The sequence below is a fragment of the Nitrobacter winogradskyi genome (genome assembly GCF_006539545.1).
Lineage (GTDB): Bacteria > Pseudomonadota > Alphaproteobacteria > Rhizobiales > Xanthobacteraceae > Nitrobacter > Nitrobacter winogradskyi_A.
Map to the genome: position 1 here is coordinate 1 of NZ_BJNF01000046.1, position 57671 is coordinate 57671.

The window sequence follows — 57671 nt, forward strand, 5'->3', positions numbered from 1 at the left end:
GTAGCGGTTTTCCGCCCGCATCCCGCTCTAAAATAATGGAATCGATCACGTTTATGGTTTTGGATCGATTCGATCCAAAACCATCGTGATCTAGGATGTTCCAACGGGGGCGATATGTTCGACTTGACCGATAGGACCGCGCTTGTGACAGGCGCGACCGGCGGCATCGGCGGCGCCATTGCGAAGGCGCTACACGCGCAGGGAGCGACGGTCGCGATTTCCGGTACGCGCCGGGAAGTGCTGGAGACACTGGCGGGTACACTTGGCGAGCGCGTTCATGTGCTGCCCTGTAACCTGTCGGATACGGCGCAGGTCGAGGCATTGGTGCCGGATGCCGAGAAGGCGATGGGGAAGGTCGATATTCTTGTCGCCAATGCCGGCGTCACGCGGGACAACCTGTTTGTGCAACTGCGTGACGAGGATTGGGACGACGTGATCAGGATCAATCTGACCGCGACATTCCGCCTTGCGCGCGCGGCGACAAAGCTGATGATGCGCAAACGCTTCGGCCGCATCATCGCGATCACCTCGGTGGTCGGCGTTACCGGAAATCCGGGGCAGGGAAACTACACCGCATCAAAAGCCGGACTGATCGGCATGATCAAAACGCTGGGTGCGGAATACGCGAAGCGCGGGGTGACGGCTAACTGCATTGCACCCGGTTTCATCGCAACGGCGATGACCGACGCGCTGAATGAAAAGCAGCGAGAGACGATTCTGACGAAGGTCCCCGCGGCCCGCCTCGGAACTCCGGAAGATATCGCGGCGGCGGCGGTCTATCTGAGTTCGAACGAAGCCGCCTACGTGACCGGACAGACGATCCATGTCAACGGCGGAATGGCAATGATTTGAGATGCTTTTGGCTTGTCTGCCGGGGCTAGTGGTCAAGGCTTTCGATGTGTGATAACCGGACCACGAACGGGTGGGCAAAGAACGCCATTGCAGGAAATTGAAACCCTGTATATTGGCGGTGCGGCGGCTGCGTCGTTTGCGGTCCGCACCTGCACAAGGCGGAAAAGACCGAGATCCTACACGACTGCAAATAGCAACAGGAATTAGCCGGTTTAATGATCCATGATGGCTCGTTTTGCGGTCGGGTCCAATTGAACAAGCGCGAGGTTTGATAATGAGCGAGATTGGCGAGCGGGTTAAGAAGATCGTGGTCGAACACCTTGGCGTGGAGCCGGAGAAGGTCGTCGACAGTGCCAGCTTCATTGACGATCTTGGCGCAGACAGCCTCGACACGGTCGAGCTCGTGATGGCTTTCGAGGAAGAGTTCGGCTGCGAGATTCCCGACGACGCGGCGGAGACGATCCTGACCGTCGGCGATGCGACCAAGTTTCTCGAGAAGAACGCGAAAAGCTGACACCCTCTCGCGGTCATGATGAAGCCGGACGGGTCGTTTTCGAACGGCCCACCGGCTTTTCCTTATGACCCGTAAGGAAGCTGGAGTTCTCCAGATGAGGCGCGTTGTCGTCACCGGACTTGGCATGGTGTCGCCGCTTGGCTGCGGGGTCGAGACCACCTGGAAACGCGTTCTCGATGGCAAGAGCGGCGCGAAGCAGATCGAGACGTTCGACATAACCGACCTGCCGTGCCGAATCGCCTGCATCGTCCCCCGCGGCGACGGTGCTGACGGAACCTTCAATCCCGATCAGTGGATGGAGCCGAAGGACCAGCGAAGGGTCGACGACTTCATCATCTTCGCGATGAGCGCCGCCAGGCAGGCGCTCGATGACGCGGACTGGCATCCTTCAACCGAGGAGGATCGTTGCGCGACCGGCACCCTGATCGGATCCGGTATCGGCGGCCTGTCGGGCATCGCCGATACCGCGGTCCTCATGAAGGAGAGGGGTGCCCGCAAGGTGTCGCCATTCTTCATTCCGGGACGCCTGATCAATCTCGCTTCGGGATATGTGTCGATCGAACACGGACTGAAGGGACCGAACCATGCTGTGGTGACAGCCTGTTCGACAGGCGCGCATGCGATCGGCGATGCAAGCCGCCTCATCGCGCTCGGCGACGCCGACGTCATGGTGGCCGGCGGCGCGGAATCGCCGATCTGCCGCATCGGCATGGCGGGCTTCTGCGCCGCGCGGACGCTCTCCACCAGCTTCAACGACACGCCGCACAAGGCATCGCGCCCTTACGACAGCAATCGCGACGGCTTCGTCATGGGAGAAGGCGCGGGCATCGTCGTGCTGGAGGAGTACGAACATGCGCGTCGGCGTGGTGCGAGAATCTATGCCGAGATCACCGGATACGGCCTGTCGGGAGACGGCTATCACATCACGTCGCCGTCCCCTGATGGCGACGGTGCTTTCCGAAGCATGACCGCGGCCATGAAGCGCGCCGGCGTATCGCCATCGGATATCGACTATATCAACGCCCACGGGACATCGACTCCGGTCGGCGATGAAATCGAATTGAAGGCCGTAGAGCGTTTGCTGGGCAATGCCGCATCAAGGACAGCGATGTCCTCGACGAAATCTTCCATCGGCCATCTGCTGGGTGCGGCGGGCGCGGTGGAGGCGATTTTCAGCATCCTTGCGATTCGCGACAACATCGCGCCGCCAACGATCAATCTCGATAATCCTTCGGTGGAAACCGCGATCGATCTTATCCCGCACAAGGCGCGTCAACGGGAAATCAATGTCGCGTTGTCGAATTCGTTCGGGTTCGGCGGCACCAACGCATCGATTATCATGCGGCGCCTCGCTAATTGACGTGCGATGGAAGCAAATCCACCGTTTCGCCGCATTCGATGATAAATCCTAAAGAAGGGCGCATGCTGTTGGCCGGGACAGGAAATTCGCCGGCCGATTGAACCGACAGGATTCAGGTTGCATCGATGACTGAAAGGCCGCCCATTTCTCCACGCAGCCCCCGCGCCGCGCTTGAACCTGAACAGGTACCGCCGCCACCGAAGCGTTCCGCGCGCGCGCGAAGCCCGTTGGTGGTCGCAGGCAACGCGATCATTACCGTTCTGTTGATCGGGATGCTTGGCATTGGCGGCGTTCTTGTCTACGGCAAGCAGAAGATCGAAGCGCCGGGACCGCTGCAGGAAGAAAAGATCGTCAACATTCCAGCCCGCGCCGGAATGAACGACATCGCCGACATTCTCCAGCGCGAAGGTGTGATCGACGACAGTCGTTGGGCGTTCATCGGAAGCGTATTCGCACTGAAGGCGCGCGCTGATCTGAAGCCCGGAGAATATGCGTTCCAGAAGCACGCCAGTCTGCGTGAAGTCATCGGCACCATTGTCGATGGCAAGGTGGTGCAGCATCCCGTGACAATTCCCGAGGGACTGACCTCCGAACAGATCGCGGCAAGGATTTCCGAGAACGAGATTTTCTCAGGCACCCTTCGGGAGATCCCACGCGAGGGTACGTTGCTGCCCGAGACGTACAAGTTCCCGCGCGGCACCAGCCGGGACCAGGTGATTCAGCGCATGCAGCAGACGCAGAAGCGCGTGCTTGCGGAAATCTGGGAGCGCCGTGCCTCGGATGTGCCCGCCAAAACACCTGAGCAGCTCGTTACACTGGCGTCTATCATTGAAAAGGAAACGGGCAAGGCCGACGAACGCAGCCGCGTCGCGGCCGTGTTCGCCAATCGCCTGAAACAGAAGATGAAGCTGCAGTCCGATCCGACGATCATCTATGGCCTGGTCGGAGGCAAGGGAACGTTGGGTCGGCCGATCAAGCGCAGCGAAATCATGCACGCGTCTCCCTACAACACCTACGTGATCGACGGATTGCCGCCTGGACCGATCGCGAATCCCGGCCGGGCTTCGCTTGAAGCAGCGGCAAATCCGGCGCGAACGCGCGACCTGTTCTTCGTCGCCGATGGAAGCGGAGGGCACAGCTTCACCGAGACCTACGAACAGCATCAGAAGAACGTTGCCCGGTTGCGGGCCATGGAGAAGCAGATTCAGAACGATGCGGTTGAGCCGATAGACGATCCACCGCCGGCTGCCGCGCCCGCCGCAACGGAGGCCGGCGCGACACGGGACGAACCTTCCTCGAAGCCTTCTCCGAAACCCGCCCCGCGGACGCGAACCCGGCCGGACCGATAGGACGCCGTAAAGCCTGCGTCACATTACTCAGCGGCCAAAACCGAATCAGGTCGCGGGAAGTTTCCGCCTGGAGTTCTGAGTCACCCTCTGATCGAACGCGGTCCCCTCCGTTTTCTTCACGCGAACCGGTATGCACTTCGCGTGAAACCGCTATAACTGAATCAGAAGCGGGAACGCTCTATCAATAGATTTCACAACCACACACGTTCTTCACCGTCGAAACGATCTGTTTGGACGAATCCCGCATTTGGAGAAAAGCTGCGCGATGGCGTTGTCGAGCATGACCGGCTTTGCAAGAAGCCACGGCGCAAGCGGGCCGTATGCGTTCGAATGGGAATTGAAGTCAGTAAACGCCAAAGGGTTCGACCTTCGGACGCGGTTACCTTCCGGCTGGGATGATATAGACGTAACGATACGAAAGCGCGCAACGCAGGTGCTGTCACGCGGTACAGTCTATGCCAATCTGACGGTGAAGCGCAGCAACGCCGCTCCCGCCGTTCGCATCAATGAGCATGTTCTGGCGTCTCTCCTGAAGACCGCGCAGGAGCTGCGCGGCAAGATCGACGCGCTCGCGCCGAGTATCGACGGTCTGTTATCGATAAAGGGCGTTCTGGAGGTCGTTGAGCCGGAACCCGACGAATCCGAGGAGCAGGCGGTAAAGATCGCCGTCGCTGAATCTTTCGAGCAGGCGCTGCGCAGCCTGGCGGATATGCGCGAGCGTGAAGGCGCTGCGCTAGGCCGCATATTGATGCAGCGGATAGATGAGATCGAACGTCTCGCGAGCAGGGCGGATGCGGCCCCTGGCCGCCAGCCCGGCGCGGTGATGGCGCGGCTGTCCGAGCAGATCGCCGCGCTGCTCGACACATCGGACCGCTTCGATCAGGATCGACTCCATCAGGAAGCGCTCCTGATCGCCGCGAAGGCCGACATCCGCGAGGAGTTGGATCGCATTGCCTCGCATGTCTCGCAGACGCGCGAGTTGATCGGTAAGGGCGGGCCGATCGGACGGAAGCTTGATTTCCTTGCGCAGGAATTCAACAGGGAAGTGAACACTTGCTGCTCGAAGTCGAACGATCTCGAACTGACCAATGTCGGACTCGAACTAAAAAACGTCGTCGAACAGTTTCGCGAACAGGTCCAGAATCTGGAGTGATCGATGACTGCTCACGGTCAAGGTTTCGATGGAGTCGAGCGGCGCGGCCTGATGTTCGTGCTATCGTCGCCTTCCGGCGCCGGCAAGACCACGCTGTCGCGGCTGCTGATCGATCACGTCGAAGGCTTGAGCCTGTCGGTCTCCGCGACCACCCGACCGATGAGGCCCGGCGAGGTCGATGGTCGTGACTACGCGTTCGTCGACGAGGCGACCTTTGCGGCCATGGTCCAGCGCGACGATCTGCTGGAATGGGCTTTCGTGTTCGACAATCGCTATGGCACGCCGCGCGCGCCGGTGGATGCGGCGCTGTCATCCGGACGCGACGTCCTGTTCGATATCGACTGGCAAGGCACGCAGCAACTGCGGGAGAAGGCGCGGGATGATGTGGTCAGCGTCTTTATTCTGCCGCCGTCCGCCGCCGATCTGGAGCGGCGTCTGCATACCCGCGCCCAGGATTCGGATGATATCATCCGCGAACGAATGGCTCGCGCCGCCCATGAAGTGAGCCACTGGGCCGAGTACGATTACATCGTCATCAACCGGAATATCGATGAGGCGTTTGCCGAGGTGCAGTCTATCCTGAAGGCTGAGCGGCTCAAGCGCGAACGCCGAACCGGATTGACCGATTTCGTACGAGAACTACAGCGGCAACTCGAAACTTAGAGTCTTTTGCCGCTTCCAACGATGCTCGCCAACTCACGCGCCATCGCAACAAAACCGGATATCGAAACCGTCTCCGCGCGCCGCGTGGGGTCGATGCCTGCCGCGGCCGCGAGCGACGCCGGATCGGCGGGCAACGATTTGAGACTCTGCCGCAGCATTTTCCGGCGATGTCCAAACGCGGCGGCAGCAACTTGCTCCAGGCTGCGGCGGTCGCAGGGCTCGGGGTTGTCGCGAGGTATCAGCCGCACCACGGAAGACGTGACCTGGGGTTGCGGAACGAAGGCGGCGGGCGAGATGTCGAAGAGGATCTTGGTCTCGGCCCGCCAGTTCGACAGCACGCCGAGACGGCCATAGGCGTCCTCGTTTTCACGGGCAACGATCCGCTCGGCCACCTCGCGCTGAAACATCAGCACCATGATGTCGTACCAGGGCGGCCAGGGCTCGATGCTGAGCCATCGGATCAAAAGCGCGGTGGCGATGTTGTAAGGCAGGTTGGCGACGATCTTTGCGCGCGTCGTGCCGAGTAGGGGCCGCGGATTGAAGTCCGTCGCATCTGCGTTGATGATCGTGAGACGGCCGGGATAGCGATCCGAGATTTCTTCCAGCGCGCCGAGCGCGCGTTCATCACGTTCAATAGCGATGACATGCTTCGCGCCGACCGCAAGCAGCGCCCGTGTCAATCCGCCGGGGCCGGGACCGATCTCGATGACGGTCGCATCCTGGAGCGAACCTGCGGCGCGCGCGATCCTGGCTGTGAGATTCAGATCGAGTAGAAAGTTCTGTCCCAACGATTTTCGCGCCGACAAAGCGTGACGTTTGATGACGTCGCGCAGCGGCGGCAGATCATCGATTACGCTCATGCCGAAGGCGTCGAACCCGCCATCCGCGCGGCGAGGCGCAGCGCGGCGATCAGGCTCGATGGACTGGCGTGTCCCGTGCCGACAATGTCGAACGCGGTGCCATGATCAGGCGATGTGCGGATGAACGGCAGTCCCAGCGTGACGTTGACCGCCCGATCGAACGCCAGCGTCTTGACCGGAATCAGAGCCTGATCGTGATACATGCAAATCGCGCAGTCGTAGGTCCGGCGCGCGGCCTCATGGAACATGGTGTCGGCCGGAAGCGGACCTTTGACGTCGATTGCCTCAGCGCGCAGGGTTGCGATGGCGGGGGCCACGATTGTCTGATCCTCGGTTCCAAGCGAGCCGTCTTCCCCCGCATGGGGGTTCAATCCGGATACCGCTATGCGGGGATTGGGGATCCCGAACCGCGCGCGCAAGTCGGCCACGACAATGCGGACGGTGTCCACGATCATGCGGCTCGACAGCATTTCGATCGCATCGCGCAAGGGCAGGTGGATGGTGACGGGCACCACCGCAAGGTCGGGCGACCACAGCAGCATCACCGGTTGAGGAGGATTAGCGTTCGCAGTCGCCAGTTCTGCGAGAAACTCGGTATGGCCGGGATGAGCGAATCCCGCCCGGTAGAGCACGCTCTTGGCAATCGGATTGGTGACCACCGCTCCCGCATGGCCTGCCATAACGTCGCTCACCGCCTGACGGATCGATCCGATCACCGCGGGGGCGCTGTTGCCGTCGGGATCGCCGGGCTGCGCGGTTGCCGGATGGCCTGTGGCGGCGATCGGAAGAGCTTCAGAAAATATCCTGGCGACGTCTCCCGGGCCGGCGTCCACCAAAGGAAGTTCATGTCCGAGCAGCTTTGCCCGAGCCGCGATGAAGGCGCGATCGCCGAGAAGATAGAAAGGAGGGACGGCATCACTTTTGCGACGCAGCCAGGCCGCGATCGCGATATCGGGTCCGATGCCGGCCGGCTCACCCAGTGTCAGTGCGATTGGCTTCACCACGCGGTGGCTCCGGCGCGGCTTTTGATCAGACAGTGCCGCCGTTCAAGATATCCGCCGCCTTAAACTTCTGCGGGACGCGCGAACGTCATTTATCTGTCATCCTCAGGGGCGGCTCTCACGATACTCGATCATCGCGGATTTTCGAATACTTTCCAGATAAGATTTGGATCGCTTCTCATATTTGTCGGCAAACATTTTTTCGCGGATTTCCTTTTTCTTCGGGGTGTCCACGCTTGTCACCTTCTTTCCGCACACCGCCACCATTTCGACGCCCTGCCGCGTCATTTCAGGCGGTGTCAGATGTCCCACCGCCGTCTTGTCCAAGAGATCACGAAGCGGAGGCGGCAGGTCGGTGGACGTTTTGGTGACCGTCTCACGGATGGTGGCATTTCGCATCACCTTGACCGTGCGAATGATCTCCGCGCAGGATTGTACGCGCTCGCGCAAGGCATTGGCCTCGTTGCGCCGCGCTTCCACCATGGAAGCCGTCGCACCGCGCGGAACGATCAGGACAACGGGGCGCATCTGGTACTCGAAACCCTCCATTTTCGATTGATCATCGCCGCTGTTCTTCAGCGCTTCATTGACGTCCCGATCGCTCACAAGAAGACTTTCCTTGAAGCGGCCGCGCACGAGGCTTCCCCAGACAAGATCGGCTTTCAGGCGCGACTTGATCGTGTCCGGTCGAATCCCCTGAGAGCCGAGCGATTTCGTCAACTGTTCGGACGACATCCCCATCCGCGCGCCCATGTTGGCGTAGGCGCGATCAATGTCCGTCGAGGTCGGATTCACACCGTACTTCTTGGCCTCCCTGACCTTCACTTTTTCATCGATCAGTTCGTCGATCACCTCCTGCCGGCCCGGAGATTTGTGGGTGGATATCTTGATCAGACGGCTGCGCTGTTCGATATCCAAAGTAGTAATCGGCTCCCCGCTGACCATGACCGCGATCGCCTGAGCACGCAGCGGCGAACTCATGCTGACGAACGAAAGAAACGCGAATACGGCAAGACAGTTGGATGGCCGGGGATGCAGGATCATTTTCATATCAGTCGCGCTAGATCACGATGGTTTTGGATCGAATCGATTCAAAACCATGAACGTGATCGATTCCAGTATTTTGAGACGCGGGATACGGGCGTAAAACCGCGCCACACTTTTCCTCATCCCGCTCTAGAGCGTTTTCGAGCGAAGCATGTCCTCGGGCTTGACCCGAGGATGGACACCGGTTCGCGTGAAGAAAACGCGTCAAACCACAATCTGAGAGCCTCGCTTCTGATCCTATCAGAAGCGGAAAGGCTCTGGCAGTTCTTCTGTCGACGGGGAGCTGAATCAAATCAGGCAGCCCGGTCTTTGCTGCAAAAAACACCTCCACTTGAAACCTAGCGGACGCCGGTTGACCCCTGGCGGGTCTGCCCCAGGGTTCTCAGCCCAAGCTGAAGCATGAAAGCGTGGTTAAGCTGGGGCGGCGCGGCTCCCGCAGCGTAAATGTATGATGTCACGTAGTTGACGCCGAGAACAAAACAATCGTCCACGTATCCCGCGCCGACTGCATACTGGTTGATCTGATTGGCTTCCAGATCCCAGCGCGCGGCACCCTGCACGACCCAGTTGGATGCGACCTTAAAGGAGCCGGAGCCGAGGATACCCCGGCGCCTTGTCAGAAACCCGAGGTCGGGCTGCTCCGCGTAATCGCCGTACAGAATGCTCCCGGACCACCGGTTGAAACTGGCGCGGCCTTCGGCTTCGAAACGCTGCACATTCAGCGTCGTCTCATCCACACGCGCGCGTGCGCTGAACGTGAAGGCGCTGTTCGGCGAATAATTGACGCTCGTCACGTAGTCGGATTGCGCGCGCTGCAAGCCGGAATTGACCCCGGTGTTGGTGATGTCCGCGACGGCGAACGAGTTGAGGCCGAACAGGTGATAGGACTGTCCGAACAGAAAATTGATCGCGCCGCCGCGATCGAACTGGGTCGTCGCCTGCACGCCAACATTGGCGCGGCCGCCGCCTTCGACACGATCATAACCGGAGAACTTGTCCACCCTGAAGAGGTTCGTGGCGTCGAAGACCAGGCTCTGCGCATCCTCGTTCGGCAGCCGGCCGGCATAGCTCTCGTTCGGTCGGATGATGACCTGCGCGATCGGTTCGAGCGTCGTGGTGCCCCAGGGCTGAACGTTGATGAAGGGATAGCGATATTCGAGGCCCACCGCCGGCATGAGGCGGACTGTCTGCGTGGCGCCGGGCTGGATGAAATTGTCGACACCCGGCTGGTTCGAAATGTCGGCATTGATGGCGTCGGCGCGAAGCGAAGCGAACGGCGTCCAGATCTGACCGAAGGAATCGGTGAACGACCTCCGCCACTGAGCTTGCGCCGTCAGGCGCGTATAGGTTCCCGGAATGCCTCGAAGCAGACAATGGTCCCGCGTTCTCGCCGCCGGGTCAGCCGATGTCGGCGTGCACAAGAAGGAGGTATTCGCCAGCGTCGAGATCGGATCGAACTGCGGCTGATCGCGCATGAGATTGACGAAATTGAACTTGTAGCTGAACTCGCCGCCGATCACCGAATGGTTGATGACGTTCGAGTAATCGACGACAGGCGCGATCACCGGAACCAGGCTCTGATTGCCGGAGAAGCTCAGGTAGTGGATGGCGCGAGCGTCGAAGTAGCTGCGGTTACCGACGCCGGTCAGATAGAGCTGCGAGAGCGCTTCGGTCGGCAAGGTCAGGAACGATTGCATCGGGTCCCTGTACTGCCTCAACCGATAGTCGGAGAAGAAGAAGTAGTCGCTCAGCAGGACTCCGTCCCAACCCCAGATCCATTTGTCGTTCAAGGCGAACTGGCCCTTGGTATCGACACCGCCGCGCAAGTCCCGGTTGCCTGGACCCGCGCCGAAGGCGTCCGGATCAAGCTGATTGATGCCATACGCACGGATCTGATAGGCGCCGTCCTCGAAACGCTGCCGGAATTCACCCTGCATCAATACGCCTTGCCGCGTGGTGAACCTGGGAGAAAGGGTCAGGTCGTAGTTCGGCGCCAGCGCGAAATAGTAGGGGGTCTCGACCCCGACCCCGAAACCGGTAAAGGCGGTCACGGCCGGCATCAGGAAGCCGCTCTTGCGCTTCACCGTCGGATCGGGTGTCGAGAAGAAGGGCATATAGGCCATCGGCACGCCATAGAATTCCAAACGGGCGTCCTCGAAGTACAGCATCTTCTCGGTCTGGTTGTGAATGATCCGGGCGCCCTTGACCTGCCATAGCGGGGGCTTCTTGGGATTCTCCTTGCATGGCGCGCAGGCCGTATAGACGCCGTTCTCAAACACCGTGTAGTTGCCTTCGGTCCGATCGGCGCGTGTGGCGGCCATGCGCGTCGCGTCGGCGGTGTCGACTCTCAGCGAATCGACGAATCCGTCCCGGTAGTCGTCGCTCAGATCGAGAATGTTGGCATAGGTGACCTTGCCGTCCGCATCGGTCATGCGGATGTTGCCCTCGGCATGGAGCCGCTTGGTTTTCTGATCGTAGATGACCCGATCCGCCTCGACGCTCGTGCCATTGTAGAACATCTGCACATTGCCCACGGCCGACACGCGGGAACTATTGTAGTCGTAGTCAAGCTCGGTGGCTTGAACGAGCATCTGCCCATCGTTCTGCCTTGGCGGCGGCGCGGGCTTGGGTGGGCGAGGGTTGTAAGTGAAGCTTTGCGCGGCAGCCGGAGTGGTCGCGACGACATCCATCACGGCGGCGGCGATCAGACCGATAACAGCCGCCGTCAGCGAGGCCGGAATCACGGACGCACCAGACCGATAGCGGCGCAGTGGGCTGCGCTGCTCGCGAATAGCCGATCGTTTACGGAGGGTGGCGATGGGGGCCACTATCCGTCCTCCTGGTGCAGCAAGACCAAAAAACCGGTGAGACCGCCGACGCAAACGGGCAGCCACGCCGCGGCGATTGGATTCATCAATTCGGCCTTGCTCAGATCCTCAGTTACCTTGGATAGGACATAGAGCAGAAAGCCGGAACCCACGCCACTTAAAACCATCTTTTGCACCCCGCCGAAGCGGAAGAACCGGAGGCTTACCGAGGCCGCCAGCATCACCATTGCAGCCAGCAAAAACGGCTGTGCGATGAGTTTGTGGTACTGCAGCCGGTATCCCGCGGTGGCAAACCCCGAACTTTCAGAGGATCGGATATAGTCCGGCAGTTGCCAAAATGACACAGTTTCGGGCGTGGAGAAACTGTTCTGAACCTGCGCCGGCGTCAGGCTGGTCGGGAGCACAAAAGTTTCCTGCTCGACCGGAGGGTTATCGAGCGTGAATCGGCGGACGCCTTTGAACAGCCAGCGGCCGTTCTCCAGGGCGGCTTCCCGCGCCTCGATACGTTCCCTGAACCTGGAATCGGGATCGAACCGGAATACCGTGAGTCCCGTCAAGCGCACGCCCTGCTGCTCACTGAGCGCGGCGTTGATGATCGCCTGGCCTTCGTCGGTCACCTGGTTGATCCAGAAGCCCGATGCGTCATGAAGACCTCCGCCCGAGACGCCGCCGAACAGTTCGGCCTCCATCCGCTTCGACAATTCCCGCAGGTTGGAAGACAAGGGATTGTAAACCGTGGTCGCGAAGACGCCGAGCGCGATCGCGCAAGCCAGCGTCGGCGAGATGAACTGCCAGGCCGAAACGCCGGCGGCGCGGGCCACCACCAGTTCAAGCTTCCGCGACAATGCGAGATAGCAGGTCATGGCGCCGATCAGAACGCAGAACGGGGTCAGTTTCTCAAGGAGTTGAGGCACCCTGAACAGCGACGTTTCCGCCACCATGAGCGCCGATGCCGACGCAAGTCCTGATGTTCTCCGGACCATTTCAATGTAATCGACGAGAACGAGCAGCAGGAAGATGCTGGCGAACACGCCGAGCGCCGCCACCATGAAACGGCCGGCAAAATAACGCCCCAACGTGTTCGTCAGCATGCTCATCCGAAAGCCGGCCTTTTCCCGAGCAGGCGAAGGATCCGCGCGTTCGATCTGTTGATCGCTTCCATCAACGCGGCTGGTGGTTCAAGCACGATTCCCGCCGTGATCACCCATAGGCTGATACCGATCGCGCCGAAAAGAAGCAGATACTGCAGGAGCGCCGCCATCGGCGATTTCACAGTCATCACCGAAAGCGCGAAGCCTGCCATACGAAGGCTGAACACAGCCGCGATTGCCGCTCCCATGGAGAAATTACGACTCTGCCGCGTGGTGCGCGGTGATCCGAGGAACGCGAAGGTCAGCGCGGCAAAGGCAAACGGATAGATCGGCGCGGTGAATCGATCGTGAAGCTCGGCGCGGAACTGGCCGCGCAGTTGCTGAACCAGCGGGTCTTTCTCATCGGGAGCAATCAGCTCCCAGAGGTAGCGTTCGCGAATGCCATAAACGACATCATGCCCCCGATTGGAAAACTTCGACATGTCGAAAGCATAGCGGTCGAACGCGACCATGGCCGGCTCGCGCTTGCCGGTTTCGAATCGCTCCAGGTGTCCGTCTTCCAGGATGAGGAACGATCCCTGGTCGTTCTTCATCACCGTCCCGTGGTCGGCGATGATACTGAGGCGTTCTTTTGAATTACGGCGGTCATCGATGAAGATTCCGGCGAGCTGACCACCCGGCTGTCGTTCCCGAATGCGGATTGTCAGATTTGGATCGAGCTGCGCAAATCGGCCCGGTTGCAGAACGTTCGCCAGAACGTCGGCGGTGATCTCGGCGTCCCATTCCTTCAACCGGCGCATGCCGTCAGGCGCGAGGTAGGCCGCAATGAATGCCACCAGCAGGGCCACGACCACGGTTGCATAAAGGAACGGCCGGAAGAGCCGGAACGGTGAGAGGCCGGCGGCGTTCATCACGATGATTTCCGAATCCGTCGCCAGCTTGTGAAGCGTGTGCGAGACCGCGATCATCAGCGCGATCGGAGAGATGATCAGCACCAGCACCGGGATCGCGAGGCTGGTGATTCCCAGGAACGTCAGGATGGTCTGCCCCTGACTTGTCATCAGGTCGATCCCGCGCAACGCCTGCGTAATCCAGATCACCCCCGTCAGGCTGACCAGAACCACGACAAACGACGCCAGCGTCGTCCTGAAAATGTACTTGTCGATCGACCCCATCGGTCTGAACGATCCCCGATCCCTTCAGGCGGAAACATCCGGCAAGGCCGAACCGCAGCCGGGACAACCCCAATGTCCCACCATGTTCTTACCTGACTCGTGGCCCAGTACCATCCCCTTGATCTGTCAATAAAATGGCTGGGCCTCAAAGCCCGGCGATTATAGTTAAAATCCGGAATATGTGACCCGGCGGCCACGACAGCCGGGGCGATCGCGCTGCAAAGCGAAGTTCACGGTAACGGCGCCGGGAACTGATCCCGTGGCGGAGCTTGGCAGCGTTGCCTTTGACAGGTCATAGTCGGTAAGTCACACGCGCTGGCCCGATTCCGACGCCGCGCTACCCTGAATTCTGGAGGTTTCCGATGCCCGACGCCGTCAAGGTCGGCTTTGTTCCCTTTTCGACCGCCTCGCGCGGAACCCTCGTGGTATTCTGCGATGAGGCACTGAAGTTCGGCCGGGCCGCAAGCAAGGCACTCGGTTCGTCGGCCGGACTGGTCAAACGCGCGGCCGCAGCCAATCAGTTCAAGGGCAAAAGCGCGGCAACGCTGGATATTCTCGCTCCGGAAGGGCTCAAGGCCAATCGTCTGATCGTCGTGGGCGCCGGCAAGACGCCGGCTCTCAAGAGCAGCGATTTCCTGAAACTCGGCGGCGTTATCGCGGGAAAGGTTCGCAGCGACAACAACGGCGTTACTGTCATTGCGGAACTGCCATCCGCGGCGATGGAGCCGGATCAGTCGGCTTCACTGGCTTCCGGCATCCGGTTGCGCGCTTACAAATTCGATCGTTACAAGACGCGGAAGAAGGACGGCGATGACGCGGTCATTCGCGCCGATGTATCGATCGCGGTCGCCGATGCCGCCGCGGCGAAGAAGGCGTTCGCGCCGGTCAATCACGTTGTCAACGGTGTCATTATCGCGCGCGACCTGGTCAACGAACCGCCGAATGTCCTCTATCCGGAGGAATTCGCGCGGCGCGCGAGCCGGTTGCGCGCGATGGGAGTCGGCATCGAGGTTCTTGACGTCAAGGCGATGACGAAACTCGGCATGGGCGCGCTGCTGGGCGTGGGGCAGGGGTCGGCACGGCCCAGCCGGACGGTCATCATGCGCTGGAATGGCGGCAAGAAGGGCGAGCCGCCTGTCGCTTTCGTCGGCAAGGGCGTCTGCTTCGACACCGGCGGTATCTCGATCAAACCCGCCGGCGGCATGGAAGAGATGAAGGGCGACATGGGCGGGGCCGCCTGCGTGGTCGGGCTGATGCACGCGCTCGCAGCGCGCAAGGCGAAGGTGAACGCCATCGGCGCAATCGGCCTCGTCGAGAACATGCCGGACGGCAGCGCGCAGCGGCCCGGCGATATCGTGACGTCCATGTCGGGACAGACCATCGAGATCATCAACACCGACGCCGAGGGCCGTCTCGTTCTTGCGGACGTGCTCTGGCATGTCGTCCGCAAATTCAAGCCGAAGGTCATGGTCGATCTCGCAACGCTGACCGGCGCGATCATGGTCGCGCTCGGCACCGAGCATGCCGGCCTGTTCTCCAATAACGACGAGTTGTCGGAGCGCCTTACCAGGGTGGGCCTGGAGACCGGTGAGCGGGTCTGGCGGATGCCGCTTGCGCCGGAATACGACAAGCTGATCGACTCGAAGTTCGCCGACATGAAGAACACGGGCGGACGCCATGGCGGCTCGATCACGGCCGCGCAATTCTTGCAGCGGTTTGTTGACGATACCCCGTGGGCGCATCTCGACATCGCGGGAACGGCGATGGGCGCTCCCAAATCCGACATCAATCAGAGTTGGGGATCCGGGTTCGGCGTGCGGCTGCTGGACCGCCTCGTCGCGGAGCATTACGAAACGAAGCGATGACGGAAGTCCTGTTCTATCATTTGCAGAACATGTCGCTTGAAAAGGTTCTGCCGCCGCTGCTCGAAAAGACTTTCGAGCGCGGATGGCGCGCGGTGGTCCACACGACGTCTGAAGAGCGTGCCGATGCGCTCGACGCGCATCTGTGGTCCTATAGTGACGACTCTTTCCTGCCGCATGCGACGTGGCGGATCGAGGATGCAAGCGAACAGCCGATCGTGCTGACGATCGATGGCCGCAATCCCAACCGGGCCACCGTCAGATTTCTGGTCGACAGCGCCCCGCTTCCGGAAAGTCTTGATACCTATGAGCGGCTGGTGCTGATATTCGATGGCGACGACGGAGCCGCGCTGGATGCCGCGAGAGCCATCTGGACGGAATGCAAGTCGCGAGGATGTGAGGCGACCTACTGGCAGCCTGACGAAACGGGGCGCTGGCAGCGTCGCGGGTAGCCAGATAGAGCGATTTTAATTTGATGAGACTTGAAGCTTTCTGATCAAACACTAGGGTCCAGCCATGGTCGCGCCGCAAATCGGTGTTGGGACAGGCCTTCCGCTACGATCCGCCGGGACAGAATTCGTCGTGAGACAGCCCAGATTTTGCCGAAGGGCCCTGATACCGCTGCTTTTGATGGCGCCGCTCGTCTCGGGCTGCGGCACCGCGTCGGATATGTTTTCGACCGGCCTGCTCTCGAAGGATGCGGACTGGTTTTCGCGATCCGGCCGGTTGTTCATCAAGAACGTTTCGGTCGAGGCGCCGCCGCTGACGCCGGACAAGCCAGTCTCGCCGGACGATCTCATCAGCGCCGACGGACTTTGCCCGGGAATGGCGCCGCCGATCGGTACGGGTGAATCCAGCGCGCTCGCTGATAGCGCGGGAGATACTCCGACAGCCCCGGCGCTCGCGGCTTCGGGTACGGTGGCGTTAGGCCATACCGAGTGCGACGTGACGCGCGGTCTTGGCGCCGCGCCAGACAATGTCAGCCTATCCAGCAATCCTAGCGGCGATCGTGTTGCAGTCTTAACGTTCCTGAAGGGACCGCGTGCCGGAATCTACACGTTTACGGCGGGACGCCTGTCTTCCATCGAGCAGGCGCCCGAATCAGCCGTCCGTCAGAAGCCAGAGCGACGAGCCAAACGACGGTAACAGGGTAAGTTACGGTAACGGGGTAAGTTATAGCGGTTGCCAGCGAGTGGACGACCTGTTCGCGTCAAGATACCCGCGTCAAAACAACGTCCTGGAACCTTGGTTTCTGATTCCGTCATAACCGGAAAGGCTCCAGTCCTGGAAGAGGCTCCAGTTCTGAAGACGGCTTTCCGTCAGCCTGGAGCGTTATCGTAAGACGAACTGGCCTCCAGCCATGCCTCTTCCGCCCGCCGCAGCGCATCGGCCGCGCTGGCGCGCGCCTTGGTGAGTTGCGCCGCCTGTTTGGGCTCACGCTTGAACAGGTCCGGCAGCGCAAGGGCGACATCGATTTTTGCGATGATTCCAGTAATTCGCTCGATCTCGGCCTCGGCGGCCGTAATCTTCTGTTTGAGCGGCGAGCGTCGTTCGGTTTTCTCGCGCCGCGGCTTGTCTCGGCTATCGTCGCGCTGGCCGGACACCCGGTCGCGGCCGTTCGTGCGGAGACCCCGTGCCGACAAAACCGCCCGACGGTAATCCTCGAGATCGCCGTCGTAAGGAGTAACGGTATGGTCCGCCACCACCCATAGCTGGTCGGCGCAGGCCTCGATCAGATAACGGTCGTGCGACACCATGATGACAGCGCCGGGATACTCGTTGATGGCTTCAGCAAGCGCGGCGCGGCTGTCGATATCGAGATGGTTGGTCGGCTCGTCAAGGATGATCATGTTGGGAGCAAAGAACGTCGCGAGCCCGAGCAGAAGGCGCGCTTTTTCGCCGCCCGAAAGGCTTCGAACGAGCGTATCGCCCGCCTTGCCGGAAAAACCGATGCCTCCCACGCGGGCGCGGATTTTCGTTTCCGGAGCATCCTGCATCAGGCGCCGCACATGATCGTAGGGCGAGCCGTCGAGATCCAGCTCGTCGGTCTGATGCTGGGCGAAATAGCCGATCGAGAGCTTGTCGGCGCGCACCACCCTGCCGGCGAATGGTTGCAGCTTGCCGGCAAGCAGTTTGACGAGGGTGGACTTGCCGTTGCCGTTGGCGCCGAGCAGGGCGATGCGATCGTCCTCATCGACCCGCAACGTCACGCGCTTGAGAACAGGCGATTGCGGATCGTAACCGACGACGGCCTCGTCAACGGCGATGATCGGCGGCGACAGCAGCTTGTCCGGCACGGGAAAGGAAATCTCGCGCACGTCCTGTGTGACCAGCGCGGTCACGGGTTTCATGCGCTCGAGCATCTTCACGCGTGACTGTGCCTGGCGCGCCTTCGAGGCCTTGGCCTTGAAGCGATCGACGAAAGCCTGGAGCCGCTTGCGCTCATCGGCCTGCCGTCTGGCGTGCTTGGCGTCGAGCAGCTCGCGGGTTGCGCGTTGCTCTTCGAAGGCAGAATAGGTTCCCTTGTAGAGCGAGAGCTTGCCGCGATCGAGGTGCAGAATCTGATCGACGGAGGTGTCGAGGAGGTCGCGGTCGTGACTGATGATGATGACCGTGCGCGGGTAGTGCGCGAGGTGATCTTCCAGCCAGAGCGTTCCTTCAAGATCGAGGTAGTTGGTCGGCTCATCCAGCAGCAACAGGTCGGGTGACGCGAAAAGCGTTGCCGCGAGCGCGACGCGCATGCGCCAGCCACCTGAGAATTCCGAGCAGGGGCGGGCCTGGTCCGCCGTTGAAAATCCGAGGCCGCTCAGAATCGATGCCGCCCGCGCGGGCGCGGAATGAGCGTCGATATCGACCAGACGCGTCTGGATGTCCGCGATACGTTCCGGATCGCGCGCCGTTTCGGCTTCATGCAGCAACGCATGGCGTTCGGTATCGGCCTTGAGCACGACCTCGATCAGGCTTTCCGGTCCGTCGGGAGCTTCCTGTGCGAGGCTGCCCACCCGCCAGCGCGGTGGAATGGCGATGGTGCCCGTTTCCGTCGGCAGTTCACCGCGTATCGCGTGGAACAGCGTCGATTTGCCGACGCCGTTACGTCCGACGAAGCCGACACGCGCGCCGGGCACGATCTGAACGGAGCTATGGTCGATCAGCAGGCGTCCGGCGATGCGGATCGAAATATCGGTGATGGAAAGCATGCTTTGTTTTTCACCGCCGCGCAGCCGAACGCAACCCGTTTGTGAATGAAGGCGGGAGGAGGCGGGGCCTGACCAAAGGAGGGGGTCAACCGACCTAGCCCCCGGCGTCAGCACCTCAACTATGGTGATCCTGCGCGCGAAGCCGCTGCACCAGCAACTGAAGCCGGAGAGGGAGTTCCGATTCCTCCGGCCGCATGTCCGTCCGCAACCGTTCGCTGATCGCTCTCGCGACCACGTTGCTCGTTTGCGGATCAATCCGGTCGGCGCTTTCGGCGGTTCGGTCGTGCATTTCAGTTCCGTGTCCTACGGACGTGAGTCGGGTATTTCACTTCTGATCCAGGCAGAAGCGAAACTGCTCTGGGTTGTTAAGTCCCGGAGCGGAAAATTGTTTCGGGGTATGCCTCTCGGGTGCGGAATCTTCAAGTCCGAAGATCGCGGCCGGTGTGGAAATCAGTCATTCAACGGGCCGGGGTCTTTGACATCGAGCAGGCTTGGGGCGGGCCGCGCCGATCATTTCAGTCAGCCATTGTTCAAGCGGGTGCCTGCTCGCAGGAATTTCTGAGGATCGACAGCTTCCCCGTCGATCCTTGTTTCATAATGCAGGTGCGGCCCCGTCGAACGGCCCGTCGAGCCGACCTCGCCGACCATCTGTCCGGCCTTGACGGACTGGCCAACCTTCACATTGATCGCGGAAAGATGCCCGTAGCGGGTGGACAGGCCATTGCCATGATCCACCTCGACCATCCGGCCATAACCACCCGTCCAGTTCGCGGTGGTGACCTTTCCGTTCGCCGTCGCACGTGCGGCCGCTCCCGTTGCGGCGCGAAAATCGAGCCCGGTATGCATCGCCGGCCGCCCAACGAACGGATCGACGCGAACACCGAAACCGGAGGTGAATTCAAGCTCGCCCGTGACCGGCTTGCGATAGGGAACAATGGCGAGAGCCCGGTCGAACCGATCGATCTGCGCCCGTGTCAGGTTGACGCGGTGAAGCTGGCGCTCAAAGGGATCGGCATCGGATCGTAGCCTGACCGGCACATAGGGCCCGCCCGTGCCGGGATTCGACGCGGCCGCCATTCTCGCGACACTCAGTCCGAGATCGGAAAACACGCTACGCATCCGCCGCAGGCGGGAATCCATGCCGTCCGCGATCGCGTTCAACTCGGCGACCTGCCAGCTTTCGACCCGATCGAGCGAGGATTCCAGTCGCATCAGCCTGTTGACCTCGCCGGTGAGGTTCATGAGCGGAACCGGTTTGGGACGGGCGTCGGCCGGATCACGAGAGTCGAGCGCCGCGCCGCGATCGGGCATCTCGAAGCCGGCGGCGTCGTTGATCGGAGATGGCTTGTCGGCCCGCGACGGGCCTGTATCGGTGTCGTTTCCCGTTTTTTGCGCCGTCCCTTTGATCGAACCCGTCACTGAAACATCGGATATGGCATTCAGGGCACCGGCGCGGGATTCAAGCAACGCCTGACGGCGCATGATCCCGTCGAGCTTTCTTTCGAACTGTTCCTGATCGAGCAATTGACGGCTGGTGGTGCGGTCGACACGCGAGCGCAATTCGGCAATGCGATCCTCGTAGGCGTATTGCATTTCAGCCTGCCGCGCGAGGAGCCGCGTCAGCACATCATCGCGAAAGGCAAAATACGTCGCCGTCGCGGCCGACCAGACCCCGAGCAGCGTGACCGTTCCGACCGCGATCCAGAACACGACCGGGCCAAACCGAACCTGTCGGCCGCCATGAGCGAAGGTGTAGCCGCTCCGTTTCTCCGGCACGCCCGACGACAAGCCTGCCGCGGCACGGCGGGACGGACTTCGATCGTGTTTGTGAGCGTGAGCGCGCTGCGGCGGATACTCGACACACTGACTGGAACGGTACGACATCGACACTCCTGTGCCGACCGAAAACCGAGTTCCAGGCGGCTCAACTTCGATGCTGATTGGAACCGTTCATGGTTAATTTTCGGAAAACGGCCATGCGGCTTCACAGTTCGCGCGCGGCCGAGAGCACCTCGTCGGCGTGACCTTCAACCTTGACCTTGCACCAGATACGAGCGATCCGTCCCGCCTCATCCACCAGTACCGTTGTGCGAAGAACGCCAAGGAAAGTCTTGCCGTACATGGATTTTTCACCCCACGCACCATACGCCTCCAGCATGTCGCGCTTTTCGTCCGATATCAGAGGAATGGACAGCTTGTGCTTGTTTCGGAACGATTGCTGTGCCTTTAAGGGATCGGCCGATACGCCGATCACCGCCGTTCCACTGGCGGCGAAATCTGTCGCTAGCCGGGTGAAGTCTATCGCCTCCCTGGTGCAGCCCGGCGTGCCCGCGCGCGGATAGAAAAAGATCACGAGCTTCCTTCCCGCGAGATCAGCAAGCGAAACCAGCGCGCCGTCTTCCCTGGGAAGGCTGAAGGGCGGGGCCGGGGAGCCTTCCACGAGCCCGGCGGCTTGAGAGGCCGGCGGAGCGGGGCGCGGTTTGGATTTTCCGGTCGCTGCCAGGGAGGGTGACGGGCCGGCCTCGCGAGCCCGTTCCGTGTGACTGACGGTCGGAGCCCGCACCGTTCCCGAACTGTCGGTTTTCGAGGATTTCTTGCGTATCTTCTTGGACATACGCCTTCCTTTCGTCGTTTTCCAACGCTCATTATCCGTTATGATTGCTGCGGATGCCGAGGACGAATCGGTCAGACTGCCGCCGCCATGATTGCGGCCGCGGGTACGGTTACAAGGGATTCGACGGATTGTCCGCCCCGCATCACAGGAACGTTCGTCCGGACGCGGCGTGCGGACCGATGAGAGCGAAAGCTCCGGACCAAGCCGGCACCGAGAGGCAATGACTAAAAGCACGCCGACACGAGATCCAAATCTGCACGGCGGCCGTCATGTCTCGCAGAGAGAGGTCGCCGGATGGGATGAGGACGACGACGAACTCCACAGCCGCCGCGTACGTCGGTTACTGTCGCGATCGGATTCGCGGTTCCACAGGGCCGGCGACCGATTCGTAAGGTTCAAAAACTGGCTGACGGGAGAACGCTGGGTCAAACGGCTGGCGGTCGCCTTTCTGGTTCTGTCGGTCACGTTCGCAGGGGGGTTCGGTGCGCTCTGGTGGCGCCTCGGCGCTGGCCCCCTCAATCTCGACATGATGACGCCATGGCTTGTCAGCGCGATCGAGGGAAACATCGGTCACGACAACACGGTGGAAATCGGCGGCACTCAGATCGAGCGCGCCGGCAGAATTCGTATCGCGGTCCGTATTCGTGACGTCGTCGTCCGCGATCGCGATCGTGTCGTGATCGCGAGCGCCCCCAAGGCCGAAGTCAAGCTGTCCGGCATAGCGCTGCTGACCGGCCGGCTGCGCGCGGAAAGTCTGGATCTGGTCGACGCCGAGCTTGCGGTCCGGATTACGCCGGACGGCCAGGTCACCGTTTCCACAGGCGACAACGCCAAGCCGCTTGCCACAGGCGTCGCGCCGCCCCTGCGATCCGGCCTGCCATCGACGGTCGTTCCCTCGGAAACGTCGTCCCCCCCACAAGCGACGCAGCAACTCTCCGACTCCCCGGCCGCGGCGCCGGCGGTCTCGGAAAGCAGCGGCAACGCAGGCGCCTTGTTGGCGGGACTGGAATGGCTCGACGGCCTCGGCGTAAGAGGACTCGATGGCCAGAATCTCAACGAGATTGGTCTGAAGAACGGGACACTGGTGGTTGATGACCAGCAGCGCGGCAACCGTTGGAGCTTTAGCAACATCAGCCTGAGCCTTCGCCGGCCGAGCGCGGGCGGAGTCGCGTTCACTGTCAGCGAAGGCGGCAGCAAGGAATGGTCGCTTCATGTCGCGGTCGGGCCGCCCGCGAATGGCGTTCGTCCGATTGAATTCCGCGCCGCGGGAATTCCAGCGAAGACCGTTTTGCTGGCTCTTCGCATCAAGGATCTCACTTACAGCGCCGACATGCCGCTCAGCGGCGAACTGAAGGGTGAAATCGGTCGCGACGGCCTGCCTACTTATCTCCGCGGCAATCTTTTCGCGGGCAAGGGCACGATCATCGATTCCGACACGCCGGATTATCCCATGGCGATCGATCAGATCGAGATAAACGTGGAATGGGATTCGGGACGGCGGGTGCTCCTGGCGCCGTTCAAGATCGTGTCCGGCGAGAACCGAATTACGCTGCTCGCCCGTCTCCAGCCTCCGAATGGCAATGTTCCTGACTGGCAGATGGGTTTGAGCGGCGGCACCATCGTACTTGCCGGCTCCGATGGCGAAGCGCCTCTGATCTTCAACCGCATTGCGGTCGGCCTGCGTTTCGACACCGAGCACAGGCAGGCCATTCTGACCCAGGCCGATATCAGCAACGGCGAGATCGGCATCGCGGGCACCGGCAGCATCGACTATTCGGATGCGCCGCGCCTGAAACTGGGCTTCGCCGGGACGCCGATGTCCGCCGCCGCCCTCAAGAGCATATGGCCGGTTGTGATCGTGCCGGAGTTGCGCGAATGGGTTATCGGGCGAATTAAACGAGGCTTTCTCAAGCGCATTGAAATCGGCGTGAATTCGCCGCTTCACAATCTGTCGCGTCGCGGACCGCCGATGCCGGATGACGGGCTTTCGGTTGATATCGTCGCCGACAATGTGACGATCTATCCCGTTGATGAATTACCCCTGGTCCACGACGCCGGCTTGAAGGCGCGGGTGACAGGAAGAACGGCGACGGTAACGATCGAGCAGGCCGTCACCGACACTCCGTCGGGCCGAAGGCTCAACATTTCCGACGTCGTTTTCGAAGTGCCCGATATGGCGCCCAAACCCTCACCGGCAAAGGTGAGATTCAGAATAGACGGTCCGGTTCCCGCAGCCGCCGAGATTCTCGTCTCGGATCGCCTCAACGAATTCACCGATAATCTGATCGATCCCAACTCCAGCAAGGGAACAGTCGCGGCACAGATCGCCTTGGGGCTGCCGCTCACGCGACAGATCACCAAGGAGGACACTACCTATTCCATCACCGCCGATCTCACGGGTTTTGCCGCCGACCGGCTGGTCATGAATCAGAAGCTTGAAGCGAGCGCGCTGAAGGTCACCGCCAACAACGAGGGGTATCACGTCAAGGGCGACGTCAAGATCAACGGCCAGCCGGCATCGCTGGACTACCGCAAGCCGGCGAATGGCGATGCGGACATCAAGTTGCAGGCCACGCTGGATGATGCGAGCCGCGCGAAACTCGGCATCGATCTCGGCGCGGGAGCGACCGGTTCGATTCCCGTCAAGCTGGCCGGGAAGATCGGCAGCAACAGGGATAATAAATTCGCCGTCGATGCCGATCTCACATCCTTGAAACTCGACAACGTTTTGCCCGGCTGGGTCAAGCTGCCGGGAAAGTCAGGACACGCGACGTTCAATGTGGTGCAGAAAGCGCAATCCACGCGCCTGGAAGACATCATCGTCGATGGCAGCGGCGTGACGATAAAGGGATCTCTGGAACTCGATCAGAACAGCGATCTGGTGAATGTGAATTTCCCGGTTTACGCGCCGTCGGAAGGTGACCGGGCTTCTCTGAAGGCCGAGCGAAACGCTGACGGCGTATTGAAGGTCGTCATGCGCGGCGACGTGTTCGACGGTCGCGGCTTTCTCAAATCGGCGATCTCGGGCAAGCAGGCCGACGCCAGAAGCAAGTCGAAGAGCATCGATTTCGACATCGACCTGAAGATCGGAGCCGTCGCCGGATTTTACGGCGAAGCCATCCGCAGCGCGGATGTGAAGATGGCCCAGCGTAACGGGTCGGTTCGCAGCCTCGCCATGACCGGCAAGATCGGCCGCAATACACCCCTGACAGGCAATCTGCGCGGCCGTCCGCAGGGTCGCGACGTGGTTCTGATCGAGACAGACGACGCGGGCGCATTCTTCCGCTTTACCGATACCTACGGAAAGATGTTTGGCGGTCAGCTCGTGCTGGCCATGGACCCGCCGACCGCCGAGGCGCGGGCCAAGCAGGGATTGATCAATGTTCGGGATTTCACCATCAAGGGAGAATCCGCTCTGGATCGCGCCGCGGCGGGTGGCCCCCGAACCGCACAGAACGGTATTTCGTTCTCGCGTCTGCGCGCGGAATTCAGCCGGCAGAACGGGCAACTCACGGTCCGCGATGGCGTCGTCAAGGGTCCGACGATCGGCGCGACCATCGAGGGGCGGATCGACTATCCCGCCAACGAGGTTCGCATGAGCGGCACCTTCGTTCCGATGTACGGGCTCAACAACATCTTTGGACAGCTTCCGGTTGTCGGACTCATCCTTGGGGGCGGCAGCGACGAGGGATTGATCGGCGTGACTTATGAGGTGGTGGGAACACCGGGACAACCGCAACTGCGCATCAACCCGATCTCGGCCATGGCTCCCGGACTGGTGCGCAAGATTTTTGAGTTCCAGACGGGACGAACAGCCAACCAGATCGAGTTTCCGGCAACGAGCGGGAACTGAACGCCATAGCGTTCTCCGGACGTGCTATGCGGGCCGCAGCAGGACGTGGCGTTTCTTGCCCATCGAAAGCTTGATCACACCCTCGGGCGTAAGATGATCCGGCGTCAGCATCATTTTTTCGTCGGCCACGGCGACATCGTTGACGCGAAGGCCACCACCCTTGATCTGGCGGCGCGCTTCGCCGTTCGAGGCGACAAGGCCCGCCTTCACGAACAGCGCGAGCACACCTGCGCCGTTCGCAAGCTCGCTCCGCGGAATATCCAGCGTGGGAAGACTTTCGGAAATAGCGCCTTGCTCGAACGTCGTGCGCGCGGTGTCGGCGGCTTTCCCGGCTTCGTCGCGACCATGCAGAAGCGCGGTCGCCTCGGTCGCGAGCACCTTTTTGGCCTCGTTGATCTCGGCGCCCTGCAACGCGGCCAGCTTCGCGATCTCACCCATCGGCAGGATCGTGAACAGTTTCAGGAATCTGCCGACGTCGGCGTCCTCGACGTTGCGCCAGTACTGCCAGTAATCGTAGACCGGCAGCATGGCGGCGTTGAGCCAGACCGCGCCCGCCGCGGTCTTGCCCATCTTGGCGCCCGACGACGTTGTGAGCAGCGGGCAGGTCAGCGCGTAGAGCTGATGCGTGCCCATGCGGCGGCCAAGATCGACGCCGTTGACGATGTTGCCCCACTGATCCGAACCGCCCATTTGCAGGTTGCAGCCGTGGCGGCGCGCCAGTTCCACATAATCGTAGGACTGAAGGATCATGTAATTGAACTCGATGAACGACAACTCCTGCTCGCGCTCGAGCCGCATCTTCACGCTATCCATCGTGAGCATGCGGTTGATGGAAAAATGCCGGCCGACGTCGCGCAGCATCTCGATATAGTTGAGCCTGGTGAGCCACTCGGCATTGTCCGTCATGATGGCGTCGTTCTTGCCATCGCCGAAAACGAGGAACTTCGAAAACGTGCCCTTGATCGACTCCTTGTTGGCGTCGATCTGGTCGTAGCTCAGAATTTTGCGCGTTTCGTCGCGGCCCGACGGATCGCCCACGCGCGTGGTGCCGCCGCCCATCAGGGCGATCGGCTTGTTTCCGGTCTGTTGCAGCCAGTGCATCATCATGATCGAGAGCAGGTGGCCGACATGCAGCGACGGCGCGGTGCAGTCATAGCCGGTGTAGGCCGTCACCTGATTTTTGGATGCCAGCGCATCAAGACCTTCGAAATCGGAGCATTGGTGGATAAAGCCCCGTTCCTGAAGCGTGTTGAGAAAATCGGACTTGAAAGCGACCATGGCACTATAACTCTAATCTCTTGTTCAACTGAACACGCAGCTCAAATTCGGCACAGGATAGCTGTCAGCCGCCGCCCGGTTATACTGCGTGTCAGGTGTGTGCCATTATAAGAAGCGCGCCTTCGGCACAAGCCGGCCACTGGAGACCAAAGGGCGATGATGACGGCGATCGGCATGATGAGCGGCACCTCGCTTGACGGCGTTGATGTCGCCTTGATCGAAACCGACGGTGAGCGCGTGACGGCGTTCGGGCCGACAGGCTATCGCCCTTACACAGATGACGAGCGCGGCCTGTTGCGGGAGGCGCTGGCGGAGGCGGTCAATCTGACGCGGCGCGACGCACGGCCGGGCGTGATCGGCAAGGCCGAGCACGCCGTGACCATGGCGCACGCCGACGCCGTCACGTCCTTCCTCGCGCGGAACGGCGTCGGGCGCGAGGATATCGATATCGTCGGTTTTCACGGCCAGACCGTTCTGCATCGGCCGGCGCAGCGGCTGACCGTGCAGATCGGCGACGCGGACGCGCTGGCGAAAGCGATCCGTGTGCCGGTGATGCATGATTTCCGCGCGGCCGACGTCGCCGCCGGCGGGCAGGGCGCGCCGTTCGTTCCCGCCTATCATCGCGCGCTGGCGCAGTCGCTCGGCCGCGACGGTCCGACCTGCGTGGTCAATATCGGCGGCGTCTCCAATGTCACCTATATCGACGGCGCGGACACCTTGATCGCCTGCGACACCGGACCGGGTAATGCGCTGCTCGATGATTTCATGCTTCGCACGACGGGCGAGCCATTCGACCGCGACGGCAGGCTGGCGGAGCAGGGCCATCCCGATGCGAGCTGGATCGCAAGCGCCCTGAAACACCCGTTTTTCGCGCTGCCGCCACCCAAATCTCTCGACCGCAACGATTTCGCCTCTCTCGTCCTGCCCGATAGGCCGCCAGCCGATGGCGCCGCCACCCTGACGGCGTTTACCGCGGCCGCCATCGCGCGGATCGTTCCGCTGCTGCCGAAAGCGCCGGAAAGATGGATCGTGGCAGGCGGCGGAGCCCGCAACCCGATCATGCTCGAGATGCTGCGGGAAAAATGTGCCCCTGCGGCTGTCGAGCGGGCCGATGCGCTCGGCTGGTCGATTGACGCGATGGAGGCGCAGGCCTTCGGCTATCTCGCGGCGCGTGGCCTGAAAGGCTTGCCCCTGAGCTATCCGGCGACCACCGGGGTGCCGGTACCGATGACCGGCGGCGTGGTCGCGCGGCCCTAGCGCGTACTCCGCAAAGTGGATGCCGGTTTTGCGATCAGAGTACGCGCTAGTTATTGGTCGAGAGGATTTTCTTAGCCGGAAAATGCTCTGGCCGCCGTTTGCGATGCTGTGGCAACCTCACAAGCGATGCGGCTACCGGATATTGGCAAGCCTCATATCGAGATAGCTGGTGACCGTTTCCATCAACGGTTCCATCCTGTCCTCGAAGAAGTGGTTAGCACCCGGAATGGTCTGCTGATCGATCACGATTCCCTTCTGGGTCTTCAGTTTCTCGACCAGCGTCGTGACATCCTTGGCGGGCGCGACGATATCCTTCTCGCCATGGACGATGAGCCCTGACGACGGGCATGGCGCCAGAAACGAGAAATCGTAGCGGTTCGGCTCAGGCGCGATCGAGATGAAGCCTTCCACCTCGGGCCGCCGCATCAGCAACTGCATTCCGATCCAGGCGCCAAACGAAAACCCTGCGACCCAGCAGGCGCGCGCTTCCGGGTTGATGGTCTGCGCCCAGTCGAGCGCCGCCGCGGCGTCCGACAATTCGCCAGTGCCGTGGTCGAACGAACCCTGACTGCGGCCGACGCCGCGAAAATTGAAACGCAGCACCGAAAAGCCGCGCGCCACGAAAGCATAGTAAACCTGATAGACGATCGGATGGTTCATGCTGCCGCGAAACTGCGGGTGCGGATGCAGCACCATCGCTATCGGGGCATTTTTCTGCTTCGCTGGATGATAGCGGCCTTCGAGACGGCCAGCGGGACCGGTAAAAATAACTTCAGGCATCGGAATCCTTGGTAAATCGGCCGCTCACAGGATCGGTTTCTGTTCGCGGCTCGACGACGAGGGCGATCAGGCCGCCGCAATGGCGGTAACAGAAAGTGCCGGTGAACACCGCCGCCTTCTAGCATAGGGCGAGGGGCGAAAAGCAAGCATCTTGCGCGGCTGTGACCTCATCCGCCGAAAATGCCGTATAGTCGCAATCACATGCAGGAACGAACCTACCTTGACTGGAACGCAACCACGCCGCTTCGGCAAGAGGCGCGGGCAGCAATGGCCGCGGCCTGGGACCTCTTCGGCAATCCGTCGTCCATCCACGCGGAAGGCAGGCGGGGGCGAGGACTGATCGAGGATGCGCGGGTGATCGTCGCGGAAGCCGTGGGAGGCGAACCGCGCAACGTGATCTTCACGTCAGGAGGAACGGAGGCCAACACCCTGGCGTTAACTCCTGTTAGCTGCAAACCAAAACAAAATATTGATAATATTATAGTTTCGTCAATAGAACATGCCTCCGTTCTGGCCGGAGGGCGGTTTCCGCCGGACCGGATGACGCGTTTGCCGGTCGATCGCTCGGGATTGATCGATCTCGACGCCTTGCGGACGATGCTCGCACGGCAACCTCCCACGCTGGTCTCGATCATGCTCGCCAATAACGAAACCGGCGCCATTCAGCCGGTGGCCGAAGCCGCAGGGCTGGTCCACGAGGCAGGCGGCCTGCTTCATGTCGACGCGGTGCAGGCATTCGGAAAAATTCACATTGATATCAACGAATTGAATGCTGATTTTGTATCTCTTTCTGCACACAAGATCGGCGGTCCGAAAGGGACGGGCGCATTGGTCCTCGCGGAGAATCGAAGCCATCCAACGGCCTTGATACGGGGAGGCGGCCAGGAGCGGGGCGGCCGAGCCGGCACCGAGAATGTACCGGGAATTGCGGGCTTCGGGGCCGCCGTGAGGGCAGCCGAAGCAGGTCGCGACACCGACATGGCTCGGGTTAAGGCCCTGCGCGACAGGCTGGAGGATGGCTTAAGACAGACTCGGGGTGGCGTGATCTTTTCCCAGGAGGTCGCGCGCCTGCCAAATACGACACTTTTCGGTGTTCCCACCTTGAAAGCGGAGACGGCCGTGGTCAGATTCGACCTTGAAGGGGTGGCCGTCTCATCGGGTTCCGCGTGTTCGTCGGGCAAAGTGCAGGCTTCGCATGTGCTGGCGGCCATGGGGTACGGCCCGGAAATGACCAGGAGCGCGATACGATTTTCGCTGGGCTGGGAGACCACGGACGCAGACGTGGATCGGGCTATTAAGACTTGGCGAAAGCTTTCAGGTGCACTACTAAGGGGGAACGAAACAGGGCTTGAACCATTCTAAGACAGCTTCTTCCTTAGAATTGGAGCAGGCACCAAGACTTCAATCCACCGTGGTCCTTGAAACCGCGAGCGGAGGTAGGAATGGCAGCCGTACAAGAGACGGTCGATCGGGTTCGCCAGATCGACGTCGATCAATACCGGTATGGATTCGAGACCATCATCGAGTCCGAGAAGGCCCCTAAGGGACTCTCCGAAGACACCATCCGGTTTATTTCCGCGAAGAAGAACGAGCCCGCATGGATGCTCGAGTGGAGGCTTGAAGCCTACCGCCGCTGGCTTACCATGCAGGAGCCGACCTGGGCGCGGGTGGACTATCCGAAGATCGACTATCAGGATCTTTATTATTATTCCGCGCCGAAGCCGAAGAAAGAGATCGCCTCGCTCGACGAGATCGATCCGGAAATCCTCAAGACCTACGAGAAGCTCGGCATTCCCTTGCGCGAGGTCGAGGTGCTCGAAGGCGTCGTTCGCCCCGAGGGGGAGCGCAAAGTCGCGGTCGATGCCGTGTTCGACTCGGTGTCCGTAGCGACCACGTTCCAGGAGGAGTTGAAGAAAGCGGGCGTGATCTTCATGCCGATCTCGCACGCCATCCAGCAGCATCCGGAACTGGTGAAGCAGTATCTCGGCAGCGTGGTGCCGACCTCCGACAATTTCTTCGCGACGCTGAACTCGGCGGTGTTCTCCGACGGCTCGTTCGTCTATGTCCCGCCCGGCGTTCGCTGTCCGATGGAGCTGTCGACCTACTTCCGCATCAACGAGCGCAACACCGGCCAGTTCGAACGCACGCTCATCATCGCCGACAAGGGCTCCTACGTCAGCTATCTCGAGGGCTGCACCGCGCCGCAGCGTGACGAGAACCAGTTGCACGCCGCCGTCGTTGAACTGGTCACGCTCGACGACGCCGAGATCAAGTATTCCACGGTGCAGAACTGGTACCCCGGCAATTCCGAGGGCAAGGGCGGCATCTTCAACTTCGTCACCAAGCGCGGCGATTGCCGCGGCGCGAATTCGAAGATCTCCTGGACCCAGGTCGAGACCGGCTCGGCCATCACCTGGAAATATCCGAGCTGCATCCTGCGCGGCGACAACTCGCGCGGCGAATTCTACTCGATCGCCATTTCCAATGGCTACCAGCAGGTCGACAGCGGCACCAAGATGCTGCATCTCGGCAAGAACACCACGAGCCGGATCATCTCCAAGGGCATCGCGGCAGGAAAGTCGCAGAACACCTATCGCGGTCTCGTCACCGCGCATCGCAAGGCGACCAATGCGCGCAACTTCACCGCCTGCGACTCGCTTCTGATCGGCGACAAATGCGGCGCCCACACAGTGCCGTACATCGAGGCCAAGAATACCTCGGCGCTGTTCGAGCACGAGGCGACGACTTCGAAGATTTCGGAAGACGTGCTGTTCTATTGCGTCCAGCGCGGACTGTCGCAGGAAGAAGCCGTCGGCCTCGTCGTCAACGGCTTCGTGAGAGACGTGCTGCAGCAGTTGCCGATGGAGTTCGCGGTCGAGGCTCAGAAGCTGATCTCGATCTCGCTCGAAGGAAGTGTGGGTTAACCCACGTCACTGCGAGTTCGCTACAAAGCTGGCGGTTGTGCCGGCTTTGCGCCGGGCGAAGCGATCCACCGATGGAACCGCCGGATTACTTTGCCGCACGAGCGCGCTTCTCGCGATGACGTAACGATAGCGAAGGATCTACAATGCCGTTGCTTGAAGTCAAAGACCTGCAGGTCCGTGTCGAGGAGCGTGAAATTCTTCACGGCCTGTCGCTGACCGTGAACAAGGGCGAGGTCCATGCGATCATGGGGCCGAACGGCTCCGGCAAATCGACGCTCAGCCATGTGATCGCGGGCAAGCCCGGCTACGAGGTCACCGGCGGTCAGATCCTGTTCAAGGGTGAGGACCTGCTGGAGATGGAGCCCGACGAGCGGGCGGCGAAAGGCGTGTTTCTCGCTTTTCAGTATCCCGTGGAAATTCCCGGCGTCGCCACCATGACCTTCCTGCGCACCGCGTTGAACGCGCAGCGCAAGGCGCGCGGCGAGAGCGAATACTCGACGCCGAACTTTCTGAAGAAGGTGCGTGAAGTCGCGGCCTCGCTGAATATTCCGCAGGACATGCTGCGCCGGGGCATCAATGTCGGCTTTTCGGGCGGCGAGAAGAAACGTAACGAAGTGCTGCAGATGGCGCTGTTCGAGCCGAGCCTCTGCATCCTCGACGAAATGGATTCCGGACTGGACATCGACGCGCTTCGCGTTGCGGCCGACGGCGTCAATGCGCTGCGATCACCGGATCGCGCCATGGTCGTCATCACGCACTACCAGCGGCTGCTGAATTACATCGTGCCCGATGTCGTGCACGTGATGTCGAAGGGCCGCGTCGTGAAGAGCGGAAACAAGGATCTGGCGCTGGAGCTCGAAGCATCGGGCTATGCACAATTCGAGGAAGCGTAACTCGAAGAACGGCCTTCGGCCTCGGATGAGATCATGCCCAGAATGATCTGAACGGATTTGATCATGGATGTTGCATTGGTAAAACCGGCTACGGAACGCGCGACCAGGGAGTTGTTCGCCGCGGCGCGTGACCGTCTGCCGGGATCCGGTCCGGTGAGTGAAGCGCGGCAGGCCGCATTCGACGATTTCGCCCGGCGAGGTTTGCCGTACCGGCGCATTGAAGAATGGAAATACACCGACTTGCGCACGCTGTTGCGCGAGATTGCGCCGCTCGCCGCCGCGCCTGATCAGGCGGCATTGGCGAGCGCGGCCAAGGCCGTCACCGCTTATGTCGCTGGCGATGCTTACAAGCTGGTGCTGGTGGACGGGGTATTCGCGCCGCAGCTATCCGATCAGACGCCGGAGACCGGCGTCGAGGTGCGGGCGCTGCGTGACATTCTGGAGAACAACGACGTTGCCGCTCGCGCCGACCTGCTGACCACCACGGCGGCGTCCGATACGATGATCTCTCTCAATACCGCGATGGCCACGGATGGCATTGTCATCGACGTGGCCGAGAATGCGAAGCTGACCAGACCGCTACATATCGTCCATATCGCCACTCAATCCAGCACGGCGGCATTCACGCGCTCGTTGCTGCGGCTGGCAAATGGCGCACAAGCCACGCTGGTCGAGAGTTTCGTCGCGGCCGAGGGCGCCGCCGCCTACCAGGCTCACGACTCGGTCGTGTTGTGGATCGGCGACGATGCCGGGCTGCAACATGTTCGCCTTGTCGAGGATGCCAGGGACGCCGCCAACATCTCGACCGCGATCGTGACGGTCGGCGCAAAAGCAACGTTCAACTCGCTGAATCTCACCAGCGGCGCTGCGGTGAGCCGATATCAAGGCTTCATCAAGTTCAGCGGCGAGGGGTCCCATGCGGACGTGAACGGCGTCAACCTGCTCAATGGCCGCCAGCATGGCGATACGACGCTGGTGCTGGATCATGCCGTGCCGCATTGCAGCAGCAACGAGGTGTTCCGCGCCGTCCTGGACGATCAGGCGCACTCGGTATTCCAGGGCAAGATCATCGTGCGGCCAGATGCGCAAAAGACCGACGGCAGGATGATGACGCGGGCTTTGCTGCTGTCCGATGGCGCGGAAGCCGACAACAAGCCCGAGCTTGAGATTTTCGCCGATGACGTTTCCTGTGGCCATGGCGCGACGATCGGCGCACTCGACGAAAGCCTGCTGTTCTATCTGCGCGCCCGTGGTCTTTCGGAAAAGGAAGCGCAGGCGCTTCTGATCCAGGCGTTTGTCGGCGAGGCGATCGAATCCGTCGCCGATGATGGCTTGCGCGATGTTGTTATCGGTGCCGCCGAGCGTTGGCTCGCGGCAAGAGGGTGAACGGGCATTCCGGGATTGACCGGGCGGCTCACGTCTTGAGGGCAGGGGACTGGAAGAACCAAAGAGGTGGATGCCGGGCACAGGGCCGGGCATGATGACAAGAGAGATAAAGAGAAAATGACCCATCCGGCGGTCGCCAACGGTTCCTATGATGTCATGCGCGTGCGCGAGGATTTTCCGGCGCTGGCGATGAAGGTTTACGGCAAACCGCTGGTCTATCTCGACAATGCCGCCTCGGCGCAGAAGCCAAACGCCGTGCTCGACCGAATGGCGGAGGCTTACAAGACCGAGTACGCCAACGTCCATCGTGGGCTGCATTATCTCGCCAACGCCGCAACCGAAGCCTATGAAGGCGGCCGCACGCGGGTCGCGCAGTTTCTGAACGCGGGACGGAGCGAGGAGATCATCTTCACGCGCAATGCCAGCGAGGCGATCAACCTCGTGGCGTCGTCATGGGGCGAGCCGAACATCAAGGCGGGCGACGAGATCGTGCTCTCCATCATGGAGCATCACTCCAACATCGTTCCATGGCATTTCCTGCGCGAGCGCCACGGCGCCGTGATCAAGTGGGCGCCCGTCGACGACGACGGCAACTTCCTGATCGAGGAATTCGAGAAGCTGCTGACGCCGAAGACGAAGCTCGTGGCCATCACGCAAATGTCCAACGCGCTCGGCACCCTCGTTCCAGTCAAGGACGTGGTGAAGCTGGCTCATGCGCGCGGCATACCGGTGCTGGTGGACGGCAGCCAGGCCGCGGTGCATCTTGCGATCGACGTGCAGGACATCGATTGCGACTTCTACGTCTTCACCGGTCACAAGCTCTACGGTCCCACCGGTATCGGCGCGCTGTATGCGAAGCATGACCATCTCGTCTCCATGCGTCCCTTCAACGGCGGCGGCGAGATGATTCGCGAGGTCGCGCAGGATTGGGTCACCTACGGCGATCCACCGCACAAGTTCGAGGCAGGCACGCCCGCGATTGTCGAGTCGATCGGGCTTGGCGCCGCCATCGATTACGTCAATTCGATCGGGAAGGAACGCATCGCGGCGCACGAACACGATCTTCTCACCTACGCCCAGGAGCGAATGCGCGAGATCAACTCGCTGCGCATCATCGGCACGGCGCGCGACAAGGGGCCGGTGATCTCGTTCGAGATGAAAGGCGCGCATCCCCACGATGTTGCGACCGTGATCGACCGCGCCGGCATCGCGGTTCGCGCCGGGACGCATTGCGTGATGCCGCTTTTAGAGCGTTTCAATGTTTCGGCGACCTGCCGCGCTTCGTTCGGCATGTATAATACGCGCGAGGAAATCGATCATCTGGCGCAGGCGCTGATCAAGGCCCGGGAGTTGTTCTCATGAGCGACACTGCCGAACTGGTTGTAAACAAGACTTGTCACATGCAGACCAGCTCCGCTCTTTCCGCGGAGGAAACCGAGCGCATGGGCGCCGGCATCGTGGCCGCGCTGAAGACCGTGTTTGATCCGGAGATTCCGGCGGACATTTATGAACTCGGCCTGATCTACAAGGTTGATATCAAGGACGACCGCGCTGTCGACGTCGAGATGACGCTGACGACGCCGAACTGCCCTTCGGCGGCCGAACTTCCGATTATGGTGGAGAACGCGGTCGCGAGCGTTCCCGGCGTCGGGGTGGTCAATGTCAACATCGTCTGGGAGCCGCAGTGGGTGCCCGACCGGATGACCGATGAGGCGCGCGCCGTTCTCAACATGTGGTGACGATTTTCTATCCGCTCCGATGCGATGATCGGACTTGATTTGCCGCCAGGATTGACCAGATGACAGACATGACGCCAGGCACACCAGCAGCCAAGCCGAAACCCCGGCCTCGTCCGCAGGTCATGCGGTTGACTGACGCCGCTGCGACCAGGGTCAAGGAACTCGCGGCGCGAGCTGATTCAGAGATTGTCGGCCTTCGGGTCGGCATCAAGAACGGCGGCTGCGCGGGTCAGTCCTACACTGTGGAATACGCCCACGATATCAAGCCGACGGACGAAGTGGTGGAAGACAAGGGCGTCAAGATTCTGGTCGACCCCAAAGCCGTGCTGTATCTGCTCGGCACCGAGATGGATTACAAGGCCGAAAAGATGCAGGCCCAGTTCGTCTTCAACAACCCAAACCAGGTTTCAGCCTGCGGCTGCGGTGAATCGGTGCAGCTCACGCCCGCCAAGATCGACGGTTAGAGCGGGCTGGTTCGCTCAAAAACGCTATCGAGTGCGACCGGTTTAGCCGGATCCCGTCATGTCCGTGCTTGTCACGGGCATCCGCGTCTTGAGGACGTGGCTGGATCAAGGACGTAGATGGCCGAAAGACCATAGTCGAGCGAAAGCGACGCCGTTTGAACGGCTATGGGCGAAGGAAGAGCCTCAGGCCACGCGAATCTCAGTGTCAGCGAAATATTCCGGATCGGTCTCGCAAATAGCACGGTTGCGGCCGCCACGCTTGGCTGCGTACAGGCAGGCATCGGCGCGCTCCATCAGCGAGTCCGGAGTATCGCCGGGACGAAGCATCGAGACGCCGATCGAGATGGTGACGCGGCCCAGGATCTCGCCGGTCGATTTTTTCTTCAGCTCCTTGGCCATCACGGCGCGACGGATATGATCCGCGACTGTCAACGCCTGGTTCAGCGCGGTGCTTGGCAGGACGACAGCAAACTCTTCACCGCCGTAACGCGCGGTGATGTCCTGCCCCTTGATGTTCTGCCTCAATGACATCGCCACCAGCCGCAGAACCTGGTCGCCGGTCAGGTGCCCGTAATTGTCGTTGAACGACTTGAAATGGTCTATGTCGAACATCAGAAGCGACAGCGGCTCGCCTTCGCTCGTTGCCAGTTCCACGGCATCGGCCACGGCTCGATCGAAATACTTTCGGTTGCCGAGACCGGTGAGCGGATCCGTCATGCTTTCCGCTCTGATGGCCTCAAGGCTGTGCTGAAGGTTGTTGATCTCGACCTTCGAGACCTCCAGCCGGTCCTCCAGAACCTTGTTGGCTTCCTGCATTTCAAGGGTTGATTTCATCAGCGCCGCGATGACCGACTTGATCTGCGCATGACTGCCAGCGGCGCCAAGTTGCTTGACGGCTTCTCTCAAGCTGTCTCCAAAACCGGCCGTCATGCTGCGCGCGCCGGTGATAAGAAGCATCACCTCGTCGATTTCGTTGATCACCCGCGCGCCGACCTTGTCGATGCGTTCGGTGGTCCTGATCGGGGAAAGATAGGTGTCGTAGATCTGCTCGAGATCGACGTCGCTCAGCGTGCCGTTGCGCGCCAGCGTCTCGTTGATGATCTTGTTGAGAGAGCAGTTATATCCGGAGGCGTAGACGTACCAGACTTCGTAATTGCGAGGGACTGCGGTTTGACGCAGCGATCGGATCTGGCCAAGCGCCACTTCGGCGAACGCCATGGTGCGTTCATGTTCGTCCAGCTCAACCACTGATGCGGCCCTGCCGACGATTCACGTAATCGTCGTCCTAAAACGGCAAATATCAACGTAAATATCGATTAAAGTTAGCAACAGGGAGTTTACGCGCGGTAAACGGTGTTTCAGCGGGTCGCGGACCGGCGCAGACCTGCGCCGGCCGAAAGGCTCAGCCTCGGGCGCGAATCGGACGAAGCAAAAATGCCGGCAGATGTGAGTGGTCCCCAGGCTCGGAGACCGCCTCCCGGCGTGGTGCGAGCGTGCGTCCGATCGAGGGGGGCGGCGCGGCCTTGGATGCTGCCGCCGTCACAGCAGGAGCTTCGTGTCTCTGGTGGTCGCCGCCGGAACGGCGCGGTTTGCGGGTTTCGCGCTTTCCGCCACGCGCATAGCTCTCGCCGCCCTTGTCGGGCACGGAGCGGGATCGCGAAGGCCGTCCCGCAGCCGCAGCAGGAGCGCCGGATTCCGCGACGGCTTCGTTCGCATCGGCATCATGGCCGGGAAGGTCTGCCTGGGGTATGGCCTGACCGGTCAGCTTCTCGATAGCCGCGAGTGATTTGAAATCCGCGGGACAGACGATCGTGATCGCGGTGCCGGTGCGGCCGGCACGGCCGGTGCGGCCGATGCGATGCACGTAGTCGTCGGGATGGTAGGGGACATCGAAGTTGAGGACGTGGCTGACTTCGGGAATGTCGAGTCCACGGGCGGCCACGTCGGAAGCGACAAGTAGCGGTAGCTCACCCTTGCGGAATTGATCGAGTGATGCGGTCCGCGCCGACTGATCCATATCGCCGTGAAGGGCGCCGGCGCTGAATCCATGCTTCTGAAGCGATTTGCAAACAATGGCGACGTCGCGCTTGCGGTTGCAGAAGATGATGGCGTTCTTGAGTTCCTTGGCTTCGCGCAGCAGGCGGCGCAGCAGTTCACGCTTCTCGTGTGGTTCGCGGCTACAACTGACCTGCGATTGCGCCACGGTCGCCGCCGTGGTCGCGGGCCTGGAGACTTCGATCTTTTCGGGATTATGCAGGAAGGTATCGGTGACGCGACGGATCTCGTTGGGCATCGTCGCGGTGAAGAAGAGGGTTTGCCGCGTGAACGGCACCAGCTTGCAGATACGCTCGATATCGGGAATGAAACCCATATCCAGCATGCGGTCTGCTTCGTCGATCACCAGCAGTTCGACCCCGGTGAGCAGCAGGCCGCCGCGTTCGGTGTGATCAAGCAGGCGGCCCGGAGTTGCGATCAGCACGTCGACGCCGCGGGTCAGCTTCAGATCCTGATCACCGAAGGAAACGCCGCCGATCAGGAGCGCCACGTTGAGTTTCTGGCCCGCGCCGTATTTGTCGAACTGCTCCCTGACCTGAGCCGCGAGTTCGCGTGTCGGCTCCAGGATCAGCGTACGGGGCATTCGCGCCCGGGCACGGCCTTTCTCCAACAATGTCAGCATGGGCAGGACGAAGGCCGCGGTCTTGCCGGTGCCGGTCTGAGCGATGCCAAGGACATCGCGGCGCGCCAGCACGTGGGGTATCGCCTGATCCTGAATGGGAGTGGGGGAGGTATAACCTGCAGCCGCAACGGCGGCGAGCACCTTGTCGGACAAACCGAGATGGGAAAAGGACATTGAGCCTCTGATCGACACCGCCGTTCGGAATCGAGGGTATAAGGCTGTCGCGCTCGCCCCCTTAACGGCGTGCTTGATAAAGCGAAGGGGGGTCTGTCTTACGCTGACGGGCGGCTCACCGTTTAATCGTTTTCGAATCCGGGCCGCGTTAGGCTGAAACATAGGGGCGAAATACGCAAAGTCAATGTAATAACCGCCGGAACGTTGAGAAATCCGGACATTCTGGTTTGAATTCAGATAAACGGAACCCGCCTTGAACCCGGTGCGGGCGGTCAGTGCGGGGGATGAACCCCAGCGCCCGGCATGTCGACTATGGCATAAGACAATTTGCGCGTACGGTTATCGCGGAGCGGACGAGAAGGTTGGGGATGAGGGGAATTTCAGTCGGACGCACCGCTTTAGCGGGAATCGTATGTGCGCTGGCGATGCTGGCAGGTCCGGCGCTGGCAGCCAAGCGCGTGGCGCTGGTGATCGGCAACAACGACTACAGGAACGTCCCGAAACTTCAGAAGGCCGTCAACGACGCCCGCACCATGGGTGACACGCTGAGGCAACTCGGCTTCAGCGTGATGGTCGCGGAAAACCAGACCCGTCAGGATTTCAGCCAGACGCTGCTGGCCTTTGATCGGCAGATCGAGGCCGGCGACACAGCGTTTTTCTTCTACGCCGGTCACGGCTTCGAGATCGCGGGACAAAACTATCTGTTGCCGACCGACGTTCCCTCCGCCACCGAAGGGCAGGAGGAACTGGTGCGCGACGCCTCGATCCTTGCTGATCGCATCGTCGAGCGGCTCCAGAACAGGAAGGCCCGCACCTCAATTCTGGTGCTCGATGCCTGCCGCAACAACCCATTCGAACGCAAGGGCACCCGCGCGGTCGCGGGCGGCGCTGGACTGGCGCCGATGATTGAATTGCCGGAAGGCGTGTTCTCGGTGTTTTCAGCCGGGCCGCGCCAGTCTGCGCTCGATCGCCTGTCGGACAACGACAGCAATCCGAATTCGGTTTTCACCCGCATCTTCGCCAAGGAGTTGCTGCAACCCGGAGAGAACATGGTGCGGGTGGCGCAGCGAACCCGCCGCATTGTCAGCGAAATGGCCGATACCGTAAGACACAAGCAGGTGCCGGTCTATTTCGACCAGATGGTCGACGACGTTTTCCTGAACGGCCTGGCCAAGGCGGCGCAGCCGAAACCGGTTCCGACCGAACCTGCGCCGAAGATTGCGGCGCTGACCCCTGTCGCGCCGCTGAAACCGCCATCGAACGAAGCCCTCAACGCGCCCATCGCGAATTTCTCCCGCCACAACGGCGGGTGGACCGTGGTGTTCTCGATCGCCGATCCCGCGCTCGGGATTTCATGGCGCATGGATGAGAGCGGCGAATTCAAGGAAACCGGTTTCCTCGACACGCTCGACCAGCGAACCCGCAAGCGGATGCCAAATCCAGCCATCGAACTTTCCGCCGATGCGCCGGCCTCGACAATTCAGATGCGCTATGTCGACGCCAATGGCGAGATGAAGGGACCGTTTCCGATCCGGTTCGATCCGGACGCCGCGCTCATCCGCGATCAGCGGAAAATTCTCGACATGACCGCGACAAGCTGGCTGTCGTTTAGGCAGTTCAACGGGCTGCTGGTCTATTACACCCACCTGATGTCGTATCGCTGCGCGATCCGCGAAGTGAAAATCGGGATCGACTCGTCGGTGCCGGATCGGGCGCTCAAGATGCCCCCCTGTGATCCGCGTGATCCCGTGGCGATCCCGAGCAATGCCACGCCCTATCTGAAATTGCCGCCTGCAACGAAAACCGTATCCGTTGAGTTGACCTATCGCGACGGCAGCGTATCGGAGATCAAGAGCTTCCGGCGCTGATTTCTTGACTAGAGCGTTTTCAAGCGAAGTGGACACCGGTTCGCGTGAAGAAAACGCGTCAGAACAATATTATAGAGCCCCGCTTCTGATTCAATCGTAAGCGGAAAGGCTCTTGAAGGGCTTCACCGATGGATGCAGCCAGCCCGCGCCAACCACGTTCGATGTCCACGCGCTGCTGCATCGTCGGCGGCGGACCCGCAGGCATGATGCTCGGCTATCTGCTCGCGCGGGCCGGCGTCGACGTTGTCGTGCTCGAAAAACATGCGGATTTCTTCCGCGATTTCCGCGGAGATACCGTGCATCCCTCGACCATGCAGGTGATGGACGAGCTGGGCCTGATCGACGATTTCCTGAAAGTCCCGCACGACAAGCTGCAAAAGCTTGACGCCCATTTCGGCGGGAGGCGGCTGCGGATCGGGGACATCAGCCGGACCGGCGCCAGATATCCGTTCATCGCTTTCATGCCGCAGTGGGACTTCCTGAATTTTCTGCGCGAGAAGGGCCGTCGATATCCGAATCTCAAGCTGATGATGGGGACCGAGGCGAAGGGCCTTGTTCAGGACGGCGATACCGTGATCGGCGTCCATGCGGAAGATGCCGGCGGCGCCTTCGAGATCATGGCCGATCTTACGGTCGCCTGCGACGGCCGACATTCCATCATCCGGGCGAGCGCGGGCCTCGAAGTGGAAGAAGTCGGCGCGCCGATGGACGTGCTCTGGTTTCGCGCCGGAAAATCCACCGAATCGGAAAGTATCCTCGCACGCATCGAGGCAGGAAAAATGATGGTGACGCTGGATCGCGGCACTTACTGGCAATGCGCCTATGTCATTCCCAAGGGACAGCATGATGCCGTGAAGGCGAGGGGTCTTGAATCGTTTCGCTCCGACGTTGTCTCGCTTGCACCGATCCTGAAGTCGGGCATCGCTGACGTTAAAAGCTGGGACGATGTCAAGCTGCTCACCGTCGCTGTCAACCGCCTCAAGCGATGGACACGCCCAGGACTGCTCTGCATCGGCGACGCCGCGCACGCCATGTCGCCGGTCGGCGGCGTCGGCGTTAATATCGCGATCCAGGATGCGGTGGCGACGGCCAATCATCTGGCGGGAAAGCTCAGGCGTGGCGGCGTCAGCGAGAACGATCTCGCCGAGGTTCAACGCCGCCGCGAATTCCCGATGCGTATGACGCAGGCCATGCAGGTGACGGTTCAGAACAATATCGTCAGCGCCGCGCTCAAACCGGGTGAAGGCCCGTTCAAGCCACCGCTGTTCGCGCGTATCGTCAATGCTGTCCCGTTCCTGCAAGGATTGACCGCGCGCTTCATTGCCGTCGGAGTGCGGCCCGAGCATGTGCGCTCAGAGGAGGCGGGACTGTCGGTAGTTCAATCGTAAAGATCCAGTCCGAGAGAATTTCAACCGACCCTCAACCTTCAGTTGCTCTGACTCCACGGACTATATGTGCCGAAGCTCCAGACCTGACCCTCGGGATCGCGGCATGTGAATTCGCGTCCTCCATAGTCCTTGTCGGAAATCTCAAGCACGATGATTGCGCCGTTGGCCTTGGCCCTGACATAGACGGCGTCGGCATCCGGCACTACGATATAAGCGCTCTGAGTCACCAGATGATCGGTCGTGGCCGGTTTCTGAACCTTGGCGAAATCGTCGTCGCGCGCTGAGCCCAGCATGATCATGCCGTCGCCCAGCGTGAGTTCGGCATGGGCGACACCGCCATTGCCGTCGTCATGCACGGCTTTGCGGGCAAAACCGAAAGTCTCGCACAGCCAGTCGATCATTTTGTGCGGATCGCGGTAGCGCATCGCGGGAATCACGGTTGAACCCATTGTCCTAGCCTCCCTGCCGTTGAAGTCATCCGTGATTATGACCGCAACTTGGTGCTGGAATCCAGTCAACTACTTGGCGCATGCTTCAGATAGACGCACACTTGGGATAGGGCTTAAACGTCCAGCATGTCCTCGCTGGCGAATACGGCCTTGTCCGAAATGAAGGCGAAGCGCGCCTCCGCCTTGGTGCCCATCAACCGCTCGACCGAATCCGCCGTATCCTCGCGATCTTCCGCAAGCAGCATGACCCGCAGCATCGTGCGCTTCGCCGGGTCCATAGTGGTTTCCTTGAGTTGTGCCGGCATCATTTCGCCCAGCCCTTTGAACCGGCCGACATCGACCTTGGCGTTGGCGTTGAACTCGCTCTTGAGCAGCGCATCCTTGTGGGCGTCGTCGCGGGCGTAGACCGTCTTGCTGCCGTGGGTGAGACGATAAAGCGGGGGCACTGCGAGGTAGAGGTGCCCCTCGTCGATCAGGCGGGGCATCTGCCGGTAGAAGAACGTAATCAGCAGCGAGGCGATATGGGCGCCATCGACATCGGCGTCGGTCATGATGATGACGCGTGAATAGCGCAGATCTTCCTCGCGGTAGTTGGTCCCGGTGCCGCAGCCCAGCGCCTGGATGAGGTCCGCCAACTGGGCGTTGGCGGTGACCTTGTCCCGCGTCGCGGATACGACGTTGAGGATTTTGCCGCGCAAAGGCAGCACGGCCTGGGTCTTGCGATCGCGCGCCTGCTTGGCGCTGCCGCCGGCCGAGTCGCCCTCGACGATGAACAGTTCGGAGCCTTCCGTCGCGGTGTTGGTGCAGTCGGCAAGCTTGCCGGGCAGGCGCAGCTTCTTCACGGCGCTCTTGCGCGAGGTTTCCTTCTCGGCGCGGCGGCGCAGTCGCTCGTCCGCGCGCTCGATCACGAAGTCGAGCAGCCGGTTGGCCTGCGCCGGATTGCCGGACAGCCAATGATCGAACGGGTCCTTGATCGACTGCTCGACGATCCGCGAGGCCTCGGCGGTGGCGAGACGGTCCTTGGTCTGGCCCTGAAACTCAGGCTCGCGCACGAACACGCTGAGCATCACGGCGGCGCCGACCATCACATCCTCCGACGTGATGCTGCCCGCGCGCTTGCCCTGGCCGACGCGCTCGGCATGATCCTTCAGCCCGCGCAGCAGCGCGCTGCGCAAGCCCGATTCGTGGGTGCCGCCATCGGGTGTCGGCACCGTGTTGCAGTAGGAGGACAGGAAGCCATCGGCATCCGCCGTCCATGCCACCGCCCATTCGCAGGCACCGTGCGCGCCGTTGCGGCCCGATCTGCCCGAGAAGATGTCCGGATGAACCAGCGTGTCCTTGTGGATCGCCGCGGCGAGGTAGTCTTTCAGGCCGCCGGGGAAGTGGAACGTCGCTTCCGGGGGGATATCCTCAAGACCCTTGAGCAGCTCCGGCGCGCACCGCCAGCGGATTTCGACGCCGCCGAACAGATATGCCTTCGAGCGCGTCATCTTGAACAGGCGCTGCGGTTTGAACGCAGCCTTCGCTCCGAAGATTTCGGTGTCAGGCTTGAAACGGATGGTGGTTCCGCGGCGGTTGGCGATCCTGCCGAGGTCCTCAAGCCTGCCCTTGGGGTGGCCGCGTTCGAAAGTCATCCTGTAGAGGTTCTGGCTGCGCGCCACTTCCACCTCAAGATGCGAGGAGAGGGCGTTGACCACGGAAACGCCGACGCCGTGCAGGCCGCCTGAGGTTTCATACACCTTGGAGTCGAACTTGCCGCCCGAATGAAGCGTGCACATGATGACTTCAAGCGCCGATTTCTTCGGGAATTTCGGGTGCGGATCGACAGGGATGCCGCGCCCGTTGTCGGTGACGGTGAGGAAGCCGTCAGCGGCAAGTTCCACCACGATGAAGGTCGCGTGGCCGGCCAGCGCCTCGTCCATCGCGTTGTCGATCACCTCGGCGAACAGATGATGCAGCGCCTTCTCGTCGGTGCCGCCGATATACATCCCCGGGCGGCGGCGGACCGGCTCAAGTCCCTCCAGCACCTCGATGTCGGCGGCGGTATAGTCCGCCTCGGCTCCCGATGCCCGGCCTGGGGCCCGCGCGGCCGGCCGGCCCTTGGTTTCCGAAGCTGCGAAAAGATCGCCAGCCTGTTTCTTTTTAATGTTCGGTTTCAGTGGTTTGACCATAATTACTTAGATATTGCATACGGCTATGCGCGAACGAATCGGCTGCGCCGACTATGCCACGGCGGTTTCGTGCCGTCCGCGTCTTTGTGACTTGAAGTCCCCGGGCGGGAGTGGCTTACCTGCGAGGGACGGGCGGCGAAAGGGGTTTCCTCGCCGCCAAAAATCCGATGAGAGGCGTTTGGGAATGGAAGATGTCGCACGCAGCCTGGTCGACTTCGTGCGCGACCATCAGGTTTGGGCCGCCCCCGTCGTGCTGCTGCTTGCCTTCGGCGAGTCGATCGCCTTCATCTCGCTGCTGATCCCGGCCTGGGGGATCCTTGTGGCGATCGGAGCGATGATGGGACCGGGACAGATCAATTTCTGGCCCGTTTGGTTGGCCGGGGCGGTCGGCGCGGCGCTCGGCGACTGGGTGTCCTACTGGATCGGCTTTACCTTCAAGGATCAGGTCGCCTCGATCTGGCCGTTGTCGCGACATCCAAACCTCTTGCCGCGAGGCATCGCCTTCGTCGAGAAATGGGGCGTTCCCTCGATCTATATCGGGAGGTTCTTCGGACCGCTGCGCGCCACCGTGCCGCTTGCCGCTGGCATCTTTGAAATGCCGTCGTTGCGATTTCAGTTCGCCAACTGGACGTCCGCGCTGATCTGGTCGGCAGTGCTGCTGTTCTTTGGCGACCTGACCTCGCAGTTCATTCAATGGCTCTGGCGGGCGACTTGATCACCCCTGCGAAATGCCTTGCGCCAAGCCTATGATCGGCGGTCGCGTAACAGCCGCAACAGGGTTACAAGCTGGCGGCGCACGCGCGCTCGCGGATGTGAGAGCCTCCTTGAAGCGTTGTCTTCACGCGAACCGGAATCCACTTCTTCGCTCGAAAACGCTATAGGATAAGGTCATGACCAGCGCAGACACCACGATGAAAGGCGCTTCTTCAAGCAGCGGCACGGCGGGCAAGCCGACAGTGTTCGTCGATGGCGCGTCGGGAACGACCGGCCTCGAAATCCGCCAGCGACTCGATCGGCAGGGCGACGTCGTCGTCAAAAGCCTTTCCGACGACAGGCGAAAGGACCCCGCCGCCAAGCGCGCGCTGATGGCGGAAGTCGATCTGGTGATCCTCTGTCTGCCCGACGATGCCGCGAAGGATACCGTCGCCCTGATCGACGGCATGGGCGCTGACGCGCCGAAAGTGCTGGACGCCTCGACGGCGTTCCGCGTCGCTCCGGACTGGACCTACGGTTTTCCGGAGCTGACGCCGGATCAGGCAGGCAGGATCAAGGCGGCGCGCAAGGTTGCAAATCCCGGCTGCTATCCGACCGGATCGATCGCCTTGCTGCGGCCGCTGACTGATGCCGGTTTGATCCCGCCGGATTATCCCGTCACCATCAATGCGGTGAGCGGCTATTCCGGCGGCGGCAAATCCATGATCGAAAGTTTCGAAAAGGGCGCCGCGCCCGCATTCGAGCTTTACGGACTTGGCTTCGAGCACAAGCACCTGCCGGAAACACAGAAATACGCGAACCTGACGCGGCGGCCGATCTTCGCGCCGTCGGTCGGCGACTACCGGCAGGGCATGCTGGTCTCGATCCCGCTGCATCTGGATACGCTGCCGGGGCAACCCGACGGCGCGACGCTTCATGCGACGCTGGCGAAGCGTTACGCGGGCAGCACCTACGTGTCGGTGATGCCGCTCGATAATGCTGCCGCGAAAAGCGGCCGGATCGAACCGGAAGCGCTGAACGGGAGCAACAAGCTCGAGCTGCATGTTTTTGCCACCGACAGGCACCGGCAAGCCGTGCTGGTCGCGCGGCTCGACAATCTGGGCAAGGGTGCATCCGGCGCGGCGGTTCAGAACATGCGGCTGATGCTGGGATTGCCCGATAGTGGCGACGCAACTACCCCGACGGAGCAAGAGCGGGATGAGGTTTGATTGAATCGTCATGCCCGGCTTTATGTACCGGCCATGAGACGTTGCCTTCACGTGATCAGGGTCATCTTCGCTGGAAAACGCTATATCTCAAGCCCGCACACGCACGTAGCTGCCCGGCGCGTCCTCGATCGGCGGCAGCGTGTCGGTTCCGACCTCGCGTGCCGGGACCTCCTTGCCGTCGATGTTTCGTAGCCATGCGAGCCAGTCCGGCCACCACGAGCCCTTGTTCTCTTGCGCGCCCTGCATCCACTGGGCGAGGGTTTTGTCGCGGATCTTGTCATTGGTCCAATACTGGTATTTGCCGCGCGAGGGCGGATTGATCACACCTGCGATGTGGCCCGATCCTGCCAGCACGAAGCGCACCGGCCCACCAAAAAAGCGCGAGCCGTACAACACGGATTCCGCCGGCGCGATGTGATCGTCGCGGGTCGCGAGATTGTAGACGGGCGCCTTGACCTTCGAAAGGTCGAGCAAGGTATTGTCGAGCACCATCGAGCCGGTGGAAAGGCGGTTCTCGAGATAGCAGTTGCGCAGATAAAATGAATGGTTGGCGGCCGGCATCCGCGTGGCGTCTGAATTCCAGTGCAGGAGATCGAAGGCGGATGGCGCCTTGCCCTTGAGATAATTGCTGACGACGTAGGGCCAGATCAGGTCGTTGGAGCGCAGCATGTTGAAGGTCATCGCCATCTTGCTGCCTTCCAGCACGCCGGACCGCTTCATGTCGCGTTCGAGCGCGGAGATCTGATCCTCGTCGGCGAATACCAGCAGATCGCCGGCATGGGTGAAATCCACCTGAGCGGCGAAGAAGGTCACGGACCTCACGCGCTGCCGCTTCTTGTTCGCAAGCCATGCCAACGTGGCGGCAAGCAGGGTGCCGCCGACGCAGTAACCCGCGGTATGGACCTTCGTTTCTCCGGTGGCCTTTTCGATGGCGTCCATCGCGGCCAGCGGACCTTGCTTCATGTAGTCCTCGAAGGTCTTTTCCCCGAGATGTCCGTCCGGGTTGACCCAGGAGATCACGAACACGGTAATGCCCTGGTCCACGCACCACCTGATGTAGGATTTCTCCGGCGTGAGATCGAGGATGTAGAATTTGTTGATCCATGGCGGAACGATCAAAAGCGGCGTCCGCAGCACGTTTTCGGTGCTCGGTGAATACTGGATCAACTGCATCAGTTCGTTCTGGTAGATCACCTTGCCGGGCGTCGTCGCCAGGTTGACGCCGACCGCGAGACCCGCGGAGTCGGACTGGCGGATGCGCAAAGCGCCTTGGCCGGCCTCGATGTCTTCCGCCAGCATCTTCATGCCGCGCGCCAGATTGTCGGCGTTGGAGGCGAAGGTCTCGCGGAGCACTTCGGGGTTGGTCATCACGAAATTGGACGGCGCGGCCGCGTTGGTGAGCTGCGTGATATAGAACTCTGCTTTCTTGCGGGTATGCGGATCGAGGCCGTGGGCGTCGCGCACCAGTTCGTTCGTCCATTTGGTCGTCAGCAGATACGCCTGCATCAGGAAGTTGAACAGCAAGTTCGACCGCCATTCCGGATCGGCGAAGCGCTTGTCGCGCGGATCGGGTTCGATCGCGGGCTCGACCTCCTCGCCAGCGAGACGCCGCGCAGCGTAACCCCAGAGTTCCAGATAGGACTTGCCAAGACGGGCCTGTAGATCGACGGCCCGGGCCTGGTCCGACAGCCAGTATTCGGAGACCGCGCTGACGGTCTTGATCAACTCGGCGAACTCGGTCGGCGGGTTGTCGGAGGACTGCTTCTGCCCCCGGGCATTGAGATAAGCGGCCAGCGCCCTGCCACCGTTCTCCATCGCATTTGCGAGATTCATCGCGAACGCGTCGGAGTCGAATCCGTTCGTCGGCCTGGCCTCGGCGGATACCTCGCTCGTGGACGCGTCTGGGAGCTTGCTCATCGTTCCGTCACGCAGGTTCCAATGGAGGGGGCATCGATCATGACATAATCTGGGGATCATTGCCCGATTCGATGTGGTGCAGTGCGACAATACTTCTTGGTCCCGCCATATATGGGCCGCGATGACTCGCTTGTAGTGGTCGCAGCTTCCTGGATTTCGAAGCTTTTAATGTTTTGGAAGCGATGATGGTCTTCGCCCGCGTCAGGTCTGATGGAGCAACCCATACCGACCAGGCTTTGACTGAACGATGTGAGCATTCGTGACGACAGTATCGGAACGACAGACGAGCAGACGTGTGGACCCCGTGACCGCCCGCATCGCCGCATTGGCGGTGTTGATGTCGCTCGCGCTCGCAGGCTGCTCGACATCGATTGCGGATTTCGAGACGTCGTCGGATTCGCCGGAACGGCCCCGTGACGTATCGTCATATCCCGCGGTGCATGACCTTCCGGCTCCAAGAGATCAGGCGGCGATGGATCCCTCGGAGCAGGCGAAAGTCGAAAAGGAACTGATCGACGCACGCGACCGCCAGGCTCACGCCGCACAGAACCCGGAACCTCAATAAGCCCGTGAACGGCCCTCATCCACATAGAGCACTTTCGCTTCTGATCAAATCAGAAGCGAGCTCTAGATTGTTGTTTTAACGCGTTTCTTCGCGCGAACCTGGTATCCATCCCCAGGTCAAGCCCGAGGACATGCTTCGCTCGAGAGCGCTCTTTTGATTGAGCATGATCTTATCCGAAAACCGGCTTCCACTTTTCAGGATCATGCTCCAAGCACGCGACATGATGGCAGGGCAGGGTGTCCGTGTTAAAAGAAGCTGATTCAAGCAGACGGTTGCGTCCCGAACGTCAAACCTCGACGCCGGCAAACCTGCGCTTGAACATGTCAAGTTATTGAATACACACGATTTAGCGAAGTCTCGCTGACTTCATCGAGGCAAGGACGCTCGCCTCGCCAATCCGGCCTGGAGCCAGGACCATGGAAGAGTTTTATCGTATCCGCCGTCTGCCGCCTTACGTTTTCGAACAGATCAATCGCGCCAAGGCGGCCGCCCGGAACGCCGGAGCCGATATCATCGACCTGGGCATGGGCAATCCGGACCTGCCGACGCCGCCTCATGTCATCGAAAAGCTCAAGGAAACCCTCGGCAAGCCCAAGACCGACCGCTATTCGGCCTCGCGCGGCATCACCGGCCTGCGCAGGGCTCAGGCCGGCTACTATGCCCGCCGCTTCGGCGTGAAGCTCAATCCCGATACGCAGATCGTGGCGACGCTCGGCTCCAAGGAAGGTTTTGCGAACGTCGCTCAGGCGATCACCGCGCCGGGCGACGTCATCCTCTGTCCAAACCCGAGCTATCCGATTCACGCCTTCGGCTTCCTGATGGCGGGCGGCGTGATCCGCTCGGTCCCGTCCTCACCGACTCCGGAATTCTTCGCCGCCTGCGAGCGTGCGATCATCCATTCCATTCCGAAGCCGATCGGGCTGATCGTCTGCTACCCGTCGAATCCGACGGCGCAGGTCGCGAGCCTCGATTTCTACAAGGATCTCGTGGCGTTCGCGAAGAAGCACGAGATCTTCATCCTGTCCGATCTCGCTTATTCCGAAGTCTATTTCGACGACAACCCGCCGCCTTCGGTGCTGCAGGTGCCCGGCGCGCTCGACGTCACCGTGGAATTCACGTCGATGTCGAAGACGTTCTCGATGGCAGGCTGGCGCATCGGTTTCGCGGTCGGCAACGAACGCATTATCGCGGCGCTGGCGCGTGTCAAATCCTACCTCGATTACGGGGCCTTCACGCCAGTACAGGTGGCGGCCACGGCGGCGCTGAATGGTCCCGACACCTGCATCCGGGAGATGCGCGAAACCTATCGCAAGCGCCGTGATACGCTGGTTGAATCGTTCGGCCGCGCAGGATGGGTGATCCCGCCGCCGCAAGCCTCGATGTTCGCATGGGCGCCGCTGCCCGAACGCTTCCGCGATCTCGGGAGCATGCAGTTCTCAACCCTGATGGTGGAGAAATCGGGCGTCGTGGTATCGCCCGGCGTGGGGTTCGGCGAGCATGGCGAAGGCTATGTCCGCATCGCCATGGTGGAAAACGAGCAGAGAATTCGCCAGGCCGCCCGCGGCGTCCGCCACTTCCTTGAAAGCGGCATTGAAACGTTGCACAACGTGGTTCCTCTCGCCAACCGGCGGTAGGCGCCAGACCGGAAAATGCCTTTCCGGTCTTCCGCTCGGGTGGTGTGCCTCGCACACCGGTTTCCAGCAGGTTTGTTATGGTCGCACCACTGAAAGTGGGAATCGCGGGGCTCGGAACTGTCGGCTCCGCTGTCGTCCGCCTGATCGAGCAGCAAAGGGGCGCGCTCACGGCGCGTTGCGGGCGCGGCGTGCGTGTCGTCGCCGTGGCGGCGCGCTCGAAAGCCAGGAAGCGCGACGTCGACTTGACCGACATCGCATGGGCCAAGGACGCGCTGGCGCTGGCGAACGATCCCGGCATCGACTGCTTCGTCGAATTGATGGGCGGTTCGGACGATCCGGCGCATTCCGCGATCGAAGCGGCCCTGAAATCCGGCAAGTCGGTGGTGACGGCCAACAAGGCGCTGATCGCCAAGCACGGCCTGCGGCTGGCTTCTCTCGCCGAGCAGCACGGCGGCGCGTTGAACTACGAAGCGGCGGTCGGCGCCGCCATTCCCGTCATCAAGACGCTGCGCGAAGGGCTTGCGGGCACGACGATCAATCGCGTCTACGGCATTCTCAACGGCACCTGCAACTACATCCTGACGCGGATGGAACGGGAAGGCCTGTCGTTCGCCGAATGCCTGAAGGACGCCCAGCGCCTGGGCTATGCGGAAGCCGACCCGTCATTCGATGTCGACGGTCACGACACCGCGCAGAAGCTTTCGATTCTGGCGAGCCTGGCTTTCGGCACGCGCATTGCTCAGAACGAGGTCTATGTCGAAGGCATTTCCTCGATCGCGCCGGAGGATCTTCGCGCGGCCGAGGAACTCGGCTACCGGGTCAAGCTGTTGGGGGTCGCGGTGCGGACCTCGAAAGGCATCGAGCAGCGGGTGCATCCGACCATGGTGCCGAAGACATCGTCCATCGCGCAGGTCATGGGCGTCACCAACGCGGTGACCATCGACGGCGACGGCATCCCCCCGATCACGCTTGTCGGTCCGGGCGCCGGCGGAGCCGCGACGGCGTCCGCCGTGGTCGCGGATATCGCCGATGTCGCGTCCGGCACCCGCGCTCTGCCGTTCGGCCGGCATTCGACGAAGCTGCGTGAGACCAAGAAGGCGCCGATGGAACGCCACGAGGGCGGCTATTACATCCGCCTGATGGCGCGCGATTTCGCCGGCACCGCCGCGACCATCGCCACGCGGCTCGCCGAACAGAAGATCTCGATCGAATCCATCGTGCAGCGTCATCCCAACGGCAAGCTGGATACCGACGAAGCCGACACGCCGATTTCGCCGGTTCCGGTTCTGCTGATCACCTATGCAACCAGCGAGGACGCGGTGCATCGCGCGCTCCATGCCGTGAGAGCTGACAAGGTCATCACGGGGCGGCCGCAAGTCATTCGCATCGAGAAGAACTGACAAGGATTGCGTATAAATAAAGGGAGCCTCCGCGCTGTCCGAGGGAGTTGAAACGATGCCGACACAGAATTCCGTTCCGTCGCAGCAGGTGCTGGAGCGTATCCTGACGCTTGAAGTCGTGCGGGTGACGGAACGGGCGGCGGTGTCGGCGGCGCGCCTGCGCGGTCGCGGCATGGAAAAGGCATCGGATCAGGCCGCGGTCGATGCGATGCGACGCGAGCTCAACAATTTGCCGATCGACGGTACGGTCGTGATCGGCGAGGGCGAGATCGACGAGGCGCCGATGCTGTTCATCGGCGAAAAGGTCGGCAACACACGCGGCCCACGGGTCGATATCGCCGTCGATCCGCTCGAGGGAACGGTGCTGTGCGCCAAGAACATGGCGGGCGCGATCGCCACCATTGCGATAGCCCAGGCCGGCACGCTGCTTCACGCGCCGGACTGCTACATGGACAAGATCGCGATCGGACCCGGCTATCCGAAGGGCACGGTGGATCTCGACGCGCCGGTGGAAGAGAACATCATCAACCTGGCCAAGGCCAAGGGGGTCAAGCCGACCGAGATCACCGCCATTCTGCTCGACCGGCCACGCCATGCGGCCAAGATCGCCGCGCTGCGCAAGCTCGGCACCGCGGTGAGCCTGATCAGCGACGGCGACGTCGCCGGCGTCATCCACACCGCCGAGCCGCGAACGGGAATTGACATCTATCTCGGCAGCGGCGGCGCTCCCGAAGGCGTGCTGTCGGCGGCGGCGCTGCGCTGCATCGGCGGACAGATGCAGACCCGCCTCATCATCGACAGCGAGGCGCTGCGCGAGCGGACGCTGCAAATGGGCATCGAGGATCCCAGAAAGAAATACGAGATCGACGACATGGTGAAGGGCGACTGCCTGTTCGCCGCCACAGGCGTGACATCAGGTTCGCTCTTGTCCGGCGTAAGATTCCGCAAGAAGGTGATCGAGACCGATACGGTGGTGATGCGTTCCGCGTCCGGCACCGTGCGTCGCATCAAGGCCGAGCATCGCAGGACGGACAGGTTCGACCAGAATTGAGAAAGCAGGCGACGTCGCCCCGGCCGACATCGCAAGGCGCGGACGACATCATGACCCTGCCAGCCTCCGCATTGCCTGTCGAAGCTCCTGACGCCTTTTTCGGTGTGTCGCATTCAGCGACGAGCCGTCTGTGGCGCGATCGCCTCGATCCACGAGGCGCGGCGCGCGCGCTGGCGATCGCGCAACGGCATCAATTGCCGGAGATGCTGGCGCGGGTGATCGCCGGACGCGGCGTCGACATCGATGCGGTCGCGGATTTTCTCGATCCCACCATCCGCCGGCTGATGCCCGATCCTTTCACCGTGACGCAGATGGAGACGGCCGCGCGGCGGCTCGCGGATGCCGCGATCCACCGCGAGACCGTCGCGATCTTCGGTGATTACGACGTCGACGGCGCGACCTCTGCGGCGCTGCTCGCCTGGCATCTGCGGCATTGCGGCCTTGATCCGCTGATCCATATCCCCGACCGCGTTTTCGAAGGCTACGGCCCCAACGTCGATGCGATCGATGCGCTCGCGGGCAGGGGCGCGACCTTGCTGGTGACGGTGGACTGCGGCACGACCAGCATCGAGCCGCTGGCGGTCGCGAGGCAGCGGGGGATGTCGGTCGTCGTGATCGACCATCACCAATGCGGCGACGACCTGCCAGAGGTCGAGGCGCTGGTGAATCCGAACCGCCCTGACGATCTTTCCGGCCTCGGTCATCTCGCAGCCGTCGGTCTGGTTTTTGTCACGCTGGTCGCGCTGAATCGCGAACTGCGCCGGCGCGGTTTCTGGAGCGGCGAGCGGCCGGAACCGAATCTCCTGGACATGCTGCATCACGTCGCGCTCGGAACGGTCGCCGACGTCGCGCCGCTGACCGGTCTCAACCGCGCCTTCGTCGCGAAGGGATTGATCGCGCTGCGCCGCCGCGATCATGTCGGCCACACCGCGCTGATGGATGTGGCGCGGCTGAGCGGCCCGCCGGAAGCCTGGCACCTCGGCTTCATGCTGGGGCCGCGCATCAACGCCGGCGGCCGGATCGGGCGCGCTGACCTCGGCGTCCGGCTGCTGCTCGAAGGCGATGTGTCCGAAGCCGCGCGGATCGCCGCCGAACTCGATCGCCTCAATGCCGAACGCCGCGTGATCGAACAGACCGCCGAAGCCCAGGCCGAAGCCGAGGCGCTGGCCTCGCTCGGTCTCGAGGACAAGGGGTCCGTCATCGTCACCGCGTCCGAGGGCTGGCATCCGGGCGTGGTCGGTCTCGTGGCGTCGCGGCTCAAGGACAAATTTTCACGTCCCGCTTTCGTTGTCGCGCTGGAGCCCGGTGGCATCGGGACCGGCTCGGGGCGTTCCATCGGCGGCGTCGATCTCGGCAAGGCGGTGCGGCGGGCCGTGGCGGACGGCGTGCTGCTCAAGGGCGGCGGCCATACCATGGCGGCCGGCGTGACGTTGCGGAAGGAGCAGCTTGCGGAATTCCGCGCCTATATGGAAACGGCGCTCGCCGCGGATGTCGCACAGTCGCGCCACGTCCGCGAGCTTTTCATCGATGGCGCGGTCAGCGCGCGGGCGGCGACGCCCGAATTCGTGGCGACGCTCAATCGCGCGGGACCGTTCGGCGCGGGTAATCCCGAGCCGGTGGTGGCGTTGCCCGCTCACCAGTTGATCCATGCCGACGAGATCGGGCAGGCCCACCTTAGGTTGCGGCTCAGATCCGGGGACGGCGCGATCTTGAACGGCATCGCGTTTCGCGCGGTCGGACAACCGCTCGGCAACGCTCTGGCCCAAATGCGGGGCCAGTTGCTGCACGTGGCGGGATCGCTGGCGGTGGACCGCTGGCAGGGCGCGGAGCGCGTGCAGCTGCGCGTGGTGGATGTCGCGGTGCCGGATCCAGGACCGAAGACAATTCGGTAGGTGACGATCAAAAGCGGGATGACCAGTTCCCGCGCTACAATCCCTGTCTCAGCTTCGCCAGCACTTTCAGTCCGGCATAGCCATCAGGCGGCAGTCCGACGCGAGCCTGGAAATCCTTCACTGCCTTCATGGTGTCGTTGCCGACGCGGCCATCGGTGCCGCCGGTGTCGAAGCCGGCTTGGGTCAGACGCGTCTGCACCTCCTGCACTTCGGCCAGCGTGAGCGCGCGTTCCGATCCGGGGAAGGGCTGGATAAAGGGCGGAGCGCCGAGGATGCGGTCGCCGAGATGACAGATCGAAAGTGCGTAGTTCATGGACGGATTATAGCTGCGCACGGCATAGAAATTCGGCCCCAGCAGAAACGCGGGGCCGCCCGGTTCCGGGATCCAGAGCTTGGCTGAAGCATTCGGCTGCGGAAACGCCTGACCGTCGGCGCGCTGCACGCCGGCCGCCGCCCAGGCGGCATAGCTGCGGCTGCCGCTCGCGCCGCCGGGTGCGCGCACCTCGTATCCCCAATGCTCGCCGCGATGATACCTGCCGCGCTTGATCAGGTAGCGCGCGGTCGAACCCAGCGCATCGTCGGGTTTTCCGAACGGCGAGACCCGGCCGTCGCCGTCGTAGTCCATGCCGACGTTGAGCCAGACTTCCGGCATCCACTGGCTGTGTCCCATCGCGCCGGCCCACGAGCCGCGCATCTCCTCCGGCGTGCTCCAGCCCTTGTCCACGATGCGCAGCGCATTGATGAGCTCGGTTTCCCAATAGGCGCGCCGCCGCGGCTCGTTCCAGGCCAGCGCCGCCAGCGAAGGAAACACCGGACGCATGTGGTTCTTCTGCACTAGCGGATCGCCGAAGGCGGTCTCGACGCCCCACAGTGCGAGCAATGTTCCGCGCTCTACCCCGAAATCGCGCTCGATCCGCGCGAACAGCGCGTCGTTCTTCCGCAGCGCCTCCTTGCCGGCGGTGATCCGCCAATCCGAGACGCGACGGTTGATGTACTGCCAGATCTTTTCGTGAAACTCCGGCTGTTTGCGCATCTTGTTGAAGACGCTCATGTCCGGCTCGATCCGGCCCATGCAGCGGCTCCAGGTCGCGCTTGAAACACCCTTGGCCAGCGCGCGGGCGCGGAAGCCGTCGTGCCATTGCTCGAACCCCTGAGGCATGGCGGCGAGAGCAGGGAAGGGCGCAAGCGCCGCCACCGCTCCGAGACATCGCAACGCGCCGCGCCGGCTGAGCCGGATGTGAGAATCGGGGACTGTCATGCAGCGAGCATAACGGAGCGAAGCACTCCGCAGCAAAGCTTCATTGCGTCGCGGGAACTTGACCTTCCCTCAATCCTTGGCGCGCTCGACGTAGGAGCCGTCCTCGGTCATCACCACGACGCGGGTGCCGACGGCGACATGCGGCGGCACGCCGGTGCGGACCCCGTTCGACAGCACGGCGGGCTTATACGACGAGGACGCGGTCTGCCCCTTGGTGACAGGCTCGGTCTCAACCACTTCGAGCGTCACCCGCTGCGGCAGCGTGATGGCCACCGGCACCATGTCGTGCAGGGACAGTTTCACCACCATGTTTTCCTGCAGATACGGCGCGGCGCTGCCGACGATATCCTTGGGCACCTGGACCTGATCGTAGGTCTCGGCATTCATGAAGTGGAAGCCGTCGCCGTCTTCATAAAGGAAGGTGAAGTTGTGATCCTCGATGGTGGCGCGCTCGACCTGGTCGGTGGTCTTGTAGCGCTCGGAAATCTTCACGCCGTCGCTGATCCGCCGCATCTCGATCTGGCTGACCGGGGTTCCCTTGCCGGGGTGGATGTTCTCCGCGGTGAGGACCACGTAGAGCTTGCCGTCTTGCTCGATGACGTTGCCCTTGCGAATAGAACTGGCGATGACTCTCAAGGCTGGATTTCCTAAGGTTCTGGCTTAAGGCCGGTCCGGACGGAACGTCCTGCGGCCTTTGAAGCGGTTTCGGGCCGCAACATACTGATTTGGCCCGTCGGCGCCAGTGTTTTGCGGCCGATTCCGGTCGATTGCTGAGGATGGATGGAAAGGATTTCCCCCTGGTGGGATCAGGCGAGACATGCGGACCGAAAGCCGTTCCTGAACGCGCGAACCGCCGTGACCAGGGCGCTGCGGGCATGGTTCGACGCGCAAGGGTTCGTCGAGGTCGAAACCGGTGTTCTGCAGGTGTCGCCGGGCAACGAAACCCACCTTCATGCGCCCCGCACGGCGTTGACGACGGCGGCCGGCGATCACCTCACGCGCTACCTGCGCACATCCCCGGAATTCGCCTGCAAGAAGCTGCTGGCGGCCGGTGAGCAGAAGATGGTGGAGTTCGCGCGGGTGTTCCGGGACCGCGAGCGCGGCGTACTGCACCTGCCGGAATTCACCATGCTGGAATGGTATCGCGCAGGCGGCTCCTATGAGG

Annotated in this window: 47 protein-coding genes (1 of these 47 running past the window's edge); 28 read left to right on the plus strand and 19 right to left on the minus strand. The window is 61.8% G+C overall.

The annotated features are described in order from the left end of the window. Positions 1-114 precede the first annotated feature (114 nt). The 6 genes from fabG to gmk all read left to right on the plus strand — a co-directional run bounded on the left by fabG (position 115) and on the right by gmk (position 5891). A complete protein-coding gene (gene fabG, locus NWI01_RS09355) occupies positions 115-852 on the plus strand; it encodes a 3-oxoacyl-[acyl-carrier-protein] reductase (RefSeq protein WP_141383589.1) in 738 nt (245 codons plus the stop codon). A gap of 274 nt (positions 853-1126) precedes the next feature. Next, on the plus strand, positions 1127-1366 hold the full coding sequence (locus NWI01_RS09360; protein ID WP_002716125.1) for an acyl carrier protein: 240 nt from the start codon (positions 1127-1129) through the stop codon (positions 1364-1366). A 94-nt stretch (positions 1367-1460) separates the two neighbouring features. Next, positions 1461-2726, plus strand: a complete 1266-nt coding sequence (gene fabF / locus NWI01_RS09365; RefSeq protein WP_141383590.1) for a beta-ketoacyl-ACP synthase II — start codon at positions 1461-1463, stop codon at positions 2724-2726. Positions 2727-2851: 125 nt separating this feature from the next. After that, the gene (gene mltG, locus NWI01_RS09370) at positions 2852-4075 is read left to right on the plus strand and encodes an endolytic transglycosylase MltG (RefSeq protein WP_141383591.1); all 1224 of its coding nucleotides are present in this window, start codon (positions 2852-2854) and stop codon (positions 4073-4075) included. Between the two features lie 265 nt (positions 4076-4340). Continuing rightward, positions 4341-5228 (plus strand): YicC/YloC family endoribonuclease, encoded by an 888-nt coding sequence (locus NWI01_RS09375; protein ID WP_141383592.1) that lies wholly within the window; start codon positions 4341-4343, stop codon positions 5226-5228. A gap of 3 nt (positions 5229-5231) precedes the next feature. Continuing rightward, entirely contained in the window at positions 5232-5891 is a 660-nt protein-coding gene (gene gmk / locus NWI01_RS09380; RefSeq protein ID WP_141383593.1) for a guanylate kinase, read from the plus strand. Here gmk and rsmA read toward each other — a convergent pair. The 6 genes from rsmA to lptF form a co-directional block, all read right to left on the minus strand. Next, positions 5888-6751 (minus strand): 16S rRNA (adenine(1518)-N(6)/adenine(1519)-N(6))-dimethyltransferase RsmA, encoded by an 864-nt coding sequence (rsmA, locus tag NWI01_RS09385; RefSeq protein WP_141383594.1) that lies wholly within the window; start codon positions 6749-6751, stop codon positions 5888-5890. The genes gmk and rsmA overlap by 4 nt on opposite strands. Further along, positions 6748-7755 carry a 4-hydroxythreonine-4-phosphate dehydrogenase PdxA gene (gene pdxA / locus NWI01_RS09390; protein ID WP_141383595.1) on the minus strand — a complete coding sequence of 336 codons (1008 nt, stop codon included), beginning with the start codon at positions 7753-7755 and terminating at the stop codon, positions 6748-6750. Before pdxA ends, rsmA begins: the two co-directional genes overlap by 4 nt. Before the next feature lie 102 nt (positions 7756-7857). Beyond that, positions 7858-8802 carry a SurA N-terminal domain-containing protein gene (locus tag NWI01_RS09395; RefSeq protein ID WP_141383596.1) on the minus strand — a complete coding sequence of 315 codons (945 nt, stop codon included), beginning with the start codon at positions 8800-8802 and terminating at the stop codon, positions 7858-7860. A 335-nt stretch (positions 8803-9137) separates the two neighbouring features. Beyond that, positions 9138-11627 (minus strand): LPS-assembly protein LptD, encoded by a 2490-nt coding sequence (locus NWI01_RS09400; RefSeq protein WP_141383597.1) that lies wholly within the window; start codon positions 11625-11627, stop codon positions 9138-9140. Further along, on the minus strand, positions 11627-12724 hold the full coding sequence (gene lptG, locus NWI01_RS09405; protein ID WP_141383598.1) for an LPS export ABC transporter permease LptG: 1098 nt from the start codon (positions 12722-12724) through the stop codon (positions 11627-11629). The genes NWI01_RS09400 and lptG overlap by 1 nt, the downstream gene beginning before the upstream one ends. Next, on the minus strand, positions 12721-13893 hold the full coding sequence (gene lptF, locus NWI01_RS09410) for an LPS export ABC transporter permease LptF (RefSeq protein ID WP_141383599.1): 1173 nt from the start codon (positions 13891-13893) through the stop codon (positions 12721-12723). Before lptF ends, lptG begins: the two co-directional genes overlap by 4 nt. A gap of 362 nt (positions 13894-14255) precedes the next feature. Between lptF and NWI01_RS09415 the strand changes: the two genes are divergently transcribed. The 3 genes from NWI01_RS09415 (at position 14256) to NWI01_RS09425 (ending at position 16901) form a co-directional block, all read left to right on the plus strand. Next, positions 14256-15758, plus strand: a complete 1503-nt coding sequence (locus NWI01_RS09415) for a leucyl aminopeptidase (protein WP_141383600.1) — start codon at positions 14256-14258, stop codon at positions 15756-15758. Continuing rightward, entirely contained in the window at positions 15755-16207 is a 453-nt protein-coding gene (locus NWI01_RS09420) for a DNA polymerase III subunit chi (RefSeq protein ID WP_141383601.1), read from the plus strand. Before NWI01_RS09415 ends, NWI01_RS09420 begins: the two co-directional genes overlap by 4 nt. A 178-nt stretch (positions 16208-16385) precedes the next feature. After that, on the plus strand, positions 16386-16901 hold the full coding sequence (locus tag NWI01_RS09425) for a hypothetical protein (RefSeq protein ID WP_141383602.1): 516 nt from the start codon (positions 16386-16388) through the stop codon (positions 16899-16901). A gap of 173 nt (positions 16902-17074) precedes the next feature. Here NWI01_RS09425 and NWI01_RS09430 read toward each other — a convergent pair whose 3' ends face one another. The 4 genes from NWI01_RS09430 to NWI01_RS09440 all read right to left on the minus strand — a co-directional run bounded on the left by NWI01_RS09430 (position 17075) and on the right by NWI01_RS09440 (position 21566). Next, on the minus strand, positions 17075-18952 hold the full coding sequence (locus tag NWI01_RS09430) for an ABC-F family ATP-binding cassette domain-containing protein (RefSeq protein ID WP_141383603.1): 1878 nt from the start codon (positions 18950-18952) through the stop codon (positions 17075-17077). Positions 18953-19067: 115 nt separating this feature from the next. Then, positions 19068-19241 carry a hypothetical protein gene (locus tag NWI01_RS18865; RefSeq protein ID WP_181410424.1) on the minus strand — a complete coding sequence of 58 codons (174 nt, stop codon included), beginning with the start codon at positions 19239-19241 and terminating at the stop codon, positions 19068-19070. 230 nt (positions 19242-19471) lie between these two features. Further along, the gene (locus NWI01_RS09435; RefSeq protein WP_141383604.1) at positions 19472-20836 is read right to left on the minus strand and encodes a M23 family metallopeptidase; all 1365 of its coding nucleotides are present in this window, start codon (positions 20834-20836) and stop codon (positions 19472-19474) included. A 100-nt stretch (positions 20837-20936) separates the two neighbouring features. Further along, a complete protein-coding gene (locus NWI01_RS09440; protein ID WP_141383605.1) occupies positions 20937-21566 on the minus strand; it encodes a peroxiredoxin in 630 nt (209 codons plus the stop codon). Between the two features lie 220 nt (positions 21567-21786). Between NWI01_RS09440 and NWI01_RS09445 the strand changes: the two genes are divergently transcribed. Next, the gene (locus NWI01_RS09445; protein ID WP_141383606.1) at positions 21787-25419 is read left to right on the plus strand and encodes a YhdP family protein; all 3633 of its coding nucleotides are present in this window, start codon (positions 21787-21789) and stop codon (positions 25417-25419) included. A 24-nt stretch (positions 25420-25443) separates the two neighbouring features. Here the strand turns inward: NWI01_RS09445 and tyrS are convergent, their stop codons facing one another. Beyond that, a complete protein-coding gene (tyrS, locus tag NWI01_RS09450) occupies positions 25444-26697 on the minus strand; it encodes a tyrosine--tRNA ligase (RefSeq protein WP_141383607.1) in 1254 nt (417 codons plus the stop codon). 156 nt (positions 26698-26853) lie between these two features. On the opposite strand from tyrS, the gene NWI01_RS09455 reads away from it, so the two are divergent. Beyond that, on the plus strand, positions 26854-27954 hold the full coding sequence (locus tag NWI01_RS09455; RefSeq protein WP_141383608.1) for an anhydro-N-acetylmuramic acid kinase: 1101 nt from the start codon (positions 26854-26856) through the stop codon (positions 27952-27954). Between the two features lie 132 nt (positions 27955-28086). On the opposite strand, the gene NWI01_RS09460 is transcribed toward NWI01_RS09455, so the two are convergent. Beyond that, entirely contained in the window at positions 28087-28734 is a 648-nt protein-coding gene (locus NWI01_RS09460) for an alpha/beta hydrolase (RefSeq protein WP_079446807.1), read from the minus strand. A gap of 201 nt (positions 28735-28935) precedes the next feature. Between NWI01_RS09460 and NWI01_RS09465 the strand changes: the two genes are divergently transcribed. The 7 genes from NWI01_RS09465 (at position 28936) to NWI01_RS09495 (ending at position 36140) form a co-directional block, all read left to right on the plus strand. Further along, on the plus strand, positions 28936-30096 hold the full coding sequence (locus NWI01_RS09465; RefSeq protein WP_141383609.1) for a cysteine desulfurase family protein: 1161 nt from the start codon (positions 28936-28938) through the stop codon (positions 30094-30096). An 80-nt stretch (positions 30097-30176) separates the two neighbouring features. After that, positions 30177-31658, plus strand: a complete 1482-nt coding sequence (gene sufB, locus NWI01_RS09470) for a Fe-S cluster assembly protein SufB (RefSeq protein WP_011314924.1) — start codon at positions 30177-30179, stop codon at positions 31656-31658. A 143-nt stretch (positions 31659-31801) separates the two neighbouring features. Beyond that, a complete protein-coding gene (gene sufC, locus NWI01_RS09475; protein ID WP_141383610.1) occupies positions 31802-32551 on the plus strand; it encodes a Fe-S cluster assembly ATPase SufC in 750 nt (249 codons plus the stop codon). 63 nt (positions 32552-32614) lie between these two features. Next, the gene (gene sufD, locus NWI01_RS09480; RefSeq protein ID WP_141383611.1) at positions 32615-33937 is read left to right on the plus strand and encodes a Fe-S cluster assembly protein SufD; all 1323 of its coding nucleotides are present in this window, start codon (positions 32615-32617) and stop codon (positions 33935-33937) included. A 117-nt stretch (positions 33938-34054) separates the two neighbouring features. Further along, entirely contained in the window at positions 34055-35299 is a 1245-nt protein-coding gene (locus tag NWI01_RS09485; protein WP_141383612.1) for a cysteine desulfurase, read from the plus strand. Further along, positions 35296-35676 carry an iron-sulfur cluster assembly protein gene (locus tag NWI01_RS09490; protein WP_011314920.1) on the plus strand — a complete coding sequence of 127 codons (381 nt, stop codon included), beginning with the start codon at positions 35296-35298 and terminating at the stop codon, positions 35674-35676. Before NWI01_RS09485 ends, NWI01_RS09490 begins: the two co-directional genes overlap by 4 nt. Before the next feature lie 59 nt (positions 35677-35735). Further along, entirely contained in the window at positions 35736-36140 is a 405-nt protein-coding gene (locus tag NWI01_RS09495) for a HesB/IscA family protein (RefSeq protein WP_141383613.1), read from the plus strand. Positions 36141-36323: 183 nt separating this feature from the next. On the opposite strand, the gene NWI01_RS09500 is transcribed toward NWI01_RS09495, so the two are convergent. After that, a complete protein-coding gene (locus NWI01_RS09500) occupies positions 36324-37358 on the minus strand; it encodes a GGDEF domain-containing protein (RefSeq protein WP_141383614.1) in 1035 nt (344 codons plus the stop codon). A gap of 184 nt (positions 37359-37542) precedes the next feature. After that, a complete protein-coding gene (locus NWI01_RS09505; RefSeq protein WP_141383615.1) occupies positions 37543-38991 on the minus strand; it encodes a DEAD/DEAH box helicase in 1449 nt (482 codons plus the stop codon). 368 nt (positions 38992-39359) lie between these two features. On the opposite strand from NWI01_RS09505, the gene NWI01_RS09510 reads away from it, so the two are divergent. Then, positions 39360-40859, plus strand: coding sequence for a caspase family protein (locus NWI01_RS09510; protein ID WP_141383616.1), 1500 nt, complete (start codon positions 39360-39362; stop codon positions 40857-40859). 128 nt (positions 40860-40987) lie between these two features. Beyond that, entirely contained in the window at positions 40988-42247 is a 1260-nt protein-coding gene (locus NWI01_RS09515) for an FAD-dependent oxidoreductase (protein ID WP_141383617.1), read from the plus strand. Positions 42248-42285: 38 nt separating this feature from the next. On the opposite strand, the gene NWI01_RS09520 is transcribed toward NWI01_RS09515, so the two are convergent. Both NWI01_RS09520 and parE read right to left on the minus strand, forming a co-directional pair. Then, complete coding sequence (locus NWI01_RS09520; RefSeq protein WP_141383618.1) at positions 42286-42696, minus strand: VOC family protein; 411 nt, start codon at positions 42694-42696, stop codon at positions 42286-42288. A gap of 113 nt (positions 42697-42809) precedes the next feature. Further along, entirely contained in the window at positions 42810-44867 is a 2058-nt protein-coding gene (gene parE, locus NWI01_RS09525) for a DNA topoisomerase IV subunit B (protein WP_141383619.1), read from the minus strand. A 184-nt stretch (positions 44868-45051) separates the two neighbouring features. Between parE and NWI01_RS09530 the strand changes: the two genes are divergently transcribed. Further along, positions 45052-45582 (plus strand): DedA family protein, encoded by a 531-nt coding sequence (locus NWI01_RS09530; RefSeq protein WP_141383620.1) that lies wholly within the window; start codon positions 45052-45054, stop codon positions 45580-45582. Between the two features lie 175 nt (positions 45583-45757). Further along, positions 45758-46789, plus strand: coding sequence for an N-acetyl-gamma-glutamyl-phosphate reductase (gene argC / locus NWI01_RS09535; protein ID WP_141383621.1), 1032 nt, complete (start codon positions 45758-45760; stop codon positions 46787-46789). An 87-nt stretch (positions 46790-46876) separates the two neighbouring features. Here the strand turns inward: argC and phaC are convergent, their stop codons facing one another. Further along, positions 46877-48706, minus strand: coding sequence for a class I poly(R)-hydroxyalkanoic acid synthase (gene phaC / locus NWI01_RS09540; RefSeq protein ID WP_181410425.1), 1830 nt, complete (start codon positions 48704-48706; stop codon positions 46877-46879). A 295-nt stretch (positions 48707-49001) separates the two neighbouring features. Between phaC and NWI01_RS09545 the strand changes: the two genes are divergently transcribed. The 5 genes from NWI01_RS09545 (at position 49002) to recJ (ending at position 55248) form a co-directional block, all read left to right on the plus strand. Beyond that, on the plus strand, positions 49002-49271 hold the full coding sequence (locus tag NWI01_RS09545) for a hypothetical protein (RefSeq protein WP_244613710.1): 270 nt from the start codon (positions 49002-49004) through the stop codon (positions 49269-49271). Positions 49272-49687: 416 nt separating this feature from the next. After that, the gene (locus tag NWI01_RS09550; RefSeq protein WP_141383623.1) at positions 49688-50905 is read left to right on the plus strand and encodes an LL-diaminopimelate aminotransferase; all 1218 of its coding nucleotides are present in this window, start codon (positions 49688-49690) and stop codon (positions 50903-50905) included. 77 nt (positions 50906-50982) lie between these two features. Beyond that, positions 50983-52305 carry a homoserine dehydrogenase gene (locus NWI01_RS09555; RefSeq protein WP_141383624.1) on the plus strand — a complete coding sequence of 441 codons (1323 nt, stop codon included), beginning with the start codon at positions 50983-50985 and terminating at the stop codon, positions 52303-52305. 55 nt (positions 52306-52360) lie between these two features. Continuing rightward, positions 52361-53356, plus strand: coding sequence for a class II fructose-bisphosphatase (glpX, locus tag NWI01_RS09560; RefSeq protein ID WP_141383625.1), 996 nt, complete (start codon positions 52361-52363; stop codon positions 53354-53356). A 50-nt stretch (positions 53357-53406) separates the two neighbouring features. Continuing rightward, complete coding sequence (gene recJ / locus NWI01_RS09565; RefSeq protein ID WP_141383626.1) at positions 53407-55248, plus strand: single-stranded-DNA-specific exonuclease RecJ; 1842 nt, start codon at positions 53407-53409, stop codon at positions 55246-55248. Positions 55249-55282: 34 nt separating this feature from the next. On the opposite strand, the gene NWI01_RS09570 is transcribed toward recJ, so the two are convergent. After that, positions 55283-56506 (minus strand): lytic murein transglycosylase, encoded by a 1224-nt coding sequence (locus tag NWI01_RS09570; RefSeq protein WP_141383627.1) that lies wholly within the window; start codon positions 56504-56506, stop codon positions 55283-55285. A 69-nt stretch (positions 56507-56575) separates the two neighbouring features. Further along, on the minus strand, positions 56576-57142 hold the full coding sequence (gene efp / locus NWI01_RS09575; protein ID WP_011314903.1) for an elongation factor P: 567 nt from the start codon (positions 57140-57142) through the stop codon (positions 56576-56578). Between the two features lie 144 nt (positions 57143-57286). On the opposite strand from efp, the gene epmA reads away from it, so the two are divergent. Next, positions 57287-57671, plus strand: the 5' portion of a protein-coding gene (gene epmA, locus NWI01_RS09580) for an EF-P lysine aminoacylase EpmA (RefSeq protein WP_141383628.1). The gene runs 659 nt beyond the window's last position; 385 of the gene's 1044 nt are visible here — the first part of the coding sequence; it begins with the start codon at positions 57287-57289; the stop codon falls past the right edge of the window.

What these genes read in the sequence shown, in the direction of transcription:
- NWI01_RS09555 (WP_141383624.1), top strand. Translation starts at nt 50,983, where the DNA reads ATGGTCGCACCACTGAAAGTGGGAATCGCGGGGCTCGGAACTGTCGGC.
- lptF (WP_141383599.1), bottom strand. Translation starts at nt 13,893, where the DNA reads ATGGGGTCGATCGACAAGTACATTTTCAGGACGACGCTGGCGTCGTTT.
- argC (WP_141383621.1), top strand. Translation starts at nt 45,758, where the DNA reads ATGACCAGCGCAGACACCACGATGAAAGGCGCTTCTTCAAGCAGCGGC.
- NWI01_RS09495 (WP_141383613.1), top strand. Translation starts at nt 35,736, where the DNA reads ATGACAGACATGACGCCAGGCACACCAGCAGCCAAGCCGAAACCCCGG.
- NWI01_RS09465 (WP_141383609.1), top strand. Translation starts at nt 28,936, where the DNA reads ATGCAGGAACGAACCTACCTTGACTGGAACGCAACCACGCCGCTTCGG.
- parE (WP_141383619.1), bottom strand. Translation starts at nt 44,867, where the DNA reads ATGGTCAAACCACTGAAACCGAACATTAAAAAGAAACAGGCTGGCGAT.
- NWI01_RS09485 (WP_141383612.1), top strand. Translation starts at nt 34,055, where the DNA reads ATGACCCATCCGGCGGTCGCCAACGGTTCCTATGATGTCATGCGCGTG.
- NWI01_RS09415 (WP_141383600.1), top strand. Translation starts at nt 14,256, where the DNA reads ATGCCCGACGCCGTCAAGGTCGGCTTTGTTCCCTTTTCGACCGCCTCG.
- lptG (WP_141383598.1), bottom strand. Translation starts at nt 12,724, where the DNA reads ATGAGCATGCTGACGAACACGTTGGGGCGTTATTTTGCCGGCCGTTTC.
- NWI01_RS09500 (WP_141383614.1), bottom strand. Translation starts at nt 37,358, where the DNA reads ATGGCGTTCGCCGAAGTGGCGCTTGGCCAGATCCGATCGCTGCGTCAA.
- rsmA (WP_141383594.1), bottom strand. Translation starts at nt 6,751, where the DNA reads ATGAGCGTAATCGATGATCTGCCGCCGCTGCGCGACGTCATCAAACGT.
- NWI01_RS09505 (WP_141383615.1), bottom strand. Translation starts at nt 38,991, where the DNA reads ATGTCCTTTTCCCATCTCGGTTTGTCCGACAAGGTGCTCGCCGCCGTT.
- fabG (WP_141383589.1), top strand. Translation starts at nt 115, where the DNA reads ATGTTCGACTTGACCGATAGGACCGCGCTTGTGACAGGCGCGACCGGC.
- NWI01_RS09530 (WP_141383620.1), top strand. Translation starts at nt 45,052, where the DNA reads ATGGAAGATGTCGCACGCAGCCTGGTCGACTTCGTGCGCGACCATCAG.
- NWI01_RS09430 (WP_141383603.1), bottom strand. Translation starts at nt 18,952, where the DNA reads ATGCTTTCCATCACCGATATTTCGATCCGCATCGCCGGACGCCTGCTG.
- NWI01_RS09435 (WP_141383604.1), bottom strand. Translation starts at nt 20,836, where the DNA reads ATGTCGTACCGTTCCAGTCAGTGTGTCGAGTATCCGCCGCAGCGCGCT.
- recJ (WP_141383626.1), top strand. Translation starts at nt 53,407, where the DNA reads ATGACCCTGCCAGCCTCCGCATTGCCTGTCGAAGCTCCTGACGCCTTT.
- NWI01_RS09570 (WP_141383627.1), bottom strand. Translation starts at nt 56,506, where the DNA reads ATGACAGTCCCCGATTCTCACATCCGGCTCAGCCGGCGCGGCGCGTTG.
- NWI01_RS09360 (WP_002716125.1), top strand. Translation starts at nt 1,127, where the DNA reads ATGAGCGAGATTGGCGAGCGGGTTAAGAAGATCGTGGTCGAACACCTT.
- NWI01_RS09445 (WP_141383606.1), top strand. Translation starts at nt 21,787, where the DNA reads ATGACTAAAAGCACGCCGACACGAGATCCAAATCTGCACGGCGGCCGT.
- sufC (WP_141383610.1), top strand. Translation starts at nt 31,802, where the DNA reads ATGCCGTTGCTTGAAGTCAAAGACCTGCAGGTCCGTGTCGAGGAGCGT.
- sufB (WP_011314924.1), top strand. Translation starts at nt 30,177, where the DNA reads ATGGCAGCCGTACAAGAGACGGTCGATCGGGTTCGCCAGATCGACGTC.
- NWI01_RS09395 (WP_141383596.1), bottom strand. Translation starts at nt 8,802, where the DNA reads ATGAAAATGATCCTGCATCCCCGGCCATCCAACTGTCTTGCCGTATTC.
- NWI01_RS18865 (WP_181410424.1), bottom strand. Translation starts at nt 19,241, where the DNA reads ATGCACGACCGAACCGCCGAAAGCGCCGACCGGATTGATCCGCAAACG.
- tyrS (WP_141383607.1), bottom strand. Translation starts at nt 26,697, where the DNA reads ATGGTCGCTTTCAAGTCCGATTTTCTCAACACGCTTCAGGAACGGGGC.
- NWI01_RS09490 (WP_011314920.1), top strand. Translation starts at nt 35,296, where the DNA reads ATGAGCGACACTGCCGAACTGGTTGTAAACAAGACTTGTCACATGCAG.
- NWI01_RS09420 (WP_141383601.1), top strand. Translation starts at nt 15,755, where the DNA reads ATGACGGAAGTCCTGTTCTATCATTTGCAGAACATGTCGCTTGAAAAG.
- NWI01_RS09515 (WP_141383617.1), top strand. Translation starts at nt 40,988, where the DNA reads ATGGATGCAGCCAGCCCGCGCCAACCACGTTCGATGTCCACGCGCTGC.
- NWI01_RS09455 (WP_141383608.1), top strand. Translation starts at nt 26,854, where the DNA reads ATGATGACGGCGATCGGCATGATGAGCGGCACCTCGCTTGACGGCGTT.
- fabF (WP_141383590.1), top strand. Translation starts at nt 1,461, where the DNA reads ATGAGGCGCGTTGTCGTCACCGGACTTGGCATGGTGTCGCCGCTTGGC.
- NWI01_RS09520 (WP_141383618.1), bottom strand. Translation starts at nt 42,696, where the DNA reads ATGGGTTCAACCGTGATTCCCGCGATGCGCTACCGCGATCCGCACAAA.
- sufD (WP_141383611.1), top strand. Translation starts at nt 32,615, where the DNA reads ATGGATGTTGCATTGGTAAAACCGGCTACGGAACGCGCGACCAGGGAG.
- glpX (WP_141383625.1), top strand. Translation starts at nt 52,361, where the DNA reads ATGCCGACACAGAATTCCGTTCCGTCGCAGCAGGTGCTGGAGCGTATC.
- NWI01_RS09440 (WP_141383605.1), bottom strand. Translation starts at nt 21,566, where the DNA reads ATGTCCAAGAAGATACGCAAGAAATCCTCGAAAACCGACAGTTCGGGA.
- NWI01_RS09510 (WP_141383616.1), top strand. Translation starts at nt 39,360, where the DNA reads ATGAGGGGAATTTCAGTCGGACGCACCGCTTTAGCGGGAATCGTATGT.
- mltG (WP_141383591.1), top strand. Translation starts at nt 2,852, where the DNA reads ATGACTGAAAGGCCGCCCATTTCTCCACGCAGCCCCCGCGCCGCGCTT.
- NWI01_RS09425 (WP_141383602.1), top strand. Translation starts at nt 16,386, where the DNA reads ATGGCGCCGCTCGTCTCGGGCTGCGGCACCGCGTCGGATATGTTTTCG.
- NWI01_RS09375 (WP_141383592.1), top strand. Translation starts at nt 4,341, where the DNA reads ATGGCGTTGTCGAGCATGACCGGCTTTGCAAGAAGCCACGGCGCAAGC.
- NWI01_RS09460 (WP_079446807.1), bottom strand. Translation starts at nt 28,734, where the DNA reads ATGCCTGAAGTTATTTTTACCGGTCCCGCTGGCCGTCTCGAAGGCCGC.
- phaC (WP_181410425.1), bottom strand. Translation starts at nt 48,706, where the DNA reads ATGAGCAAGCTCCCAGACGCGTCCACGAGCGAGGTATCCGCCGAGGCC.
- gmk (WP_141383593.1), top strand. Translation starts at nt 5,232, where the DNA reads ATGACTGCTCACGGTCAAGGTTTCGATGGAGTCGAGCGGCGCGGCCTG.
- NWI01_RS09550 (WP_141383623.1), top strand. Translation starts at nt 49,688, where the DNA reads ATGGAAGAGTTTTATCGTATCCGCCGTCTGCCGCCTTACGTTTTCGAA.